The 56,865-nt window shown below is 72.6% G+C and carries 53 protein-coding genes, 1 pseudogene and 1 riboswitch; of the genes and pseudogenes, 25 read left to right on the forward strand and 29 right to left on the reverse strand.

All coding sequences use genetic code 11. The annotated features are described in order from the left end of the window. Positions 1-131, forward strand: a pseudogene (locus QUG98_RS13090) (IS481 family transposase); the annotation flags it as partial. On the opposite strand, the gene QUG98_RS13095 reads toward QUG98_RS13090, so the two are convergent. Continuing rightward, positions 128-1,051: a tetrahydrofolate dehydrogenase/cyclohydrolase catalytic domain-containing protein gene (locus QUG98_RS13095; protein ID WP_289470971.1), complete on the reverse strand. Its 924-nt coding sequence runs from the start codon at positions 1,049-1,051 to the stop codon at positions 128-130. The pseudogene QUG98_RS13090 and the gene QUG98_RS13095 overlap by 4 nt on opposite strands. Next, positions 1,048-2,337: a serine hydroxymethyltransferase gene (gene glyA, locus QUG98_RS13100; protein WP_434533445.1), complete on the reverse strand. Its 1,290-nt coding sequence runs from the start codon at positions 2,335-2,337 to the stop codon at positions 1,048-1,050. Before glyA ends, QUG98_RS13095 begins: the two co-directional genes overlap by 4 nt. A gap of 50 nt (positions 2,338-2,387) precedes the next feature. Further along, positions 2,388-2,473: riboswitch (ZMP/ZTP riboswitch) on the reverse strand. Positions 2,474-2,551: 78 nt separating this feature from the next. Here glyA and clpS point away from each other — a divergent pair. Both clpS and QUG98_RS13110 read left to right on the forward strand, forming a co-directional pair. Next, positions 2,552-2,851, forward strand: coding sequence for an ATP-dependent Clp protease adapter ClpS (gene clpS / locus QUG98_RS13105; RefSeq protein WP_289470973.1), 300 nt, complete (start codon positions 2,552-2,554; stop codon positions 2,849-2,851). Beyond that, positions 2,848-3,324 carry a DUF2017 family protein gene (locus tag QUG98_RS13110; RefSeq protein ID WP_289470974.1) on the forward strand — a complete coding sequence of 159 codons (477 nt, stop codon included), beginning with the start codon at positions 2,848-2,850 and terminating at the stop codon, positions 3,322-3,324. The genes clpS and QUG98_RS13110 overlap by 4 nt, the downstream gene beginning before the upstream one ends. Before the next feature lie 36 nt (positions 3,325-3,360). Here QUG98_RS13110 and QUG98_RS13115 read toward each other — a convergent pair whose 3' ends face one another. Next, positions 3,361-4,239, reverse strand: coding sequence for an NAD(P)H-binding protein (locus QUG98_RS13115; protein ID WP_289470975.1), 879 nt, complete (start codon positions 4,237-4,239; stop codon positions 3,361-3,363). A gap of 61 nt (positions 4,240-4,300) precedes the next feature. Here QUG98_RS13115 and QUG98_RS13120 point away from each other — a divergent pair, with 61 nt between their 5' ends. The 7 genes from QUG98_RS13120 to QUG98_RS13150 all read left to right on the forward strand — a co-directional run bounded on the left by QUG98_RS13120 (position 4,301) and on the right by QUG98_RS13150 (position 9,743). Beyond that, a complete protein-coding gene (locus tag QUG98_RS13120) occupies positions 4,301-4,759 on the forward strand; it encodes a MarR family winged helix-turn-helix transcriptional regulator (RefSeq protein WP_289470976.1) in 459 nt (152 codons plus the stop codon). Between the two features lie 48 nt (positions 4,760-4,807). Beyond that, a complete protein-coding gene (locus tag QUG98_RS13125; RefSeq protein WP_289470978.1) occupies positions 4,808-5,227 on the forward strand; it encodes a MarR family winged helix-turn-helix transcriptional regulator in 420 nt (139 codons plus the stop codon). Further along, positions 5,116-6,660 (forward strand): MFS transporter, encoded by a 1,545-nt coding sequence (locus QUG98_RS13130; RefSeq protein ID WP_289470979.1) that lies wholly within the window; start codon positions 5,116-5,118, stop codon positions 6,658-6,660. Before QUG98_RS13125 ends, QUG98_RS13130 begins: the two co-directional genes overlap by 112 nt. Positions 6,661-6,760: 100 nt before the next feature. Further along, positions 6,761-7,621, forward strand: coding sequence for a formyltetrahydrofolate deformylase (gene purU, locus QUG98_RS13135; RefSeq protein WP_289470980.1), 861 nt, complete (start codon positions 6,761-6,763; stop codon positions 7,619-7,621). Between the two features lie 7 nt (positions 7,622-7,628). Further along, on the forward strand, positions 7,629-8,042 hold the full coding sequence (locus tag QUG98_RS13140) for a YrdB family protein (protein ID WP_289470981.1): 414 nt from the start codon (positions 7,629-7,631) through the stop codon (positions 8,040-8,042). Between the two features lie 107 nt (positions 8,043-8,149). Next, positions 8,150-9,310 (forward strand): N-acetylglucosamine-6-phosphate deacetylase, encoded by a 1,161-nt coding sequence (gene nagA, locus QUG98_RS13145; RefSeq protein WP_434533449.1) that lies wholly within the window; start codon positions 8,150-8,152, stop codon positions 9,308-9,310. A gap of 31 nt (positions 9,311-9,341) precedes the next feature. Further along, positions 9,342-9,743: a VOC family protein gene (locus QUG98_RS13150; protein ID WP_289470983.1), complete on the forward strand. Its 402-nt coding sequence runs from the start codon at positions 9,342-9,344 to the stop codon at positions 9,741-9,743. Between the two features lie 27 nt (positions 9,744-9,770). Here QUG98_RS13150 and QUG98_RS13155 read toward each other — a convergent pair whose 3' ends face one another. From QUG98_RS13155 to QUG98_RS13165, 3 genes are all read right to left on the reverse strand, one after another. Beyond that, the gene (locus QUG98_RS13155) at positions 9,771-11,330 is read right to left on the reverse strand and encodes an alpha-L-fucosidase (protein WP_289470984.1); all 1,560 of its coding nucleotides are present in this window, start codon (positions 11,328-11,330) and stop codon (positions 9,771-9,773) included. An 84-nt stretch (positions 11,331-11,414) separates the two neighbouring features. Further along, positions 11,415-11,948 carry a hypothetical protein gene (locus QUG98_RS13160; protein WP_289470985.1) on the reverse strand — a complete coding sequence of 178 codons (534 nt, stop codon included), beginning with the start codon at positions 11,946-11,948 and terminating at the stop codon, positions 11,415-11,417. 54 nt (positions 11,949-12,002) lie between these two features. Continuing rightward, positions 12,003-12,830, reverse strand: coding sequence for a helix-turn-helix transcriptional regulator (locus tag QUG98_RS13165; RefSeq protein WP_289470987.1), 828 nt, complete (start codon positions 12,828-12,830; stop codon positions 12,003-12,005). A gap of 122 nt (positions 12,831-12,952) precedes the next feature. Between QUG98_RS13165 and QUG98_RS13170 the strand changes: the two genes are divergently transcribed. Both QUG98_RS13170 and QUG98_RS13175 read left to right on the forward strand, forming a co-directional pair. Continuing rightward, a complete protein-coding gene (locus tag QUG98_RS13170) occupies positions 12,953-13,891 on the forward strand; it encodes an SDR family oxidoreductase (protein ID WP_289470988.1) in 939 nt (312 codons plus the stop codon). 31 nt (positions 13,892-13,922) lie between these two features. After that, a complete protein-coding gene (locus QUG98_RS13175) occupies positions 13,923-15,092 on the forward strand; it encodes a MalY/PatB family protein (protein WP_289470990.1) in 1,170 nt (389 codons plus the stop codon). 35 nt (positions 15,093-15,127) lie between these two features. Here QUG98_RS13175 and nagB read toward each other — a convergent pair whose 3' ends face one another. Continuing rightward, positions 15,128-15,913, reverse strand: a complete 786-nt coding sequence (nagB, locus tag QUG98_RS13180; RefSeq protein WP_289470991.1) for a glucosamine-6-phosphate deaminase — start codon at positions 15,911-15,913, stop codon at positions 15,128-15,130. A gap of 69 nt (positions 15,914-15,982) precedes the next feature. Here nagB and QUG98_RS13185 point away from each other — a divergent pair, with 69 nt between their 5' ends. Then, a complete protein-coding gene (locus QUG98_RS13185; protein WP_289470993.1) occupies positions 15,983-16,462 on the forward strand; it encodes an NUDIX hydrolase in 480 nt (159 codons plus the stop codon). Positions 16,463-16,616: 154 nt separating this feature from the next. On the opposite strand, the gene QUG98_RS13190 is transcribed toward QUG98_RS13185, so the two are convergent. The 4 genes from QUG98_RS13190 to QUG98_RS13205 are packed head-to-tail and all read right to left on the reverse strand — an operon-like array spanning position 16,617 to position 20,762. Then, on the reverse strand, positions 16,617-17,687 hold the full coding sequence (locus QUG98_RS13190; protein WP_289470994.1) for an ABC transporter ATP-binding protein: 1,071 nt from the start codon (positions 17,685-17,687) through the stop codon (positions 16,617-16,619). After that, entirely contained in the window at positions 17,684-18,532 is an 849-nt protein-coding gene (locus QUG98_RS13195) for an ABC transporter permease (RefSeq protein WP_289470995.1), read from the reverse strand. Before QUG98_RS13195 ends, QUG98_RS13190 begins: the two co-directional genes overlap by 4 nt. A gap of 23 nt (positions 18,533-18,555) precedes the next feature. Continuing rightward, a complete protein-coding gene (locus QUG98_RS13200; protein WP_289470997.1) occupies positions 18,556-19,608 on the reverse strand; it encodes an ABC transporter permease in 1,053 nt (350 codons plus the stop codon). Positions 19,609-19,613: 5 nt separating this feature from the next. Then, positions 19,614-20,762, reverse strand: a complete 1,149-nt coding sequence (locus tag QUG98_RS13205) for an ABC transporter substrate-binding protein (protein WP_289470998.1) — start codon at positions 20,760-20,762, stop codon at positions 19,614-19,616. A gap of 267 nt (positions 20,763-21,029) precedes the next feature. On the opposite strand from QUG98_RS13205, the gene QUG98_RS13210 reads away from it, so the two are divergent. Further along, entirely contained in the window at positions 21,030-21,467 is a 438-nt protein-coding gene (locus tag QUG98_RS13210) for a YdeI/OmpD-associated family protein (RefSeq protein ID WP_289470999.1), read from the forward strand. A 139-nt stretch (positions 21,468-21,606) separates the two neighbouring features. On the opposite strand, the gene QUG98_RS13215 is transcribed toward QUG98_RS13210, so the two are convergent. The 9 genes from QUG98_RS13215 to QUG98_RS13255 all read right to left on the reverse strand — a co-directional run bounded on the left by QUG98_RS13215 (position 21,607) and on the right by QUG98_RS13255 (position 34,869). After that, a complete protein-coding gene (locus QUG98_RS13215; RefSeq protein ID WP_289471000.1) occupies positions 21,607-22,488 on the reverse strand; it encodes an NAD(P)H-hydrate dehydratase in 882 nt (293 codons plus the stop codon). Next, a complete protein-coding gene (locus QUG98_RS13220) occupies positions 22,478-23,218 on the reverse strand; it encodes a histidine phosphatase family protein (RefSeq protein WP_289471002.1) in 741 nt (246 codons plus the stop codon). The genes QUG98_RS13215 and QUG98_RS13220 overlap by 11 nt, the downstream gene beginning before the upstream one ends. 70 nt (positions 23,219-23,288) lie before the next feature. Further along, positions 23,289-24,254, reverse strand: coding sequence for a hypothetical protein (locus QUG98_RS13225; protein ID WP_289471003.1), 966 nt, complete (start codon positions 24,252-24,254; stop codon positions 23,289-23,291). A 335-nt stretch (positions 24,255-24,589) separates the two neighbouring features. Then, on the reverse strand, positions 24,590-27,736 hold the full coding sequence (locus QUG98_RS13230) for an alpha-mannosidase (protein ID WP_289471004.1): 3,147 nt from the start codon (positions 27,734-27,736) through the stop codon (positions 24,590-24,592). A 131-nt stretch (positions 27,737-27,867) separates the two neighbouring features. Further along, positions 27,868-28,767 (reverse strand): carbohydrate ABC transporter permease, encoded by a 900-nt coding sequence (locus QUG98_RS13235; RefSeq protein ID WP_434533446.1) that lies wholly within the window; start codon positions 28,765-28,767, stop codon positions 27,868-27,870. A 2-nt stretch (positions 28,768-28,769) separates the two neighbouring features. Further along, positions 28,770-29,720 carry a carbohydrate ABC transporter permease gene (locus tag QUG98_RS13240; protein ID WP_434533447.1) on the reverse strand — a complete coding sequence of 317 codons (951 nt, stop codon included), beginning with the start codon at positions 29,718-29,720 and terminating at the stop codon, positions 28,770-28,772. A 106-nt stretch (positions 29,721-29,826) separates the two neighbouring features. Continuing rightward, on the reverse strand, positions 29,827-31,188 hold the full coding sequence (locus QUG98_RS13245; RefSeq protein ID WP_289471005.1) for an extracellular solute-binding protein: 1,362 nt from the start codon (positions 31,186-31,188) through the stop codon (positions 29,827-29,829). 288 nt (positions 31,189-31,476) lie between these two features. Further along, positions 31,477-32,319, reverse strand: a complete 843-nt coding sequence (locus QUG98_RS13250; RefSeq protein ID WP_289471007.1) for a PhzF family phenazine biosynthesis protein — start codon at positions 32,317-32,319, stop codon at positions 31,477-31,479. 87 nt (positions 32,320-32,406) lie between these two features. Continuing rightward, on the reverse strand, positions 32,407-34,869 hold the full coding sequence (locus QUG98_RS13255; RefSeq protein ID WP_289471008.1) for a lamin tail domain-containing protein: 2,463 nt from the start codon (positions 34,867-34,869) through the stop codon (positions 32,407-32,409). Between the two features lie 246 nt (positions 34,870-35,115). Here QUG98_RS13255 and QUG98_RS13260 point away from each other — a divergent pair, with 246 nt between their 5' ends. After that, the gene (locus QUG98_RS13260; protein WP_289471009.1) at positions 35,116-35,544 is read left to right on the forward strand and encodes a hypothetical protein; all 429 of its coding nucleotides are present in this window, start codon (positions 35,116-35,118) and stop codon (positions 35,542-35,544) included. A 48-nt stretch (positions 35,545-35,592) separates the two neighbouring features. Here the strand turns inward: QUG98_RS13260 and QUG98_RS13265 are convergent, their stop codons facing one another. After that, the gene (locus QUG98_RS13265; RefSeq protein ID WP_289471010.1) at positions 35,593-36,843 is read right to left on the reverse strand and encodes an ROK family transcriptional regulator; all 1,251 of its coding nucleotides are present in this window, start codon (positions 36,841-36,843) and stop codon (positions 35,593-35,595) included. A gap of 122 nt (positions 36,844-36,965) precedes the next feature. Here QUG98_RS13265 and QUG98_RS13270 point away from each other — a divergent pair, with 122 nt between their 5' ends. Next, positions 36,966-37,421, forward strand: coding sequence for a GNAT family N-acetyltransferase (locus QUG98_RS13270; protein ID WP_289471012.1), 456 nt, complete (start codon positions 36,966-36,968; stop codon positions 37,419-37,421). An 8-nt stretch (positions 37,422-37,429) separates the two neighbouring features. Continuing rightward, positions 37,430-37,783 (forward strand): MGMT family protein, encoded by a 354-nt coding sequence (locus QUG98_RS13275; protein ID WP_289471014.1) that lies wholly within the window; start codon positions 37,430-37,432, stop codon positions 37,781-37,783. Positions 37,784-37,787: 4 nt separating this feature from the next. Here the strand turns inward: QUG98_RS13275 and QUG98_RS13280 are convergent, their stop codons facing one another. The 8 genes from QUG98_RS13280 to sucC all read right to left on the reverse strand — a co-directional run bounded on the left by QUG98_RS13280 (position 37,788) and on the right by sucC (position 49,253). Further along, positions 37,788-38,210 (reverse strand): DUF805 domain-containing protein, encoded by a 423-nt coding sequence (locus QUG98_RS13280; protein WP_289471015.1) that lies wholly within the window; start codon positions 38,208-38,210, stop codon positions 37,788-37,790. 32 nt (positions 38,211-38,242) lie between these two features. Further along, entirely contained in the window at positions 38,243-40,165 is a 1,923-nt protein-coding gene (locus QUG98_RS13285) for an ABC transporter ATP-binding protein (protein ID WP_289471018.1), read from the reverse strand. After that, entirely contained in the window at positions 40,162-41,985 is a 1,824-nt protein-coding gene (locus QUG98_RS13290) for an ABC transporter ATP-binding protein (RefSeq protein ID WP_289471019.1), read from the reverse strand. Before QUG98_RS13290 ends, QUG98_RS13285 begins: the two co-directional genes overlap by 4 nt. Positions 41,986-42,595: 610 nt before the next feature. Continuing rightward, on the reverse strand, positions 42,596-44,254 hold the full coding sequence (purH, locus tag QUG98_RS13295; RefSeq protein WP_289471020.1) for a bifunctional phosphoribosylaminoimidazolecarboxamide formyltransferase/IMP cyclohydrolase: 1,659 nt from the start codon (positions 44,252-44,254) through the stop codon (positions 42,596-42,598). Then, positions 44,251-44,844 carry a phosphoribosylglycinamide formyltransferase gene (purN, locus tag QUG98_RS13300; RefSeq protein ID WP_058728841.1) on the reverse strand — a complete coding sequence of 198 codons (594 nt, stop codon included), beginning with the start codon at positions 44,842-44,844 and terminating at the stop codon, positions 44,251-44,253. The genes purH and purN overlap by 4 nt, the downstream gene beginning before the upstream one ends. A gap of 31 nt (positions 44,845-44,875) precedes the next feature. Then, complete coding sequence (locus QUG98_RS13305; protein WP_289471021.1) at positions 44,876-47,035, reverse strand: cell division protein PerM; 2,160 nt, start codon at positions 47,033-47,035, stop codon at positions 44,876-44,878. Positions 47,036-47,175: 140 nt separating this feature from the next. Beyond that, positions 47,176-48,069 carry a succinate--CoA ligase subunit alpha gene (gene sucD, locus QUG98_RS13310; RefSeq protein WP_289471023.1) on the reverse strand — a complete coding sequence of 298 codons (894 nt, stop codon included), beginning with the start codon at positions 48,067-48,069 and terminating at the stop codon, positions 47,176-47,178. 14 nt (positions 48,070-48,083) lie between these two features. Continuing rightward, positions 48,084-49,253, reverse strand: coding sequence for an ADP-forming succinate--CoA ligase subunit beta (gene sucC / locus QUG98_RS13315; RefSeq protein WP_289471025.1), 1,170 nt, complete (start codon positions 49,251-49,253; stop codon positions 48,084-48,086). A 284-nt stretch (positions 49,254-49,537) separates the two neighbouring features. On the opposite strand from sucC, the gene QUG98_RS13320 reads away from it, so the two are divergent. The 8 genes from QUG98_RS13320 to QUG98_RS13355 all read left to right on the forward strand — a co-directional run bounded on the left by QUG98_RS13320 (position 49,538) and on the right by QUG98_RS13355 (position 56,824). Further along, complete coding sequence (locus QUG98_RS13320; RefSeq protein ID WP_289471026.1) at positions 49,538-51,169, forward strand: RecQ family ATP-dependent DNA helicase; 1,632 nt, start codon at positions 49,538-49,540, stop codon at positions 51,167-51,169. Positions 51,170-51,436: 267 nt separating this feature from the next. Then, positions 51,437-51,730, forward strand: coding sequence for a hypothetical protein (locus QUG98_RS13325; protein WP_058728846.1), 294 nt, complete (start codon positions 51,437-51,439; stop codon positions 51,728-51,730). Positions 51,731-51,780: 50 nt separating this feature from the next. Then, positions 51,781-52,143 carry a hypothetical protein gene (locus QUG98_RS13330; RefSeq protein ID WP_289471027.1) on the forward strand — a complete coding sequence of 121 codons (363 nt, stop codon included), beginning with the start codon at positions 51,781-51,783 and terminating at the stop codon, positions 52,141-52,143. After that, positions 52,140-53,063 (forward strand): oxygenase MpaB family protein, encoded by a 924-nt coding sequence (locus QUG98_RS13335; protein ID WP_289471029.1) that lies wholly within the window; start codon positions 52,140-52,142, stop codon positions 53,061-53,063. Before QUG98_RS13330 ends, QUG98_RS13335 begins: the two co-directional genes overlap by 4 nt. Positions 53,064-53,112: 49 nt before the next feature. After that, positions 53,113-53,943 (forward strand): phosphoribosyltransferase family protein, encoded by an 831-nt coding sequence (locus QUG98_RS13340; RefSeq protein ID WP_289471030.1) that lies wholly within the window; start codon positions 53,113-53,115, stop codon positions 53,941-53,943. Further along, positions 53,940-55,511 carry a nicotinate phosphoribosyltransferase gene (locus tag QUG98_RS13345; protein ID WP_289471032.1) on the forward strand — a complete coding sequence of 524 codons (1,572 nt, stop codon included), beginning with the start codon at positions 53,940-53,942 and terminating at the stop codon, positions 55,509-55,511. The genes QUG98_RS13340 and QUG98_RS13345 overlap by 4 nt, the downstream gene beginning before the upstream one ends. Further along, positions 55,508-56,170 carry an NUDIX hydrolase gene (locus QUG98_RS13350; protein WP_289471034.1) on the forward strand — a complete coding sequence of 221 codons (663 nt, stop codon included), beginning with the start codon at positions 55,508-55,510 and terminating at the stop codon, positions 56,168-56,170. The genes QUG98_RS13345 and QUG98_RS13350 overlap by 4 nt, the downstream gene beginning before the upstream one ends. 18 nt (positions 56,171-56,188) lie before the next feature. Further along, positions 56,189-56,824 carry a pyridoxal 5'-phosphate synthase gene (locus QUG98_RS13355; protein WP_289471035.1) on the forward strand — a complete coding sequence of 212 codons (636 nt, stop codon included), beginning with the start codon at positions 56,189-56,191 and terminating at the stop codon, positions 56,822-56,824. Positions 56,825-56,865 lie beyond the last annotated feature (41 nt).

Raw genomic sequence — 56,865 nt, forward strand, 5'->3', positions numbered from 1 at the left:
ACGGCTCAGAGACCGAACGCCGACAAGCGCTCCCGGGCTGGCTCCACTTCTACAATCACCACAGGACTCACTCCGCCATCGGAGCACCACCCATCAGCAGACTCAACAACCTGCCTGAACATCACAGCTAGCGCAGGTGGCGCTCGGCGGCCTCGACGACGTTCTTCATGAGCATCGCGCGGGTCATCGGCCCGACGCCGCCCGGGGTCGGCGACAGGAACCCGGCGACCGACGCCACCGAGGGGTCGACGTCACCGCGGAGCTTCGCCTTCCCGGTGGTCTCATCGACGATCCTGCTGATGCCCACGTCGATGACGGCCGCACCGGGCTTGACCCAGTCCGGCTGCACGAGCCCGGCGACACCGGCGGCCGCGACGATGATGTCCGCGCGACGGCACTCGGCGGCGACGTCCTCGGTCAGGGAGTGCGTCAACGTCGCGGTGGCCTCGAGCCGGGTCAGGAGCAGCCCGAGCGGACGACCGACCGTCAGGCCCTGCCCGATGATCGTGACGTGCTGCCCGCGGATCGGGACGTCGTAGGCCTCGAGCATCGCGACGATGCCGCGCGGGGTGCACGGCAGCGGCGCGTCGATCGTTCCGGCTCCGCCGGGGACCGCGAGCACGAGCTCGCCGAGGTTCGTCGGGTGCAGGCCGTCGGCGTCCTTCGCCGGGTTCATCAGCTCGAGCATCGGGACCGGGTCGATGCCCTGCGGCAGCGGGAGCTGCACGATGAACGCCGTGACCCGGGGGTCGTCGTTCATCTGCAGGATCGCCGAGCGGATGTCGGCCGCACTCGCGGTCTCCGCCAGGTCGATGCGGACCGAGTCGAGCCCGATCTGCGCCGAGTCCTTGTGCTTGCCGGCGACGTACGACACCGAACCCGGGTTCTGGCCGACCATGATCGTGCCGAGCCCGGGCCGGAACCCGTGGTCGTGCAACCGGTCGATGCGGACCTTCAGGTCGTCGAGCGTGCGCGCGGCGAGGGCGGTGCCGTCGATGCGGACGGCACTGCCCTCACCCGCCCAACGCTCACGAGGGAGCGCGGCGCTCACGCGTACAGCGGGAACGCGTCGGTCAGGGCCTTCACCCGGGCCGAGAGCGCTGCGATGTCCGGGTTCGGCATGAGGGTCAGCGCGATGATGTCCGCCACCTCGGTGAACTCGGCGTCGCCGAAGCCGCGGGTCGCCAGCGCCGGGGTGCCGATGCGGACACCCGAGGTGACCATCGGCGGGCGCGGGTCGAACGGCACGGAGTTGCGGTTCACGGTGATGCCGACCTCGTGCAGCAGGTCCTCTGCCTGCTTGCCGTCGACCTCGGACTCGCGCAGGTCGACGAGCACCAGGTGCACGTCGGTACCGCCGGTGAGGACGTCGATGCCCGCGGCCCGCGCGTCGGCCTGCGTGAGCCGGTCCGCCAGCAGACGAGCGCCGCGGAGCGTGCGCTCCTGGCGGTCCTTGAACTCCGGCTGGCCCGCGAGCAGGAACGCGGTGGCCTTGGCGGCGATCACGTGCATGAGCGGACCGCCCTGCTGGCCCGGGAACACCGCGGAGTTCAGCTTCTTGAAGAGCGACTCCTCGTTGGACAGGATGATGCCCGAGCGCGGACCGGCGAGCGTCTTGTGCACGGTCGAGGACACGACGTGCGCGTGGGGCAGCGGCGACGGGTGCAGGCCCGCGGCGACGAGACCGGCGAAGTGCGCCATGTCCACCCAGAGCGTCGCGCCGACCTCGTCCGCGATCGCACGGAACTTCGCGAAGTCGAGCTGGCGCGGGTAGGCCGACCAGCCGGCGATGAGGACCTTCGGCTGGTGCTCGATCGCCTTCGCGCGGATGTCGTCGTAGTCGACCTCGAAGGTCTCCGGGTCGACGCCGTACGACACCGCGTTGTAGATGCGGCCGGAGAAGTTGAGCTTCATGCCGTGCGTCAGGTGACCGCCGTGGGCGAGCTCGAGGCCGAGGATCGTGTCCCCGGCCGAGGCGATGGCGTGCAGCACCGCGGCGTTCGCGCTCGCGCCGGAGTGCGGCTGCACGTTCGCGTAGGCGGCACCGAACAGGGCCTTCGCCCGGTCGATGGCGAGCTGCTCGGCGACGTCGACGAACTCGCAGCCGCCGTAGTAGCGCTTGCCCGGGTAGCCCTCGGCGTACTTGTTCGTCAGGACGGAGCCCTGTGACTCGAGGACGGCGCGCGGGACGAAGTTCTCGGACGCGATCATCTCGAGGGTGTCGCGCTGGCGGCCGAGCTCGTTCTGCAGCACGGCGGCGATCTCGGGGTCGACCTCGGCGAGCGGGGCGTTGAACGTGGACTGCGCGGTGGCAGGCGTCAGATCGGTGATGGACACGGGACTCCTCGTTGTCTGATCGCCGCGCGGACGCGACGAGGTGGACGGGTGGGCGCGGCCCAGGCGTACGGCCGCGCTCCGTGTCAGGTGTCGCTCCCCGATGGTGACCCATCCAACGCCAGTCGCGACCCCTCGATCGTACCGAGCGGGCACGTTCGTGTCACCCTTGGGGACATGCACCCGAGCATCCCCGTCGACGCATGACCGCCGTCGCATGACCCTGATCAGCCCCGACGTCGAGGAGCGCACCGACCTCGCCGCCCGGTTCGATGTCCCGTGGGTCACCGTGGTCTGGGACGACCCGGTGAACCTGATGTCGTACGTCACCTACGTCTTCCAGAGCTACTTCGGCTTCTCGCACGCCCGCGCCGAGCGGCTCATGCGCCAGGTGCACGACGACGGCCGGGCGATCGTCGCGACCGGTGCCCGCGAGGCGATGGAGCGCCACGTCGAGGCGATGCACGGCTACGGCCTGCAGGCCACGGTCGACCGCGCCGCGGGACCGGACGCGTGATCCCCTTCACCCGGCAGCAGGACGGGGTGCACCTCGCGATGTCCGAGGGCGAGCGCGCGGTCCTCGCCTCGCTCACGGAGCAGCTGCAGCAGGTGCTCGCCGGTGACCTGACCGCCGACCCCGTCGCGGCGCGGATGTTCCCGGACGCCTACCCCTCGGACACCGAGGCGAGCGACGAGTTCCGCCGCTGGACGCAGGCGGACCTGCTGACGCAGAAGACCGCGAACGCCGACGTCGTGCACGACTGGCTGACCGGCACGCGGGACGGCGCACTGACCGCCCACGACGAGCAGGCGTGGCTGCGGTGCCTCACCGACCTCCGGCTGACGATCGCGGAGCGGCTCGGCATCACGGACGCCGCATCCGAGGAGGCCTCGTACGCCGGGGACGCCGGCCTCGGCCTCCGCGACGTCTACGACTGGATCGGGTACGTGCAGGAACACCTGGTCACGACCCTCACCACCGCGGGCTGACGTCACGGCCGGGAGGCACGGCGCACGTCCGCCGTGTCAGCCCCGGCCCGTCAGCTGCTCGCGGTTCCCGCGTGCCCACTCCGCCAGCGACCGCGGCGGCCGTCCGGTGATCCGGGCCACGTCGTCGCTCATGACGTCGACACCGTCGAGTCCACGACGGAGCACCCGTCCGAACTGCTGCCGGAGCCCTTCCGCCTGCCACGCCGGGACACCGCCGGCGCGGACGACGGCTCGGTAGACGCGGCTCGGCAGGTGCACGGGGCGCACGCGGCGTCCGAGTCCCGACGAGAGGCCGGCCGCGATCCCTCCGGCGTCGAGTGCGTCCGGACCGGTGAGCACGGGCTCGGTGCCGTCGTGCCCGTCCTCGGTCAGCACCGCGGCCGCGGTCCGCGCGATGTCGGCGGTGTCGATCCAGCCCGCTCGGCCACGACCGGTGGTGTGCGGGAACCACCCGCGGCGGATCGCCGGCGCCGAGGGCAGCAGGTTCGTCATGAACGCCGACGGGTGCAGGATCGTCCACGCGAGCCCGCTCTCCCGCAGGATCCGGTCGGTCCGCCAGGCCGCCGCGGCCCACGGCATGGGCGAGTGCTCGGCCGCGTCCCCGCCGGACAGGTGCACCACCCGCGGCACACCGGCTCGCTGCGCGGCGCGAACCCCGGTCTCGCCCTGCTCCGCCTGCCGCTTGCTGACCGGCGTGACGAGGAAGAGGCGGTCGACGCCGTCGAGGGCACGGGTCAGGGCATCGAGGTCGTCGAGGTCCGCGAGCCGCGCGTCGATCCCCCGCGCCCGGAGCCGCTCGGCCTGGTCGTGACGACGGACGACGGCGCGCACCGGTGCCCCGGAGTCGCGCAGCAGTTCGAGCGTCTTCCCACCGACGTCCCCGGTGACGCCCGTGATCGCGATCGTGTCGGTCATGGTGGCCCCTCCTTCGGTATCAGTTTTCTGTTACTGAACACTACGCCGGTAGGATCGGGCCGTGCCCAGCGACTTCTCGGTGAGCGGCGACGACGTCGATTCCGTCGCCGCGTGGACGGTGATCCGCGCCGCGCGGGAGCTCGCCCGACGGCTCGCCGAGGAGCTCGAACCCCTCGACCTGAGCCCGGTCGAGTTCGGCGCACTGGTGCAGCTCGCCGCCGGCGGCGAGCACAACCAGGCCGAGCTCGCCCGCGCCGTCGGCGTCCGACCGCAGAGCATGGCCGCACTGGTGGGCGGGCTCGAGACGCGGGGACTCGTCGAGCGGGGCGCCGCGCCGGGTCGGGGGCGGGCCTCCCGGCTGCACCTGACCCGTGACGGTCGGGAGCTGCTGGCGGACGCCTGGCCCCGCGTGCAGGCGAGCAACGCCTGGTTCGGCGACGACGTGGACGGACTCGTGGCGGCCCTGCGACCGTTCACGACCGACGGCACCATCGGTGCCGCCGCGGACGGCGTCGTCTGATCAGAAGGCAACCTTGCAAGTTGCCCTGCCGAGTCGTATCGTTCCGGTGTGGAACCGATCGAGACGCTCGCGGACGACCTGCTGACCCTGCACGGTCGCATCCGCCGCACGGTCCTCGCCGGGAAGGCCGACGAGGTGACCGCGTCCCAGACCGCCGCGCTCGGTCGACTCCTGCGCCACGGGGAGAGCACCGTCGCCGACCTCGCGCGCGCCGAGGGTGTCCGCCCGCAGTCGATGGGCGCGACCGTGCAGGCGCTCGTCGACCTCGGGCTCGTCGAACGCCGTCCGGACCCGGCGGACGGCCGTCGCACGCTCGTCCGCGCCACGGAGACCGGCTCGCGCGCCCGCGCCGACGCGTGGACCAACCGGTCCCGTGTGCTCACGGACCGCCTGGCGGCCCTGCCCGAGGACGACCGCGCCACGGTCGCCCGTGCCCTCGCCATCCTCCTGCCGCTCACCGACGACTGACCCGGAAGAAGCCCACCACGTCCACGTCGACCTCCCCCGTCCCGACCACCGCTGACACCGCCACCACCGGCGGGAGCGGCTTCGGCCCGAAGCTCCTCGTCCCCGTCCTGGTCGGGCCGCTGCTCAACCCGATCAACACGACGATGGTGTCCGTCGCCCTCGCGCCGATCTCCCGCGACCTCGGCATCGGGGCGTCGCAGGCGATCTGGCTCGTCGCTGCGCTCTACCTGGCGAGCGCGGTCGCACAGCCGACGATGGGCAAGCTCGCCGACCGGTTCGGCCCGAAGAAGGTCTTCCTCACCGGACTGGTGATCGTCGGCGTCGCGGGCGTCGTGCCCGAGGTGCTGACCGGCTTCGGCGGTGCGGTCACCGCGCGGGTGCTCATCGGGATCGGGACGTCGTCGGCGTACCCGGCGGCCCTGACCACACTGCGGCAGCACTCCGCCCGGATCGGCAAGCCGACCCCACCGCTCGTGCTCGGTGCCCTGTCGATCACCTCGCTCGTGTCCGCTGCTGCCGGACCACCCCTCGGCGGGGCGCTCATCGCGGCGTTCGGCTGGCACGCGATCTTCCTGGTGAACGTCCCGCTCGCCGTGTTCGGCATCGTCGTCGCCGCGATGTGGCTGCCGTCCGACCGGCTCCGACCCCGGGATGCCGAGCAGCTGCCGGTCCGCACGGCCCTGGACCCGCTCGGTATGCTGCTGATGACCGGCACGGTGTCGGCGCTGCTGGTGTTCCTGCTCGACCTCGGCGCCGGACTCTGGTGGCTGCTCGCGGTCGCGGTCGCGCTGCTCGTGGCGCTCGTGCTGTGGGAGCTGCGCGCGACGAAGCCGTTCGTCGACGTCCGGCTGCTCGTCCGGAACGCTGCGCTGTCCCGCACCTACGCCCGGCTGTTCCTGACCTACCTGCTCGCGTACACGATGACCTACGGGTTCTCGCAGTGGGTGCAGGACGTCGCGGGCTACCCGAGCGACGTCGCCGGGTACCTGCAGCTGCCCGCCGCCGTCGTGGCCGGGGTGGTGTCGTTCGTCGTCGCGCGGCGGACCGCTGTCCGTCGACCGCTCGTGGTCGCTGCGCTCGTCCCCCTGGTCGGGGCCGGGCTCCTGCTCCTCCTGCACGCCGGGTCGCCGCTGGTGCTCCTGCTCGTCGTGCCGGCGCTGTTCGGCGTCCCGCAGGCCCTGGCATCCGTGTCGAACCAGGCGGCGCTCTACAAGGTGGTGCCCTCGGAGTACATCGGCACCGCGGCCGGGCTCTCACGCACGAGCATCTACATCGGCGCGATCGCGGCGTCGTCGCTCATCGGTGGGGTGTTCGGGCAGGCACCGACCACGCCGGACCTGCACGTGCTCGCGTGGGTGATGCTCGGCGTCGGCGTGCTGCTCGCCGTCCTGACGCTCGCGGACCGGGCGCTGGCGCGGGCGGACGCGCGCTGACGCGAGCCGACGAGCACTCACCGACCAGCCTGCCCGCGTGGGGCGCACGTCGGACGCACCACGGGCCTCCAGGCCGGACCGCCCCGGTACCCTGATCTCCGTGACCGACCCGAACCCCACGCACTGGACCCTCACGCTCGTCTGCGACGACCAGCCCGGGATCGTGCACGCCGTGTCCGGAGCCGTCGTGGCAGCCAACGGCAACATCACCGAGTCGCAGCAGTTCTCGAGCGCCGACACGAACTCGTTCTTCATGCGCCTGCAGGTCATGGCGCCGGTCGACCGCGAGGCCTTCGAACAGGCCCTCGCCCCCGTCGTCGAGCGGTACGACATGCGCGTCCAGCTCGACGTGGTCGGACGTCCGATGCGCACCCTGGTGCTCGTGTCGAAGGCCGGGCACTGCCTCAACGACCTGCTCTACCGCCAGCGCGGCGGGCAGCTGCCGATCGAGGTCCCGCTCGTGCTGTCGAACCACGCCGACCTGTCCGGCCTGGCGTCCTTCTACTCCGTGCCGTTCGAGCACCGACCGGTCACCGACGCGGACTCCAAGCAGGCGATGGAGCGGCGCATCCTCGAGGCGGTGGAGGAGCACGACATCGAGCTCGTCGTCCTCGCGCGCTACATGCAGATCCTGTCGCCGGAGCTCTGCGCCGCGCTCGAGGGCCGCGCCGTCAACATCCACCACTCGTTCCTGCCGGGCTTCAAGGGCGCGAACCCGTACCGGCAGGCCCACGCCCGCGGCGTGAAGCTCATCGGTGCGACGGCACACTTCGTGACGAGCGACCTCGACGAGGGCCCGATCATCGAGCAGAACGTCGTCCGCGTGGACCACACGAAGGAACCCTCCGAGCTGGTCTCGATCGGCCAGGACGAGGAGTCCCGCACCCTGACACAGGCGGTGCGCTGGATCGCGGAGGACCGTGTCCTGCTCGACGGCGCCCGCACGATCATCTTCCGGTAGGCAGCACATGACGAATGCACCGCAGAGTCCCGTCGACTGGGGCGACGTCCCGCCCCCCACGGATCCGGCTCCCGCTCGCCGGGGGGTCTCCGTCTCCGGCTGGGTGGTGCTGCGCGTGCTCGTGTGCGCGTTCGGGCTGCTCTCGCTGGCGTACTGGGGCTACCTCGCGTGGCCGTTCCCGTTCCCGGGCGTGCTGTTCATGGTCGGGGCGCCGCTGTTCGCCGCGGTCGTCTGGTTCCTGTTCCGGTCCCCGCGGTCGCCGATCGACACGGACGTGGTGGGCAAGGTGGTCGTCGAGACCGCGCTCGTCATCGCCGCCGGTGGCGCGTGGCTGTCGCTCGGGCACCCGGTGGTCGGGCTGGTCTTCGTGCTGGTCGCGGCGTTCTCCGGGGTGGTCGCGTTCCGGCGGGAGACGGCGTGAGCCGGCCTGCGGGGGCGGGCGGGTCCGACGTGCCCGTCGGGTCGGCCGGGTCCGTCGGATCGGCTGGGTCCGTCGGGTCGGTCGGGTCGGCCGGGTCAGGCTCCGGTCTGGAGGCGCGGCGCACCCTGGTCCGTGCCGCCCGCGTCGTCGACGCGGCCGGCGCGGTCGAGGACGGCTGGGTCCTGCTCGCCGGCGCCGCGATCGAGGCGGTCGGCTCGGGTGCCGGGCTGCCGGACGCCGCATCGGGTGCCGAGGTCGTCGACCTCGGTGACGCCGTCCTGACCCCCGGCTTCGTCGACCTGCACGGACACGGCGGGGGCGGAGCCGCCTACGAGGACGACTCCTTCGACGCCGCGCTCGCCGTGCACCGGGCGCACGGGACGACCCGGTCGGTCCTGTCCCTCGTCGCGAACCCCGTGCCCTCGCTCGCCGTGTCACTCGACCGCATCCGCACCGTCGCCGCGGCCGACCCGCTCGTGCTCGGCGCGCACCTCGAGGGCCCGTTCCTCTCCCCCGACAACAGGGGCGCCCACAACGCCGCACACCTGGTCGACCCGTCGCCGTCCGCCGTCGACGCGCTGCTCGACGCGGGCGCCGGGGTCATGCGCCAGGTCACCGTCGCACCCGAGCTGCCGGGAGCGCTCGACGCCGTCCGCCGCTTCGTCGACGCCGGGGTCACGGTCGCGGTCGGCCACACCGTCTGCTCGTACGACCATGCCCGCGCGGCTTTCGACGCCGGTGCGACCCTGCTCACGCACGCGTGCAACGCGATGCCCGGGCTGCACCACCGGGCGCCAGGGCCGATCGCCGCGGCGCTCGAGGACGACCGGGTGACGCTCGAGCTCATCCTCGACGGTGTGCACGTGCACCCCGCTGTCGCCCGGGTGCTGCTGCGCGCCGCACCCGGTCGGGTCGCGCTCATCACCGACGCGATGGCCGCGGCCGGCTCGCCCGACGGCTCGTACGCGCTCGGGTCGCTCGCGGTCGACGTGGTGGACGGCGTCGCGCGGGTCGCCGGCACGGACACGATCGCGGGCTCGACGCTGACGCAGGACGCGGCGCTGCGGCTCGCCGTCTCGGCCGCCGGGGCCACGCTGCCCGAGGCGGTCGCTGCGCTGACGAGCGTGCCCGCTGCGGCGCTGGGGCCCGACGATCGGCTCGGTCGGATCGCGCCCGGGTACGCAGCGGACCTCGTGGCACTCTCGCCCGCACTCGAGGTGCGGCGGGTGTGGGGCGCGGGTCGCGAGCTGGCCGCCGCCGGGTCTTGACCGCAACGGAGTCGGGCGAGAGCATCGCCGCATGACCCTCTTCGTGTCCTGCCCGGTCGCGAGCGTCGAGCGCGCCACCGCCTTCTACTCGGCGCTCGGGTGGACCCTCGATCCGCGGATGTCGCGGGACGACGTCTCGTGCATCGTGTTCGGGCCCGACCAGTACCTGATGCTCAGCAGCCGCGAGGCCTACGCGAGCGTCGGCGGCACGGAGGATCTGGTCGGCGGCCCGGACACCCCGTCGAAGGTGACACTGTCGTTCGACCTGGACAGTCGGGAGGCCGTCGACGAACTCGTCGAACGGGCTCGTGCTGCGGGCGGGCGGATCGGGGACACCGACGAGTACCCGTTCATGTATCAGCGGCAGTTCGACGATCCGGACGGGTACCACTGGTCGCCGTTCTGGTTGCGCCCGGACTCCACCGGCGACTGACCCCGGCAGTCCGTTCCCGCCGGGCGGTCACTGGTGGAGGAAGTCCTGGCGGGGCTGGTCCGACTCCGGTGCGAAGCGGATCCGCAGCACGGGGCCGCTGTGCTCGGTCGTGGAGCCGTCGACCGCGACCTCGAGGGCGTCCGGTGTCCGATCCCACCGGGTGACGGTGCCGGATCCGAGCACCGCGACGTCGCTGATCGTGCGGGTGAGGAGCGCGGAGGTCGACGCGAGCGCGCGCAGCCGTGCGACGCCGCCGTCGGGCTGCGCGAGCAGGACCGCGTAGAGCGCGTCGCCGGTGACGTCGTGCCGCACCGTGTAGCGGACGTCCTCGGCCGTGTACGCGGGGGCGGCACCGTCGACGAACGACCCCGCCGCGACCACGGTCGGGCCCTCGGACGGCACCGCCCAGGGCCGCGTGCCGTAGATCGCTTCGCCGTGCAGGGCGAGCCAGTGCCCGATGCCCTCGAGCAGGCGCTGTTCCTCGTCCGGGATCGTGCCGTCCGGCTTCGGACCGACGTTGAGCAGCAGCACCCCGCGCTTCGCGACGACGTCGACGAGCTCGGCCACGAGTTCGCGGACGCTCTTGTACTCGTGTCCCTCGACCCAGCACCAGGACGTCCGGGACACCGCCGTGTCGTTCTGCCACACCGTCGGTTCGACCCCCGCGACGGCTCCGCGTTCGATGTCGTACACGGCGGTGCCGGGCGCGAAGGCCCCCCACTTGTAGTTGATGACGACCTCGCGCCCCCACTCGGCCGCGCGGTTGTAGTAGTAGGCCGCGAGGGTCCGGAGCACCGGGGCGAACGCCGGCTGCTCGATCCACCAGTCGAACCAGAGCACTTGCGGCCGGTACCGGTCGATCACCTCGACGGTGCGCAGGAGCCAGTCCTCGAGGAACCGCTCGTTCGGTGCGGTCTCCTCCCGCTGCGCCGGACCGTAGAAGTCCGACCACCGCGGGTCGAGCACGTCGGAGTCGAACCGAGCGCCGCCGTTCATGAAGAACCAGTGCTCGGCACGGTGCGACGAGGCACCGCGGACCATCCAGGCCTCGTCGACCGCGCGGGACAGGTCGCCGAAGACGTCACGCCGCGGCCCCATCCGCGCCGCACTCCACCGGGACCGAGCGGTGTCGTACATCGCGAAGCCGTCGTGGTGCTCCGCCACGGGCACGACGAACTGCGCGCCGGCGCGACGGAACAGCGCGGCCCACTCGGTCGGGTCGAAGTGCTCCATCGTGAAGGACGGGATGAAGTCCTTGTACCCGAAGTCCCGGTGCTCGCCGTAGGTCGCGCGGTGGTGGTCGTGGGCGTCGGTGCCCTGCCGGTACATCTCGCGGGAGTACCACTCGTTGCCGAATGCCGGGACGGAGTACACGCCCCAGTGCAGGAAGACGCCGAACTTCGCGTCCTCGTACCAGCGCGGCGGCTCGTAGGCGGCGAGGGACTCCCACGTCGCGTCGAACGGTCCGGCGGCGACGACCTCGTGCACGGCCCGCAGCGCTGCGCTGTTGTCGCTCACGTCGACCGGTTCCGGGAGCGACTCGGGGTCGAGCGGGGTGGGACGGTCCGGCATGGCGCGTTCTGGCATGAGGCACTCCTTCGTGCGTCGACTGCGGTCCACCACTCCTACCGGTCGGGCCCGTGTGTCCGGTGGATCGCGTGCGGCGTGCGGTCAGGGTAGCCGGACGACGACCCGTGCCGTCGAGGGGCCGCCGCACTGCTCGCTCCCGCCGTGCCGGACCCACGTGAAGCGGGCGTCCCGTTCGACGAGCACCCGATCGTCCGCGCCGACCACCGCGACACGGCCACGGTCACCGGTTCCGGCCGACATCGGCACGGACCAGACGTCGCCGTCCGGCGTGGCAGCGGGCAACACGAGGGAGCGAGCGGCGTCGCCCGTCGGGCTGAGCGCATCCGAGGACGGAGGGCCGACCGGTGCTGCGCCGGGTGTGGCGTCCCCGGGAGCGGTCGGGAGCACCGGCGGCGAGGGTTCCCCGGGCGCACAGTCCGCGCCCTGGCAGACGACGACGCCCGTGACCCCGGACGCCGGGTCTGCCGAGCCCGGGATCTCGACCGCGACGGTGTTGCCCCAGGCGATCGCCGGGCACGCCGTCGCGCCGAGGCCGGCGCACCCGGTCGTCACGAGCACCAGCACGGCCGACGCCGTCGCCGTTCCCGCTGCTCCGAACGTGGTCCCCCGTCGCATGCGACCATCGTCGTCGGTCGCCCGTGACCGGGTGGTCACGATCCGGCGTCGGTCTCAGGCCGCGACGACGGACAGCAGCCGGAGCCGATCGTGGCTCTCGGTCCCCGGGACCGCGGTGTAGACGAGCAGCACGTGCGCCTGCTCCGGGTCGAGGAGCACCTGGCAGTGCAGCTCGACCCGGCCGACCTCCGGGTGGTCGTAGCGCTTGACGGACCCCGGGACGAGGCCGACCTCGTGCCGGTCCCACAGCGCCCGGAACTCGTCGGACCGCTGCAGGAGCTCGTCGGCGAGCCGCGCCGCCCGGGACCCGACCCCGCGCCGCGCCGCGACCTCACGCAGCGACGAGACGTACAGCCGTGCGGTCGTCTCCCGGTCCTCGGGTGGGAACAGGTCCCGCGCACCCGCTTCGGTGAACCAGCGCCAGCCGATCGAACGCGACGGTCCGTGCCGCTGGCTCGCGTCGCCGAACAGTGCGGCGGCGAGCGGCGTCTGCAGGAGCGTCTCGCCGAGCTCCGTCACGACCTCGGCCGGGGTGTCGACCAGACGGTCGAAGATGCGCATCATGCCCGGGCCGACGTGGTCCGAGCCGACGCCGGACTCCGGTGGGCGGTGCCCGGCGAGGCGGAAGACGTGGTCGCGCTCTGCCCTGCTCAGGTGGAGTCCCTGCGCGATCGCGGCGACCATCTGCTCGGAGGGCTGCGGACCGGTGCCGCGCTCGAGCCGCGCGTAGTAGTCCGCGGACATGTGGCAGAGCGCCGCGACCTCCTCGCGGCGCAGTCCTGCGGTCCGCCGTCGCTGCCCCGGCGGGAGGCCGACGTCGGACGGTTGCAGGGCCGCCCGACGTGCGCGGAGGTAGGCGCCGAGCTCCGGTCGATCGATCACGGGTCCATCCTCGCCGGTGTACGTCCTCCGCAGCCACGGTCCGTCAGGTCCTGGTTGCGGACCGCCGGCCGTCGCAGGCTGGCACCAGCCCGACCACGGGCGACGACGACGAGGAGACCACCGTGCCGCGACGACCCATCGACATCACCCTGCCGCGCCTGGACGGCACCCGCGCCGTCGTCACCGGCGCCAGCGACGGCATCGGCCTGGGCATCGCGACGGCGCTCGCGGGCGCCGGCGCCGCGGTCGTGCTGCCGGTGCGCAACCCGGTGAAGGGCGAGGCGGCGCGTGCCCGGGTGCTGCGCGAACACCCGGACGCCGTCGTGGAGCTCGGCACGACGGACCTGTCGTCCATCGCGTCGGTGGATGCGTTCGCGGAGTCGATGGTCGCGGAGGGCACGCCGATCGACCTGCTCGTGGGCAACGCCGGCGTGATGACCCCACCGGAACGACAGACGACGGCCGACGGCTTCGAGCTGCAGCTCGGCACGAACCACCTCGGTCACGTCGCACTCGTCCGCGGCCTCCTCCCGCTGCTCCGTGCGGCGCGCGGGCACGTCACCTCGCAGATCAGCATCGTCGCGCGCAGTGGGTCCGTGCACTGGGAGGACCCGAACTGGGAGCGCAGCTACGACGGGATGCGCGCCTACCGGCAGTCGAAGATCGCGTTCGGCCTGTTCGGGCTGGAGCTCGGTCGGCGCAGCGCCGAGCAGGGTTGGGGCATCACGAGCAACCTCACGCACCCGGGTGTCGCCCCGACGAGCCTGCTCGCAGCCCGGCCGGAGCTCGGGCGGAGCGGGGACACGCCCCAGGTCCGGGTGATCCGGTGGTTGTCCGCCCGCGGGCTGCTCGTCGGCACGCCGCGGACCGCCGGGCTGCCGGCGCTCGTGGCGGCCACCGACCCGGGCGTGCGGGACGGCGGGTTCGTCGGACCGACGGGGGCCGGCGGTGTCGGCGGCGCTCCTGGGCGGACGCCGCTGTGGAAGCCGCTGCGCAGCGCCGAGGACGCCCGGCGCGTGTGGGAGCTGTCCGAGGAGCTGCTCGACACCACTGTCGGGTGACCTGCGGCCGCCGGGCTGTCAGGATGACGACATGAGCGTCATGGTCTCGGTCCTCGATGCACAGCGGACCCGCACGAGCGAGAAGTACACCGCCTACCCGCCCGAGGTCCTGCCGATGTTCGTCGCCGAGATGGACTCGGTGCCCGCCGAGCCCGTGCGCGAGGCCCTCGAGCGAGCGATCCGGAACGGGGACACCGGCTACGTCGGGCACACCCGGGTGCTCCCCGGGGTCTTCGCTGACTTCGCCGGCCGCCGCTGGGGCTGGGACGTCGACCCCGACCTGGTCCGGACGACCACGGACGTCTCGGTCGCGGCGGTCGAGGTGCTCCGTCGGATCATCGACCCCGGTGACCAGGTCGTGATCATGCCGCCGGTCTACCCGCCGTTCTGGGAGTACGTCCGCGAGGCCGGCGGCTCCGCGACCGAGGTCCCGCTGCTCGCTCCGAGGGGCGAGCCCGACCCGTTCGACACCACAGCCGGGTGGCGGATGGACCTCGCTGGGATCGAGCGCGCCTTCGCGGACGGCGCCAGGACGGTGCTGCTCTGCAACCCGCACAACCCCCTCGGCCTCGTGCACGCCCGCGAGGACCTCGTCGCGCTCGCCCAGCTCGCCGCACAGTGGGACGCGGTCGTCGTCTCGGACGAGATCCACGCACCGCTCGTGCACGCCGACGCGGTCTTCACCCCGTTCCTCACCTGCGGACCCGAGGCGGTCGAGCACGGAGTCGCACTGACGAGCGCGAGCAAGGCGTGGAACCTGGCGGGGACGAAGTGCGCGCTCATGGTCGGCGCGTCGGAACGGGCGCGCGGCTGGTTCGACGGCCTGCCCGTCGAGGTCGTCGAGCGCACCGGGATCCTCGGCTACACCGCGAGCGTCGCCTCCTTCCGCGACGGGGAGCCCTGGCTCGCGTCACTGCTCGCGGAGCTGACCGGGAACCGACGCATCCTGGCCGAGGAGCTCGGCACGGCCCTGCCCGGCGCGGGCTACCGGCAGCCGCGGGCGTCCTACCTGGCCTGGCTCGACCTGCGAGCGCTGCCGTGGGGCGACGACCCCGCCGTGCACCTGGTCGACGCGGCGAAGGTCGCGCTGACGAACGGGCGGGACTTCGGCCGACCGGGCATCGGTCACGCGCGGCTCAACTTCGGGTGCTCCGAGGCAACCCTGCGCGAGGGTCTGGCCCGCCTGGCGTCAGCCCGCTGACCTCGCCCCTCCCGATCCGGGAGGACCCGCCCGGGTCACTCGAAGCGCTGCCACTCCGGCTTGTTCGCGTAGGTGTACCGGTAGTAGTCGGCCAGGCGCAGCCCGGCGGCCGCCTCCTCGTCCACCACGACGGTCGCGTGCTCGTGCAGCTGCAGCGCCGACCCGGGCGCGAAGGACGACAGCGGCCCCTCGACCGCGGCGGCCACGGCGTCGGCCTTCGTCGAGCCCTGCGCGACGAGGACGAGCTCGCGCGCCTCGAGGATGGTGCCGAGCCCCTGCGTCATGCAGTGCGTCGGGACCTCGTCGAGCGAGTCGAAGAAGCGCGCGTTCGCCTCGCGCGTGGACGGCGCGAGCGTCTTGATGCGCGTGCGTGACGCGAACGACGACGTCGGCTCGTTGAACCCGATGTGCCCGTTCGCCCCGATGCCGAGGATCTGCACGTCGACCCCGCCGGCGGCCCGGATCGCGGCGTCGTACTCCTTCGCCGCGAACGCCAGGTCGGCCGCGCGGCCGTCGGGCACGCGGACGCGCGAGGGGTCGAACCCGAGGGGCTCGACCACGTCGCGGGCGATCACCGAGGCGTACGACTCCGGGTGCTCGAGCGGGATCCCGACGTACTCGTCGAGGGCGAATCCTCGAGCCGCGGCGAAGGACACCTCGCCCGCCTCGACCCGACGACGCAGGTCGGCGTAGATGCCCTGCGGACTCGATCCGGTGGCGAGACCCACGACGGCGGACGGCTTCTCGGCGACGACCGAGGCGATCTTGGCGGCGGCGACGCGTCCGACCTCGGCGGGCGTCGGCAGGATGATGATCTCCACGCTGTCACCCTACTGGTCATGACCAGTCGACGACAGAGGGAGGCCGCACGGCATCGGTAGCGTGGGGGCATGCCCACGCCTGACTTCGTCCTGTCCCTGCGCGAGAAGGTCGGGAACGACCCGCTCTGGATGACGGGCATCACCGCCGTCGTCACGCGCGGTGAGGGCCCGGACCGCGAGCTGCTCGTCGTCCGTCGCGCCGACAACGGCGCGCTGACCCCGGTGACGGGGATCGTCGACCCCGGCGAGGAGCCCGCGGTCGCCGCCGAGCGCGAGGTCCTCGAGGAGGCCGACGTCGTCGTGGTCGCCGAGCGCCTGACCTGGGTGCACGTCCTTCCGGAGATGACCTACCCGAACGGCGACCGCGCGCAGTACCTCGACCTGGTCTTCGCGTGCCGGTACCTGTCCGGCACGCCGGCTCCCGCCGACGGCGAGAACACCGAGGCCTTCTGGGCGCGGCTCGACGCCCTGCCGGCGATGTCCGCAGACATGCTCGCCCGGGTCGAGGCGGGCCTGTCCGACGAGCCGGCCGCGCGCTTCGAGCGCTGACCCGCACCGGTCTGGAGGGACGGGGCGGGCTCGCCCCGTGCCTCCAGTTCGTCACCGGGTCGCCTTCACCCCCGCGGAAGCGACAGTCCACCGCGAACGGTTCGCGGCAGGGTGTCGCCTTCGCGGAACGCTCCGCGACGGTGGGAACGCTCCACTACGCGAGCGGGGCGACCGCGACCGGGGCGCCGAGCAGCCGCAGGGCCACGGCGTCACCGGCCGCGCGACGGTCGCCGACCTCGTGCTGCACGGTCACGACGGTGTCGTCGTCGAGCCGGACCGTCGTGCGGCGGATCGAGCCGAGGAAGCTCGACGCGACGACGGTGCCGGTGACGCCCTCCGTGGCGAAGGCGACGTCCTCGGGGCGGACGTACGCGGTCACGGGGCCGTCCGCGGTGTCCGCAGCGAGCGCCGGGACCCGGAAGCCGTAGACGAAGACGTCGCCGCCGCGCAGGTCACCCCGCAGGCGGTTCGACTGCCCGACGAAGTCCGCCGTGAAGGCCGAGACCGGGTGGCGGTAGAGCTCCTCGGGCGTACCGACCTGCTCGATGCCGCCGGCGTGCATCACCGCGATGCGGTCCGAGACGGCGAGCGCCTCCTCCTGGTCGTGGGTGACGAACACGGTCGTGATGCCGAGGGCGCTCTGGATGCGGCGGATCTCGTCGCGCAGGGACACCCGCACCTTGGCGTCGAGCGCGGAGAGCGGCTCGTCGAGCAGGAGCACGCGCGGGCGGGTGACCAGGGCACGGGCGAGGGCGACGCGCTGCTGCTGTCCGCCGGAGAGCTGGTGCGGGTACCGGTCAGCGAAGTCGGCGAGGTGCACCATGTCGAGCGCCTCGATGACCCGTTCCCGGCGTTCGGCGGCGGCGACCCGGCGCATCTCGAGGCCGAACGACACGTTCTGCCGCACCGTCATGTGCGGGAAGAGCGAGTACTGCTGGAACACCATGCCGATGTCGCGACGCTCGACCGGCACCGCGGCGACGTCGACGCCGTCGATGAGGATCGCGCCGGCGTCGATCGCCTCGAGGCCGGCGAGCGCCCGGAGCGCGGTGGTCTTGCCGCAGCCGGACGGTCCGAGCAGCGAGACGAACTCGCCGGGCTCGATGCGGAGGGACAGCCCGGCGAGCGCACGGTGGGACCCGTAGTGCTTCTCCACGGCCTCGAGCTCGACGGTCGCGCCCTCGGTGGACAGCGACGCCGGGGCGGCGGGAGCGGTGACGGTCATGCGGACTCCTTCGGGGTGCGCCGGCGGCCCGCGCCGACCCGGCCGATGACGACGAGCAGCACGAAGCCGAACAGCAGTGCGGCGAGCGAGAAGACCGCGGCGACGTACGGGTCGGTCTGCTGCACGAGCACGAGCGCGGTCTGGAACGTGGTGCGGGACAGGAACGAGGCGAGGGTGTACTCGCCGAGGACGACCGTGATGGTCAGGAAGCACGCGGCCGTGATGCCGCGACGGAGGTTCGGCAGCAGGATCCGCCACGTGACGGTCCACCACGAGGCACCGAGCGATCGAGCGGCCTCGGAGAGCACCGTGACGTCGACCGCGGTGAGCGCGGTGGCGATCGGACGGAACGCGAACGGCAGCGACACGATGCCGATCGCGAACGCGAGGGTCCAGGCGCCCGAGCCGAACACCTGGGCGACGACCTGGTACACGGGGATGAAACCGACCACGAGCACCACGACGGGCACGGTGATCGGCACCAGGCAGACGAACTCGAGCACGCGGCGGAGGCGCGGGTAGCGGAGTGCGGTGACGATCTGGGCGGGGAGCAGCACGAACAGCACGATCGCCACCGTGATCGCGGCGATGAGCAGGGACGCCACGAGACCGTCGAAGACCGGCTGGTACGTGGCGGTGTTCGCGGGGTCGACGATCGCCGCGTAGTGGTCGAGGGTGAGCCCGCCGTCGGTGCCCTGCCGGAAGGTGAACTGCGCCAGGGCGACCAGCGGCACGGCGAAGACGAGTCCGACCAGGGCGAGCACGACGATGGCGGTGACCCGCGACGGGGCGACGCCGGAGCGGCCGACGCGGGTCGCGCCTCCAGGCCGGGGTGCGGTCGCCACGGGGCGGACCGACGACACGGCGGTCACCGCTGCCACCGCGCAGCGCGACGCTGGAGCAGCGAGTAGGCGCCCATCACGACCGCCATGACCACGACCATGCCGAGAGCGAGCACGCCCGCGACGTTCTGCAGGCCGATGATCGTCTCGCTGGTGAGCTGCGTGCGGATCGTCAGCGGGACGATCCCGCCCTGCGAGATGAGGGCCGCGGCGGTGGCGAACGACGAGAACGCGTTCGCGAAGAGCAGGAGCAGCGACCCCCAGAACGCCGGTGCGAGTACGGGCAGGGCGATGCGCCGCCAGTAGGTCGCGCGTGAGGCGCCGAGGGTCGCGGCGGCCTCGCCCCACTGGGAGCGGACCCCCTCGAGCGCGGGCATGAACGTGAGGACCATGAGCGGCACCTGGAAGTAGACGTAGGGGATGACGAGGCCGGGCACGGTGTACAGGAAGGCACCGTCGGCGTTGAGGTCGAGGCCGAAGGCGGACACCAGCCAGGTGGTGACGAGTCCCTGCGCGCCGATCGTGGCGATGAACGCGAAGGCGAGCATCACGCCGCCGAACTGGGCGAGCACGCTCGCGGCGGAGTCGATCATCGAGCGGACGAACCCGTCGGGCCGCAGTGCGGAGAGCGCCCAGCAGACCACGGCTCCGACCACCGCGCCGATCACGGCCGAGACCGCGGACAGGCCGAACGAGCCGCCGAAGGCACGGAGGACGGACGGGTCGCGGAACGCTGCGAGGTTCGCGAGGGTGAACGCTCCGTCGCCGGTCGTGAACCCGCTCCCCACCGCGATCACGGCGGGGACGGCGAGGAACAGCAGGACGTACGCGGCGAACGGGGTGAGGCCGAGCCACGCGAGGCCGGGGCGGCGACGAGACGGAGCTCGCCGCTGCGGTGCCGGGGCGGGTACGACGGGGGCATCGGCCGCCGAGCCGACGGCGCTGCTCCCCGCGGGAGCGACGCCGGTGGCGGCCGGGACGGGTGGGTGTCCCGGTCCCGGCTGTCCTGCCGGTCCCGGCTGTCCCGGCTGTCCCGGCACGAACGCGCTGGCGCCGCTCGGAGCCGATGCGGTGGTCATGCTGCTCAGGACCCCATCGTGGCGGACCACTTCGCGGCGAGGACCTTCGCCGCGTCGGTGACCTGCGCGTCGGTGAGCTCGACGTAGTCCTTCGGCATGCCGCCGGCGGCCTCGAGCGCGTCCTTGTCGACCGTGCCCGACTGCTCCATCGCCGCGAGGGTCGACGGGAACGCACCGGCCTGCAGGTACAGGTTCTGGGCGTCCGGGCTGGCGATGTACTCCTGCCACAGGCGTGCGGCTGCGGGGTGCGGTGCGTCCTTGTTGATCGCCTGCGAGTAGTACGAGCCGAGCGCCTGGCCCTCGGGGACGACGGTCTTCCAGTTCTTGTTCCCGCTCGACCCGGCGGCCGGGCCCCACGCGAGGTTGTTGTACGACCACTGGACGACGACCGGGGTCTCGCCCGAGGCGACCGTCGCCTGCGTGGGCAGCACGTTCTGGAAGTTGCCGGCCTGCTTCAGCTTGCCGAAGTAGTCGACACCCTTGGTGATGTCGTCCGCCGAGCCGCCGTTCTCGAGCGCGGCGAGGTACACCGCCGACGCGGCCTGGTTCGCCTGCGTCGGGTCACCCGCGATCGAGACCTTGCCCTCGTACTCGCTGCCGAGCAGGTCGTTCAGGTCCTTCGGCGCGTCCGTGATCTTCGACGAGTCGTACCCGATCGACATCAGGCCCGTGTAGTCACGGGTCCACTTGCCGTCCGCGTCCTTGAGCGTGTCGGGGATGTCCGACCAGTTCGCGACCTTGTAGTCGGTGAGCAGGTCGAGGTTCTGCTGCAGCACCGCGTTGCCGAGGTCGAGCACGTCCGGGGCGGTCGACTGGCCCTTCTGCGACTTGACGGCGGCGACCTCGTCGGCGCTCGAGCCGTTCGGGTTCGCCGAGTTGATCTTGATGTCGTACTTCTTCTCGAAGCCGTCGATGATCTTGCCGTAGTTCGCCCAGGTCGGCGGGAGGGCGATGACGTTGAGCTGGCCCTCCGCCTTCGCGGCCTTGACCAGGGCGTCCATGCCGCCGGCCGACTCGGCGCTGGTGGCGGTCTTCCAGTCGGTGTCGCCGGAGCCGGAGCTCGTGCTCGCCGAGCTCGTGGCCGAGCAACCGGCCAGGGTGACGACTGCTGCTGCGGCCAGGGCGATGCCGGCCAGGGTGCGGGTGTGCTGCACGGGGTGTGCCTTCCGGGTGCTGTGGGGGTTCGGGTGTCCGGGGGTCCGGGTTCGGCACGATGCTGGACGGGTCCGGTTTCGGAGTCGTGCTGCGGCGGTGAACGGTGGCGGAACAGCGGGTGCAGCTGTACGGTTTCGCTGCCGGGGACGGTCTCCGGCGAGAGCTGGTCGCGTCCGCCGCGCACGCTGCGGTCACGTCCGGCACGACGCACGGTCGCGTCCGCCGCACACGCTGCGGTCACGTCCACGGACAGCCGGGAGGCACGGGTGCAGTTCACGACGACGGTCCTGCAGGCGAGGAAGACGGCCACCGGTCTGCCCGTCCCCGAGGAGGTCGTCGACGGCCTCGGCTCCGGGAAGCGTCCCGCCGTGGTCGTCACGATCGACGGCGGGTACACCTACCGGTCCACGGTCGGGGTGATGGGCGGGCAGTTCCTGGTCCCGTTGTCCGAGGCGCACCGCACCGCTGCGGGCATCACCGCCGGGGACACCGTCGAGGTCACGCTCGAGGTCGACACCCTTCCGCGGACGGTCGAGCTGCCGGCCGACCTGGCATCGGCGTTCGAGGAGGCCGGGGTCCGGGCGGCCTACGAGACCCTGTCGGCGTCACGGCAGCGGGCGCTCGTGGACCCGGTGCTCGCGGCGAAGGCCCCGGAGACGCGGCAGCGCCGGATCGACAAGGCCGTCGAGGCGCTGCGCGGGTAGGCGGGTGTTGCTGTTCCGCGCGTAGGCGGTCGTTCCGCGCGTCGGCGGTCGTTCCGCGCGTCGGGCTCAGGAACTTCCCGCTTCCCATGCGCGATCGCGACTTCCAGGTCGGGTGCGATGGGCTCGAACGACCTTCGGCTCAGCGACCGAGTTCGACCAACACCTTCGGGATCTCGGCAAGCAGCTCGCTGGCCAGGTAGCCGAGCGGCCCGACCTGCACCGCAAGCCGGTCGCCCGCGGCTGCGTGCACGTACGACGCCCAGGCGACGGCCTGCGCGGGCTCCGCCCCGCGGGCGAGCAGTCCGACCACCACGCCGGACAGCACGTCGCCGCTGCCGCTCGTCCCGAGTCCACCGGAGCCGGTGCCCTTCACCCAGGCGCGGCCGTCGGGGGCCGCGATGACGTCGGACAGCGCGACCACGGCGCCGTACCGCTCGGCGATCTCCCGGGCGTCGGCGACGTCGTCGTCCCCGCAGTCCCGACCGAGCAGCCGTTCTGCCTCGCCGCTGTTCGGCGTGAGCACGAGTCGACCTCGCAGGGGCCGGAGCCGTTCCTCCACGTCGGCGGCCACGCCGAGCGCGAAGGCGTCGAGCACGACGAGGGTGTCCGGGCCGACGGCGTCCGCGATGCCCGCGACCAGGTCCCGCGCGCCGTCCGGCTCGTCCAGGCCGGGACCGACCAGCACGGCGTCGGCTGCTGCGGCCGACTCGCGCACGGCATCGATCGCGCCGACGGCGACGTGACCGGCCTCGCCCTCGTCGAGCGGCACGACGCCCGACTCGGGGACGGCGACCGCGACGTGGTTCGCCACGCTCGACCCGACCGCCAGCGACAGTCGTCCGGCTCCCACGCGCAGTGCGGCGAGCGCCGACAGCATCGCGGCACCGGGGGTGTGCGCCGCGCCGCCGACGACGAGGACCTGCCCGCGGCCGTACTTACCGGCGCCGGGGTCGGGCAGCGCCCACTCGCGCAGGACGTTGGGCGTGATGTGCTGCGGCGCTGCGGCTTCCTCATTCGACACGGGCGTCGTCCTTCCGACCGCTGTGCTCGGTGACCTCGTCGTCGTCGAGGTGTCCCACGGCGGAGAACTCCTCGAGGGTCCACGGGGAACCGGGCCCGTCGCGGTGCAGTCGTGTCAGCGACGCGTTCGCGACCGTGTGGTCCTCGGCGAACGCCATGAGCGCCGGCTCGTCGAGGTCGAGGCAGACCGCGACGGCGAGCATCACGACAGCGTCGTGCGCGGCGACGAGCAGCCGTTCGGCGCCCTCGAGCCGATCGACGTCCGTCAGCACGGTGCGGAGGCGGAGCATCACGTCCGCCCAGGACTCCCCGCCGGCGGGACGGTGGTAGTACTTGCCGAGCCACTGTCGTCGGCGTTCCTCGTCCGGGTACCGGTTCTGGACGCCCGCGCGGGTGAGCAGGTCGAGGACGCCGAGCTCGCGGTCGCGCAGCCGCTCGTCGACGCGCTTCGGCGGCTCGGTCACTCCGCCGGCGTCGAGCGCGATGCCGATCGTCTGCTGCGCCCGGCGGTACGGCGAGACCCACAGCGCCACCGGGACGTCGTCGACCCCGCGATCGGCGAGCTCCTGCCCGAGCGCTCGGGACTGCTCCCGGCCCAGCGGGCTCAGCGGGACGTCGGCGTCGCGGTGGTCGACCTCGATGACGTCGGCTCCCGCGGCCTCGGCCCGCGCAGCGGCGACGTTCGCGGTCGACTCCCCGTGGCGGACGAGCCAGATCTCGGTGACAGCCATGGGCGCGACGCTAGCCACGGTGTCCTGAACCGGTTCCCGGCCCCGACGTCCCCGCCGGGGGATGTCCTGATCAGGTCGTCAGACCACGCGCGCTGCGGACCGGTCGGGCTCGGCAGGGCAGTCCCGCGGCCCGCAGCCGGAACGAGAGCGCGTCGAGGTCCCACAGGTCACGCCACTCGAGACGGACGATCGCGCGGACGGCCGGGTGTGCACTCAACCGCTCGTGGCGGCGTTTCTCCTCGACGATGACCTGCGCGGCGGTCCTCCCGTTCCGGTACCGCTCTTGCGAGTACTTCACGCGTCCGTCGACCTCCACGATCACGCCTTGCTCCGGGAACCAGAAGTCGACCTCGTGACGGTGCCCGTCCACGTCGAACCGTTGCTGCAGGACGGGAGCCGGTAGACCGAGCTCCCAGAACACCACGCGGGCGAGGGACTCCGCCGGGGACCCTGATCGAGGATCGGCGAACTCGATCGAGCGAGCGGCGAGAGCTCGCCCTCGGTGGTGGGGGAGTCCGCCCAGGGCACGGTGGACGTCGCCCCTCCGCAGCCCCTGCCGGAGTGCCGCGTCAGCGAGCACGACGACGGTCCGCACGTCCCCCTGCAGTGCGACGTCGGCGACGGTCCTCGCGACGGACGTGAACCGCAAGCCCGCATGGTCGATCCCGTCACCGGGTTGCACGGGTCTGGTGTGGAGGACGAGACCCTTCGTCCCGCTGCGGTACTGGGTCTTGGGAACGGTCAGGTGCACGTCCTCCGGCCAGCCGTGGAGCCAGGGCAACCCGTGCACCGCGACAGCGGAGACGTGCGAGCCCACTGCTGCAACGCTCCGACGACCGAGCCTCGCGAAGACCCGGGTCACGTAGCGGCGTCGAGGCCCTGCAGCGTCCCACTCCGCACCCCGCACGAACGCGTTCGGTCCGACGCGCACGAGTCGGTCGGGACCGTCGTCGGCTGCCCGACGGCGGAGCGTCGCCCCGGAACGTCCGGCGTCGTTCGTGCAGGTGGCGCGGTAGATGGCGAGGGGCACTTCCATGTCTCCCACCGTGGTGAAGGGCGGGACTGCGCAGGCGAGCATGCTTGCGAACTGTGGATGCGCCTCCCGCCCGATGCGTTTGTGCAGGACGTTGCTTCGAGCCCATCGCGCGCGCGATTGAAAGCAGGATCGCGCGTGGGGAGCGGAAAAGAACGACCTCGTACGCACGATTCGGTCTGCCACGCGCGGATCGGCCTCCTACGCGCGGAAGGTCGGCCCAGCCCAGCCCAGCCCACCCCAGCCCCGCACGCGACGCGGCGCCGGGGGAACGCACCCGTGCTCCCCCGGCGCCGCAGCCTCCCCGCCGGCCCCGCTGCCTCGGGACCGACGCAGCCTCAGGCCCGCCGCACCCGCAGCGTGACGATCTCGAACGGACGCAGCGTGAGCACGACGGGCTCCCCCGCGAGCCATGAAGCCGAACCCGAACCCGAGCCGGAGTCCGACCCGACCGGCCGCTCGAGCAGGTCCACCGCCTCCACCGCCTCGACGTCGAACCCGAACGACACCCCGACGTCGGTCGCCCGACCGCCCGACGCCTCGTAGAGCCGCACGACGACGTCCCCGGAGCGGTCCTCGGCGAGCTTCACGGCCTCGACGAGCACCTGGGGCGAGGACACGGTGACGAGCGGGTCGACGGTGGCTGAGCCCGGGACCGACCGCACCGGCAGGTTCAGCCGGTACCCGGAGTCCGCCGCGTCGAGCACCGAGGCTCCCGCCCGCAGGACCGTCCGGAACACGTGGTGCCCCTGGTCGGCGTGCGGGTCCGGGAAGGTCGGCGCGCGCAGCAGCGACTCCCGCACCAGGGTCGTCGTCCCGCCGTCCGCCCGGGTCGAGCGGGTGATGTCGTGTCCGTAGGTCGAGTCGTTCGCGACCGCCACACCGAACCCGGGTTCACCGACGTGCACCCACCGGTGCGCGGACGTCTCGAACCGGGCCATGTCCCACGAGGTGTTCTGGTGCGTCGGCCGGTCGATGTGCCCGAACTGGATCTCGCTCGACGCGACGGACGCCCGGACGTCGAGCGGGAACGCCAGCTTGAGGAGCTTCTGCCGCTCGTGCCACTCGACCTCGGTCTCGACGTGCAGCTCGGGCTGGCCCACGACGGCCGTGTACCGGGTGGTCACCGACGACGAGCCGAACGGCCGCGTCACGACGAGTGCGTCGCCGTCCACGTCGACCGAGGCCGCGGACAGCACGGTGCCGCTCCGCTGGTACGCGCGGTCGATGTCCCACGCCTCCCACTGGTTCGGGGTGTCCCGGAACACCGTGTACTGCGCCGCAGCAGCACCGGGTGCGATCGCGTCGCGTCCGGTCGCGTGGTCGACGAACGACACGACGTGGCCCTCGGCGTCGACGGTCGCGGTCACGACACCGGTGTCGAACACGAAGCGGTCACCGCTCCGGACGGGAGGCACCGCCTCCGCCGCCGACACCGCGGAACCACCCAGGGCGGTCACCCCGCCCGCCGCCACGGGCGAGGCGTTGAAGCGCACGACGGTCCCGACCTCGGCGCTGCCGCCGGTCCCGACCGTGCCCGGGTCCCGAGGCGCGTCGAGAGCGGCCCCGCCGTCGCCGGCGAAGGCGGTCGCGGACGCCCCGACCCCGGCGAGCGCCGGCGCCCCACCGCTCGCGAGCGCGGTCGTCGCGGCACCGATCAGGCCCTCGAGCACCTTCCCGACGCGGGCGTACTCGGCCTCGGCGTTCTCGTAGACCCACGCGATCGACGACCCCGGCAGGATGTCGTGGAACTGCTGCAGGAGCACGGTGTGCCAGACGGACTCGAGTTCGTCGTACGGGTACTCGGCGCCGAGTCGCACGGCAGCGGTCGCCGCCCAGAGCTCGGCCTCGCGGAGCAGGTGCTCGGAGCGCCGGTTGCCCTGCTTCGTGCGGATCTGCGACGTGTACGTGCCGCGGTGGAACTCGAGGTACATCTCCCCCGACCAGACGGCGGGCTCCGGCAGGACGCGTTCGAGCTCCTCGAAGACGTCGGCCGGGGTGCCGAGGTCGACCCGGGGCGAGCCGTCGAGGTCGTGCTGGCGTCGTGCGGCCGCGACCATCTCGCGCGTGGGTCCACCACCGCCGTCACCGAAGCCGTACAGGAGCATCGAGGTGTTCGCGACGCCGCGCTCCTTGTTGCCCCGCTCTCCTCGGTGCAGGTCGGCGGCGGAGACGTCCGAGTTGTACGTGTCGGCCGGGGGCAGGTGCGTCAGGACGCGGGAGCCGTCGATGCCCTCCCAGTGGAAGGACGTGTGCGGGATGACGTTCGTCTCGTTCCACGAGGGCTTCTGCGTGACGAACCACTTCGACCCGGCGGCGCGGACGATCTGCGGCAGGGCCCCGGTGTACCCGAACGAGTCGGGCAGCCAGGCCTCGGGGGTGTCGACACCGAACTCCTCGAGGAAGAGCCGCTTGCCGGCGACGAACTGCCGGGCGAGTGCCTCACCCCCGGGCAGGTTCGTGTCCGACTCGACCCACATGCCGCCGACCGGGATCCACCGGCCCTCGGCGACGCGCTCCTTGATCCGTGCCCAGATCGACGGGTAGCCGTCGCGGATCCACGCGTACTGCTGCGCCGACGAGCACGCGAACGTGAAGGCGGGGTCCTGGTCCATCAGGTCGAGCACGTTCGAGAACGTGCGGGCGCACTTCCGGATCGTCTCGCGGACCGGCCAGAGCCACGCGGAGTCGATGTGGGCGTGCCCGACGGCGACGGCGCGGTGCGCGGCGGCGCTGGCGGGGACGGCGAGCGCCGGGGCGAGCACGGCCCGGGCATCGGCGGCGGTCCCGGCGACGTCGTCGGGGTCGAGGGCGTCGGCGGCCCGTTCGAGCACGCGGAGCAGGTCGGCGCCGCGGGTCCCGTCGGTCGGCAGCTCGGCCATGAGTCCGCGGAGCACCCAGACGTCCTGCTGGAGCTCCCACACGGTGTCGTCCCGCTCGACGAGCTCGAGCGCACGCAGGCGGTAGATCGGCTCGGTCCCGGCGGTCGCCTTCGACCCGAGCGGGGTCGCACCCTGGAAGTCGTCGCCGCCGATGTCCGGGTTGGACGCGGCCTCGACGTACAGCTCGAACGAGCCGCCGGGGCCGACCTCGACGGGGACGGTGTCGTTCCGCGGCTCGATGCCCTTGATCGTGGAGCCGTCGGTGCGCCAGGCGAGTCCCTCGGCCTGGAAGCCGGGCTGCCGCTTCGAGAAGCCCAGGTCGACGCGGAGCTCGACGGTGGTGCCCGGGGCGGTGCCGAAGTCCTCCGGCACGGTGCCGCGGACCCGGAACCAGGTGGTCCCCCAGGGCCGCCCGCCCCAGGCGTCGCCGACGGTGAACGGCGTGTACTCGGCGGCGACGGCCTCGGCGAACGGCACCGGTTCGTCCGGCACCTGCCAGGCGTCGACGGTGACCGGGGCCGAGCGACGGTGCACGGCGGGGTCGATGCGGTCCCGGACGAGACGGGCGATCCGGGCTTCGACGAGGGGTTCGTCGTGGTGCATGGAGTGGTTCCTTTCGGCGGGCGATCCGGGTCAGAGCCCGTTGACGACAGCGAGGGGTTCGTCGTGGTGCATGGAGTGGTTCCTTTCCAGCAGGGACAGCGGTGGGACGAGCCCACCGCGGTCGGACGGGGTCAGCCCTTGATGCCGCCGGCGAGGGCGTTGCCCCCACCGAGGCCGCGGGACACGAGCACGTAGAGGGCGATGACCGGCACGGAGTACACGATCGAGAACGCGGCGAGCTGCCCGTAGGCGACTGCCCCGTTCTGCCCGAAGAAGTTGAAGATGCTCACCGCGGCGGGCACCTTGTCGGGCGAGAGCAGCAGGACGAAGGGGACGAAGAAGTTCCCCCATGCCTGGATGAACACGAAGATGAAGACGACGGCGATCCCCGGGCGCATGAGCGGCACGACGATGCGCGTCAGCGTGGTGAACATCGAGGCGCCGTCCGTCCAGGCCGCCTCCTCGAGCGAGATCGGCACCGAGTCCATGAAGTTCTTCGCCATCCAGATCGCCATCGGCAGCGACGTGGCGGCGAGGAAGAAGATGCAGCCCCACACGTTGTCGATCAGGTTCAGCGACACGAACAGCGCGTAGACCGGCACCATCATCGCGGTGATGGGCAGGCCGGTGCCGAACAGGATGCTGTAGAGGAACGGCTTGTTCACACGCATCTTGTACCGGGACAGCGGGTACGCGGCGAGCAGGGCGAACACCACGGTGACGACCGCGGTGCCGCCGGAGAGCAGCAGGCTGTTCGCGAGCGGGATGAACGACAGCTCCGGGGTGAGCACCTTCGCGAAGTTGTCGAGTGTGAACTGCGTCGGGATCTTCACGGACAGGGACGCCTGCGTGTCCACCGAGGCGAGCACGAGCCAGAGCAGCGGCACCGCGAAGCACACGGCGATGACGAGCAGCACGACGTTCGACGCCCAGCGCATCGTGCGGCCTCGCGGCGAGGTCATGTGCAGCGCACCCGGGGCGGTCACGGAGCGGGTCGCGTTCGACACGGGACGGTCAGCGGTGAGGGCCATGGTCAGTCCACCTCCGGCTTGAGCGCCCGGATGTAGATGATCGAGAACACCGCGCCGACGACCAGCAGGATCGTCGCGATCGCGGTCCCGAAGCCGAGCTGCGAGAACTTGAACGCCTCCTGGTACGCCAGGATCGGCAGGGTCGACGAGTTCGTGCCGGGGCCGCCGCCCGTCATCACGAAGATGAGGGTGAAGACCGACAGCGTCTGCAGCGTCGTGAGCATGAGGTTCGTCGAGATCGACCGTCGGATGACCGGCAGCGTGATGTAGATCAGCCGCTGCCACCCGCTGGCGCCGTCGACCTCGGCGGACTCGGTGATCTCCTCGGGCACCTCGGACACGGCGGCCGAGTAGACGAGCATCGAGAACGCGGTCCCGCGCCAGATGTTCGCCAGGATCACCGCGAGCATCGGGTACGTGTAGAGCCAGTTCGCCCCGGTGATGCCGATGGACGCCAGGAACGTGTTGAGCGTGCCGGTGTCGTTGAAGAACGCGTAGGCGGCGAACGAGGCCACGATCTCCGGCAGGACCCAGGCCGCGACGACGAAGGTGCCGACGACGGCGCGGACGACCTTGTTGGCGCTGCGCATGAGGAACGCGAGCCCGAGACCGAGCACGTTCTGCCCGACGACGGCTGAGGCCAGCAGGAACACGATCGTGAGCACCACGGACTTCGGGAAGTCCGGGTCCTGGAAGAGCTCGACGTAGTTCGCGAAGCCGACGAACTGCTGGTTCGCCGCGCTCGCGCCGGTCAGCGCCGAGTTGGTGAACGACCCGTAGAACGAGGAGATGACCGGGCCGAGCAGGAATACGACGAGGAGGACCACCGCGGGCAGGAGCGGGACGACGCGCGTCGCGTTCCGCAGCGGTCGCCGCTTGCGCGGCACGGGAGGATCGGTGCGCTTCGGCGCACCGGGCGCCGACAGCGTCGGCGCGAGGGGGGTGCTGGACACGAGGGTTGCCTTCCGGGTGCGGAGGGTTCCGAAGGTGGGATGGGACGGACGGGAGGCGCGGTGCACGACGTGAGCCGCGCCTCCCGACCGTCAGGTGGTCGCGCCGCTACCCGGCGTCGACGGTGTTGTCCTTGCCGACGACCTGTTCGACGGACTGGTCGTAGACCTTCGCGGCCTCGGCGGGTGTCTGCTGCCCGGTCATGACCGACTCCATCGCGACCTGGATGGCGTTCGAGACCTGCGAGTAGTCACTCGTGGCGGGGCGGAAGTTGGTGTGCTGCACCAGACCGGAGAAGAACGCGAACGTCGGGTTGGCGCCGGTGTACGCCGGGTCCTCGGCGACGTCCTTGCGGACCGCGATCTGGCTGTTCTCGGTGTCGTACTTCAACGAGCCGTCCTTGCTCAGGAACGTCGTGATGAAGTCGAACGCGGCCTGCGGGTTCTTCGACTTCGAACCGACCGCGAGCGTCCACCCGCCGGACATCGAGTTGTAGCCCGGTGCCTGACCGTTCTGCGTCGGGAAGGCCGCCTGACCCATCACGTCGTTCCACTCCTTCCACGGAGCGGTACCGGACTCGAGCCACGTGCCGGACTGCCACGAGCCGTCGAGGTCGATGGCGAGCTTGCCCTCGGGCAGCCAGGTCTGCGCGATCGTCGTGCCGACGTTCGTGTCGAGCGCCTGCTGCGGGGTCGGGCCGAGGCCGCCCTGGTAGACCTCCTTGATGAACTTCAGGGAGTCCTCGAACTGCTTCGAGCCGACGACCCACTTCTTGTCCTTGTAGAGGGTGTTACCGTCGCCGTCCGCGCCGTACAGGAGCATCTCGAAGCCCTGCATGGTCGAGGCCTCGCCCTGCGCCTTGCCGGAGTAGATGTTGAACGGGATGACGTTCGGGTCCTTCTCCTTGAGCGTCTTGGCCGCGGCGAGCACGTCGTCCCAGGTCTTCGGCTTCCACGGGACCGGGAGACCGGCCTTCTCGAAGAGGTCCTTGTTGTACCAGAGCGCGCGCGTGTCGGTGCCCATCGAGACGCCGTAGATCTTGCCGTCGTCGCCCTGGCCGGCCTGCTTCGCGTTGTCGTAGAACTGGTCCCACTCGTCCCACTTGTCGACGTACTGGTCGAGCGGCAGCAGGTAGCCGGCCTCGGCGTCGGACTTGATGAGGAAGGTGTCCTCGTACATGACGTCCGGGGCCGTCGCGGGCGCCTTGTTCATGAGCGCGAGCTTCGTGTAGTAGTCGTTGCCCTGCGCCTGGATCGGGACGAGGGTGACGGTCTTGCCCGGGTTCGCCTTCTCGTACTCGGTCTTGACTTCCTTCATCTGGGCGTCGAGCTGCTGGAAGGCGCCGAACTTCTGGTACGCGATCTTGATGGTGTCGCTCGAGGCAGAGGACGAGCTGGAACAACCCGCCAGCCCGACCGCGGCGACTGCCACGGCTGCGAGGCCGGCGATGATTCGGGTGCGGCGTTTCATCGGTGCTCCTTTGCACGGGATGTCCGCGGGCTCCGTCACCCGCGCGCAGGATTAGTACAACGGATGGACTTATTCGTGTCAAGCACTTTTCGTCACGGCTCGGCAACGGACGCGCGGGCGCCAGGGGCCGGAGGACGAACCGCGCGTAAGAGGACGAACCGCGCGTAGGAGGACGTTCCGCGCGTAGGAGGACGTTCCGCGCGTAGGAGGACCGATGGAACGACCCTCTTCGCGCGGAAGCGCTTCCCACTGCACGTGCGATGGGACGGAACGGGCGGCGAGCCCGGGTCAGGCGATGGCGGTGGCGCCGCCGATCACCGTGATGCCGCCGGACTCGGGCACGTCGACGAGCAGCACGCTCGGACGTCCGACGTGTCGACCCTGCCGGATCACGACGCGGCTCCCGGGCGACACCGCTCCGACCGCGCGCAGGTACGCGCCCGTCGAGGCAGCGGCGGATCCCGTCGCCGGGTCCTCGGTGATGCGGCCGGCCGGGAACAGGTTGCGCGCCTCGAACTCGAACCGGCCCGTGCGGTGCAGGACCGTGACGGTGCCCTCCCACCCGGACTCCCGCTTCAGTGCGGCGAGCGCGGCGGGGTCGAACCGGAACTGGTGGAAGCGCTCGGGGTCGGCCAGCACGACCACGGGGTGCCAGTTGCCCGCGAAGGACTCGAGCACGGGGAAGCCCTCGGCGACGTCGGCGTCGACGAGCCCGAGCAGTGCGGCGAGCCGCTCCCACCGCTCGGGGTCGATCGGACGGATGGCTGGCTCGACGCTCGTCATCGCGACCTGCACGCGGCCGTCGGGTGCGGTCGTGGCGTCGACGGAGACGTCCCCGGCAGCGGTGGAGAAGACACGGGCACCGATCCCCTCGCGCTCGGCGAGCACGACGGCGGTGGCGACGGTGGCATGACCGCAGAAGGGGACCTCGGCGGCCGGCGAGAAGTAGCGCACCCGGGCGCCGTCCGGGGTCCGGGCGACCACGAACGCGGTCTCCGGGTACGCCACCTGCTGGGCGACCGCGAGCATCTCGTCGTCGGTCATCCCCTCGGCGTCGAGCACGATCCCCGCGGGGTTGCCGCCCCCGGGCTCGGCGGCGAAGGCGGTGTAGCGGAGGACCTCGGTGCGCATCCCCCGACGCTACCTCGGGACGCCGACGCCCCCGCCGTCCGGGCGGACGACGAGGGCGACGGGGCGTCGGCGAGCAGGAACCGCGGGTCAGGCCGGCGAGCCGACCGTCCGACGACGGCGTGCCACGAGGACACCGGTACCGGCCGCCAGGAGCAGGAGCGCCGCCGCGATCCCACCGCCCAGCTCGGCACCGGTGAAGGCGAGCGGACCCGTCACGGGGTCGACCCGGACGTCCGTCCAGCCGATCAAGGTGCCGTCGAGGGCGGCGACCACGATGCGGTGCTGCCCGGCCGGGACATCAGCGGGAACGACCACCGTCACCGTGCCGTCGGCCGCGACGACCGGCGTCCCGAGGAGCCGTGGCTCGGAGAACAGCCAGACCGCGACACGCTCCCCGGCGTGCTGCGTCCCGACGGCGATCGTCACCGACGTTCCCGCACGGATCCCGGACGGTGCGGACACCGAGCCGCGGTTCCCGTCGGTGAGCGCCGAGGCGTCCGGCGCGACCGGTGCGGTCGGGGTCGCCGGGGTGGTCGGAGCGGGAGCGGTCGGGGCCGGCGTGCCGCCGCCCGCGCCGCCGCCCGTGCCCGGGGTCGGAGTCGGGGTCGGGGTGCTCCCGCCGTCGCCGTCGCCCGGTCCAGGCGTCTCACCGTCGCCGTCGCCCGGCTCCGTCGTCGCGTCGCACGGGTACGTCCCGGTGCGCAGCGAGGACCCGTTCGTGTCGTTGTCGTCCGCGTAGTACGTCGCCCGAGCACCGTCCACGCAGCGCCCCGAGATCGCGAACCCCTCGTTGGCGAGCGTCCGGTCGGCGTTCGCCGGCGCCTCGTACAACGACGCGAGCGTGAAGGCGCCGTCCTGCACGTCGAAGAGCGCCGTGCGCCCGGAGCACGCCTCGTCGCAGACGACCCAGAGCGCGTCGAGCATCGGGTCGAACTGCACCTCGGCGACGAGCGAGAACGGCGTCGCGATCGTGGCGACGCGCTGGGAGGAGCCGTCGTCCATGAGCGCGTAGGCGTACACGCTCGCCGTGCCCTCGACCCCGACGAGGAAGAGCCCGTGACCGTGGCCCGGGTACGAGGCGGGTGCGTAGACCGCTCCGCTGTGCTGGTCGACGAACCCGTGTGACGTCAGCCACGCGTCCGGCACCCACGTCACGCCCTCGAGCCCGGCGTTCGCGCCGAGGCCCGGGAAGTCCGCGGCCAGGTTCCACTCGTCCGTGGCGCGCAGGACCGACTCGGAGCCGTCGGTGGTCGCGAAGCGCAGCACCGCGGGGCGACTCACCTTCGACACGTCGTTGTCGCGCTCGGTCGACACGTACACCGCGCCGGGGTCGTCGGCCGTGACCGTGACGCCCTCGGCATCGGGCGTCCCGGTGCCGTCGGCGTACCGCAGGTCGACGCCCGCGGCGTTCGTCGGGGCCCACCCGCCGCGACCGTCCGAGGCCAGGTGGTACAGCAGGCCGTCACCGTTCTGCACCGCCCAGAGCTGCCCGTCGCGCGAGGTCGACGAGGTCGTCCAGTCGAGGCCGCTCAGGTCCCCGGTGAAGGTGTCCTCGGCGTCCAGGACGGTCTCGTCCGGTCCGCCCGGCCAGGCCTCGGCCGCGACGACTCCGGCGAACCGGTTGGTGGCGCCCTTGGTCGACTCGGCGGTCTCGGCGAAGTCGCCGGTGCCGTCGGGGTTCCGGCCGTACGTGGTCGCGGCGTGCGCGGTCCAGGAGTACTGGTCGACGAGGGTCCCGCGGGGGTCGTACAGCCGAACGCTGTCGGCCTTCCCGAGCCCGAAGCCGAACCCGGAGCCGGACCCCGTGCCCGTGCCCGCGCCCGCCTGCGCCTCGTCCAGCACCGTGAACCCGCCCGGCGCGACGCTGGTCCCGGCCGGGATCGTCCACGCGTGGTCGTCCTCGCTGTCCCGCAGCACGTACCCGCCGAGCTCGACGGTGGTCGTCCCGACGTTCGTCAGTTCGACCCAGTCGCCGGGGGTGCCGTCCTGCGACTCGACCTCGTTGATGCGGACCGGCGAGGAGCAGTCGTTCGGCCTCCCCTTGGTCGATGCGGTGGTGTCGACGAGCGTGCCGGAGCCGTCCGGGCAGCTGCCGTACGTGACGGCCGCGTGCGTCGTCCAGGCGTACCGCAGCGCCAGTGCGCCGGAGGGGTCGTAGAGCCGCACGGCGTCGGCACCGCCGAGCCCGAAGTCGAAGCCCGGGCGGGTGGTGGTCTCCTGGTCGACGACGAGGTACCCGCCGGCGGCGATCGTCGATCCCTGCGGCAGCGTCCACGCGGTGTGCGAGGAGTCCGAGTCGAGGAAGCGCCACCCGCTGAGGTCGATCGCGGCCGACGAGGTGTTGACCAGCTCGACCCAGTCGGTGTCGTCGGCGTTCGACTCCACCTCGTTGATCGCGAGCCCGGCGGCGGGGCCGGTGGTGACGCGGGCGCCGACGGACGGGTCGTCGTCACCGACCGCGGCGACGGCTGGGGTGGCGGTCAGCACGCCGGCGGCGAGGGCGATGCCCGTCGCGAGGCCGGCACCGAGCCGCAGGGCAGGGGTGCGCATGCAGGGTCCTTCTCGGGGAGGTCAGTGGGACCTGCACGACTGTTCAGCATCCCGGCGTCCGGCCGGTGGCGGGAGGGTGAACGACGGGTGTCGTGAGCAGTCGACGGACGGGAGGCGCGGTGCGGGCCGGCGCCGCGCCTCCCGTCCGCCGTCGGTGCCGGCCCACGGCCGCACTCGCGGCTCCTCCCAGGGGGCGCCGACAGGATGGGACCGACCACGCGAGCGCGTTCGGTCGGAGAGGGAACCGTGACGGACGACACCAGCAACACCACACTGCAGTCGATGATCGAGCGTGCCGGGCGGATCACCGCCGACGAGGCCGAGGCCCTCGACGTCGCCTGGAAGGCCGACGAGCAGATCGTGGTCCCGGTGTCGAGCGCGTCGCTCGCGGTCCAGGGCGGCGCGGACGGCCGGATGGTGACGAACGCCGACCTGCTGGCCGCGTGGCAGCACGCGCTCGACGCCGCCGGCGCCGCCGGCCGCGTCGACGAGATCGAGGCCGCGCAGGAGGCCGGGCGCGCGGTCAAGCACAGCGAGGCGCACCTCCGCGACCGAGCCGGGGCCGAGGAGGCCGTCCGGTCGGCGGTGCTGGCGACCGGCGTGCGCGACCTGCTGGCGGACGACGAGTACGACACCCTGACGGCGGTCTGGCGGAAGGTCCTCGGCGCGGTCTGACCGACGGCGCTGCCGGACGGGCGGGGCGGGGTGGACCGACGTCGGTGCTCAGCGCCGGATGAGCAACGCGCTCGCGCGCGGTGACAGCGCCGCGTCGAGCACCAGGCAGGCGGCGCCGACCGCGGCCACGTCGGCACCCCGTCCGCTGTCCACGACCGCGACGGGGTGCTTGGGCACGAGCAGCGGTGAGCCCGTGATCGCCTCGCGCGCCGCCGGCAGCGCGACCGGGGCGATCCGCGACCAGAACGGTCCACCGAAGACCACGCGGTCGATGTCGAGCAGGTTGACGATGACCACCACGGCCCGCCCCATCGCGGTACCGGCGTCGGCCGCGAGCTCCGACGCGACCTCGTCACCGGACGCGATCGCGTCGCCGAGGGCGTCCCAGGCCTGCTGCACGGCGGTGACGTCGTCCGCCGCTGCACCGCCGGTCAGGCGGAGCCCGCGGTCCCGCGCCACCTCGACCAGCCGTGCCGGAGCGACGGCGGCGCCGACCTCGCCCCGCGAGCCGGAGCCGTCGGGGGTGCCGGCGAGGGCCCCCTGGTCGACCATGATGTGCCCGGCATCGCCCGCGTTCGAGCCGACGCCGCGCACGGGTTCGTGGTCGACGACGAGCCCGACGCCGAACCCCGTGCCGAAGTACACGAAGGCGAAGTTCCGCGCCGAGGACTCCCCCGCCAGGAACATCTCGCCGACGACCGCGGCGGTGACGTCCTTCTCGAGCAGCACCGGGTACCCCGTTGCCTCGGCGAGCGCGTCGCGCAGCGGGACGTCCCGCCACCGGGGCAGGAACGGCGGGTCGAGCACCACCCCGGCGTCGACGTCGATCGGCCCGGGGCTCGCGATGCCGACACCGAGCACGTGCTCCCCGGCGACCCCGGCCTCCGCGACGAGGCCGTCGACGGCGGTCGCGATGGTCCGGACGACCTCGGCGGGGTCGTCCGCGGACGGCGTCGACGTGGTGGTCTCGGCGACGACGCTGCCGGCGAGGTCGAGCAGCACGTAGGTCACGACCGCGGGGTCGACGTGCACCCCGACCGCGTACCGGCTCGTGGCCTCGAGGCGCAGGATCGTCCGGGGCTTCCCGCGGCCGGCGACGACGGTGCCGGACTCCGCGATCATGCCGGCCTCGATGAGGAACCGGGTGACGTTCGACACGGTCTGCGCGCTGAGACCCGTGCGCGCGGCGAGCTCCACACGGCTCAGCCCGTTGGGTGAGCGGCGGACGGCGTCGAGCACGACCGTGCGGTTGAAGCCGCCGATCGACGGCAGGTTCGCCCCACGCCGATGCTCCGCCATGCCGTGACCCTACCGTCGCCCGGACACCCGGACGCCGCGCTCGGCACGGCGCTGCAACGGTGCTGCAACGGTCCGGGTGCCCTCCTGGCACCCGGACGGGGTGCACCGCTACCCTGAGCGGCATGACGGACCTCCGCCTCGAAGCCCTCTCCGCGTCGACCGCCGCCGCGGCCAACTCGCTGACGCTCAAGCCCGGGCAGGAGCAGTTCGTGCAGCCGACCACGTACGGCGTCGCCGAGTCGGACGTGAAGCCGAGTTCGGCGTGGACCCGCGTGGTGCTCGACGGTGACCGGGTCGTCGGGATGATCATCGGCACCTTCGACGAGGACAACGCCGAGGAAGAACTGCGCAGCGCGATCTGGCGCGTCAACGTCGCCGCCGACGCGCAGGGCCGCGGCGTCGGTCGCTTCGCGGTGCACGGCCTGGCGGACGAGGCGCGGAGCCGCGGTCTCGAGCGGCTGACCGTGGTCTACGAGCCCGGCGGAGACAGCGGGCCCGAGGCGTTCTTCCGTGCCCTCGGGTTCGAGGTCGTGCGCGAGACGCAGTACGGCGACCACTTCGCCGCCCTCGCGCTGTAGCCCGCCGGGTGGAGGAGCCGGACAGCGGCGCGCTCCTGCCGGAGCCGGACTTCGGCGCGGCCGTCGCCGAGGTGGTGCGGCTCATCCCGGCCGGGCACGTCATGACGTACGGCGACGTCGCTGCTGTGCTCGGGTCACGAGCGTCGCGCGCGGTCGGCAGGGTGATGGCGCACGAGGGCGCCGACCTGCCGTGGTGGCGTGTGGTGCGCGCCGGCGGGCTGCCGCCCGTCCGGCACGAGGCCCGGGCGCTCGAGCACTACCGCGCCGAGGGCACGCCGCTCGTGGAGCGGTCGTCGGCCTGGAGGATCGACATGCGGCGCGCGCGCTGGTCACCCACCACGGACGCCGATGACCCGTTCTGAGCGCTCAGTCGAAGCGCGCGCCCTTCGGGCTCGACGGCAGCAGGAACAGGACCAGCAGCACGAGCGACCCGACGCCGAACACCACGTGCAGGAACTGCCAGAAGCCGGACAGGTTCGCGTCGTGCAGGCGTCGGGCACCGAGGGCGAGTGACCCGATCAGCGTCACGAGTCCCCAGAGCACGAACAGGTAGGAGCCGACCGGGTTCTCGAGCACCGGACTCCCCGGCGTGAACAGCTGCGGCACGAGCAGCAGCACGAGCCCGACCACGAACGACGTCAGCCACCACCACCAGTACTCAGCGCGCGACGCCCGCCCGGTGAACACGGTGTACTTCCGCCAGAACCGTCGGACGGCCTCGGCGAAGGGTGCCCCGTAGAACGGGTCGCGCAGGGCGACGCCGCCGGGCTGCACGCTGTCGTTGCTCATGGGAGCAAGCCAACCACGTGCAGCCCGGTCCGTCAGACGAGCGAGTCCCGCCAGGCCGCGTGCAGCTGGGCGAACCGCCCGGTGCCGGCGATCAGGTCGTCCGGCGTCCCGTCCTCGACGATCCGGCCGTACTCCATCACGAGCACCCGGTGGGCGATCGCGACGGTCGACAGCCGGTGCGCGATGATCACGGCCGTGCGGTCGGCGAGCAGGGTCTCGAGCCCCTCCTGCACGAGCCGCTCGGACGGGATGTCGAGCGACGCCGTGGCCTCGTCGAGGATGAGCACCTTCGGGTCGGCGATGAACGCGCGGGCGAAGGACAGCAGCTGGCGCTGGCCGGCCGACACCCGGCCGCCGCGCTTGTTCACGTCGGTGTCGTACCCGTCGGGCAGGGCCTCGATGAACGCGTGCGCACCGACGGCCTCCGCCGCCCGCACGATCTCGTCGCGCGTCGCCCCCGGCTTGCCGAGCGCGATGTTGTCCGCCACCGAGCCGGAGAACAGGTACGCCTCCTGCGTCACCATGACGATCGCGCTGCGCATGTCCTTCGGGTCGATCTCCCGCAGGTCCACGCCGTCGAGCCGCACGGAGCCCTTGGACGGGTCGTAGAACCGCGCCATGAGCTTGGCAAGCGTCGACTTGCCGGCACCGGTCGACCCGACGAGCGCGATCGTCTGGCCCGCCGGGATGTGCAGGTCGAACTCAGGGAGCACGACCTTGTCGGCGTTGTACGCGAACTCGACGTCGTCGAAGTCCATCGCACCGGAGGCCTCGGGAAGCCGCACGGGCTTCGCCGGGTCCGGCACCGACGGTCGTTCCTCGAGGACGCCGGAGATCTTCTCCATCGCCGCCGAGGCCGACTGGTACCCGTTGTAGAACATCGCGAGCTCCTGCGCCGGGTCGAAGAACCGCTTGGCGTAGAGCGCGACCGCGAGCAGCGCGCCGACCTCGAGCGAGCCGCCGACGATCCGGAAGCCGCCGACGATGACGACCGCCGCGAGCGTGGCGTTGCCGATGAGCACGAGCACCGGGTCGAAGGTCCCGAACAGGTTGAACACCTTCGTGTTCGCCACCCGGTAGTCCTCGACGTACCGGCCGTACTCGTCGCGGTTGCGGGACTCCTTCCGGAACGCCTGCACCGCCCGGATGCCGGTCATCGTCTCGACGAAGTGCACGATGACCCGGGCGGACGTGACGCGGGTCGCACGGAACAGTGTCTGCGAGTTCGTCTGGAACCAGCGGATCAGGAACCAGAGCGGCACGAGCGACACCGCGAGCACGAGCCCCGAGGTCGGGTCGAGCACCACGAGCGCGATGCCCGTGAACACCATGTAGAGCACGCCCTGGATGAGCTGGTTCAGCCCGGAGTCGAGGAGCTCGCGGATGGAGTCGAGGTCGCTCGTCTGGCGGGAGATGATCCGGCCCGACGTGTAGGTCTCGTGGAACTCGAGCGACAGCCGCTGCGTGTGCAGGAACACCCGCTTCCGCAGGTCGAACAGGATCGCCTGGCTGATCCGAGCCGCGAGCACGGTGTACCAGGCGGTGAGCACCGCACCGAGCACCGCGACGACGATGTACGTCGCCACGACGGCGAACGCCGGCACCCAGTCGTTCGCATCGAGCACCCGCGGCAGCGCGTTGTCGATGCCCCACGCGATGAGCGCCGGTCCCGCGACGGTCCCCGCGGTCGAGACCACCACGACGAGGCCGAGCAGCACCAGACGTGCCTTCAGCGGGGCCGCGAGCGACCCGAGCAGGGCGAGGGAGCGGCGCCGCAGGCGCTTGCTCTCCGCCTTGCTGAAGTCCTCGCGCTCCTCGCCGCGCACGCCGAGCGTGGTGACCGCGGCGGTGACGGGGCCGGCCGCCCTGGTGGCGGAGGTCTCGTCGAGGACGGGATCGGGGCCTCCCGGCCCGGCTGCCGTGTCAACGGGCGGTACTTGGTCCTGCTGGGTCATGCCATCGCCTCCTCTCGGGCGGGTGCGTCGTCCTCGTCGAGCGAGGAGATGACGTAGCGGTAGTGCTCGTTGGTGGCCATCAGCTCCGAGTGGGTGCCGACGGCGGTGATGCGTCCGCCCTCCATGAGCGCCACGCGGTCGGCGAGCGTCACGGTCGAGGGGCGGTGGGCGACGATGAGCGACGTCGTGTCCGCCAGGACGCGGCGGAGGCCCGCCTCGACCCGCGCCTCGGTGTCGACGTCGAGCGCCGACAGCGGGTCGTCGAGCACCAGCACCGACGGCCGGGCGGCGATGGCCCGAGCGAGCGCGAGACGCTGCCGCTGGCCGCCGGAGAGCGACAGGCCCTCTTCCCCCACGCGGGTGTCGACGCCCTCGGGGAGGTCGTCGACGAACGACGCCTGGGCGATGTCGAGCGCCTCGCGCATGATGCGCTCGGCCTCGTCACCGGACAGGTCCGGGCGACCGAGCAGCACGTTCTCCCGGACGCTCGTCGAGAACAGCGTGGCGTCCTCGAACGCGACCCCGACGTGCCGACGGAGTTCCGCGCGGGTGAGGTCGCGGACGTCGACACCGTCGATCGTGATCGATCCGCCGGTGACGTCGTACAACCGGGGCACCAGCGACAGCAGCGTCGTCTTGCCGCTGCCGGTCAGGCCGACGAGCGCCATGGTCTCGCCGGGGTGCAGCTGCAGCTCGACGCCGTCCACCAGGTCCGGCACGTGCTCCGGTGCGTCCTGGTACCGGAAGTGCACGGTGGTGAACGACAGTGCGCCGTGCGGCTCGTCGATGCGCTTCGGCGCTGTCGGGTCCTGGATCGTGTTCTCGGAGTCCATGACCTCGAAGAACCGGTCGACCGCGGTGCGGGTGTCGAACGTCATCGACAGGAAGAACCCGATCGACTCGATCGGGAACCGCAGCACGGTCGCCGTCGCGAAGAACGCGAACAGCTGGCCGACCGTCAGCTCACCCTGCGACGCCAGCCAGATGCCGGCGAGCAGGCAGAGCGCGAACGCGACGTCCGGCACGAGCAGCAGCCACAGCCAGATGCTGGCGATGGCCTTCGCCTTCTCGATCTCGGTGCCGCGCAGCGCCTCGGCCTGCTCGCTGAACTCGTCGAGCTTGAAGCGGCCGCGGCCGAACGCCTTGAGCACGCGGATGCCGTGCACCGACTGCTCGACGCTCGTCGCGAGGTCACCGACCTGGTCCTGGCTGCGACGCGCGACGACCGAGTACTTCCGCTCGAACAGCAGGCCGTTGATCCACAGCGGGATCGACGCCACCAGGAAGATCAGGCCGAGCAGCCACCCGAAGGTGAACAGCACGACGAAGCCGACGGCGATCGTGACGATGTTCACGACGAGCAGCACCACGCCGAAGGCCAGCCAGCGGCGGATCAGCGACAGGTCGGAGACCGAGCGGGACAGCAGCTGCCCGGACTCCCAGCGGTCGTGGAACGCCACGGGCAGGTCCTGCAGCTTTGCGTAGAGCGCGTTGCGCATGCTCGTCTCGATGCGCGTGGACGGTCGCATCACCAGCCGACGGCGGGACGCGATGAAGAGGGCCTCGAGGGCGCCGAGTGCGAGCACGCCGAGTCCGGCGGGCCAGATGAGCGCGGCGTCGCGCGAGGACAGCGGCCCGTCGACGAGCCACTGGAGCACGTACGGGATCACCAGGGCGACGAGCGAGGCGCCCATCGCCGCGGCCATGCCGCCGATGAGCCGCCAGCGGTACGGCTTGACGTAGGGCCAGATGCGGCCGATGGCGCGCAGGGTCGAGGGGCGGTCGGTGGAGGGGGTCGCCTGGTCGGGCGTTGTGGACATGCGGTTGCGTCCTCGGGCGTCGAGTCGCGTCCACCCGTCGGGTCGCGGTCCCGCCGACGGGTCGCGTCGGTGGGGGCGGTCCGGCCGGGAGGCGCGGTGTGGCAGTGCGGTGGTCGTCGGCCGGGCGCGTGGTCGCGCGCCGTCGCCGTCACTCGCGTGACGTCGACCGGGCCGGAGGGCACCGGGGACACGGGTCCCCGGGTTCTCAGCAGGTGGTCCGCGCTCGCCGACAGGTCGTCGGGCGCGAGGCCGTGGGAGGGGCCTGGCTAGACGGCGGCCGTGCCCGGGGTGCGGATCGGCATGGCCGTCCGGGTCCGGGGTCGCGGGTCGGGAGTGGTCCCCACGAGGGACACGAGACCCGTCCGGGCAGCCGTCGCCACTGTTCCGGTCGTCGCGTCCATCGTCACTCCAGTCGTCGTCTTCGTCACCGTTGTGTCCGCGGGCACGGCCGATCCGGTTGCGATCGTCCGGTGCGGTGCGGAGCCTTACAGACTATTCACAGTCGCTCGTGTTGCGCAATGGTTCCGGCGTTGTTGGACGCCGTCGATCTGCTGGCGCAGCGGGCCCCGCCGGCTCCGCGTGGCCCGCCTGACCTGCGTGGCTCGCCGGCTCAGTGGAAGAAGTGGCGCTCGCCCGTGAAGTACATGGTCACGCCGGCCGCCTGCGCCGCGGCGATGACCTCGTCGTCGCGGACGCTGCCGCCGGGCTGGGCGACGGCACGGACGCCGGCGTCGAGCAGGACCTGCAGGCCGTCGGCGAAGGGGAAGAACGCGTCCGACGCCGCGACGCTCCCGCGGGCACGGTCACCGGCGCGATCCACCGCGAGGTGGCACGAGTCCACGCGGTTGACCTGGCCCATGCCGACCCCGACGCTCGCGCCCTGGTCGGCGAGCAGGATGGCGTTCGACTTCACCGCGCGGCTGGCCTTCCACGCGAAGGCGAGGTCGGCCAGGGTCGCGTCGTCGGCCGGTTCGCCGGACACGAGGGTCCAGGTCGACTGGTCGAAGGCGGTGAAGCGGTCGGCGTCCTGCACGAGGAACCCGCCCGAGACCTGCTTGAGCTCACGGGTCGCGAGCGCGAAGTCCGACGGCAGCGTGAGGAGTCGGATGTTCTTCTTCTGCGACAGGATGTCGAGCGCCTCGGGGTCGAACGCCGGGGCGACGACGACCTCGGTGAAGATGTCGCGGACGGTCTCGGCCATCTGCCTCGTGACCGGACGGTTCGCGGCGATCACCCCGCCGAAGGCCGACAGCGGATCGCACGCGTGCGCGGCCGCGTGTGCCGAGGCGATCGGGTCGGCGGCGTCGGCCGGCGCGGTCGCGATGCCGCACGGGTTGGCGTGCTTGATGATGGCGACGGCGGGGGTGTCGAAGTCGTACGCGGCCCGGACGGCGGCGTCGGCGTCGACGTAGTTGTTGTACGACATCTCCTTGCCGTGCAGCTGCGTCGCCTGCGCGATGCCCGCCCCACCGGCGGTCGTGTAGAGCGCGGCGGCCTGGTGCGCGTTCTCGCCGTAGCGGAGCGTCGCGGTCAGGTCGGCCTCGATCCGGAGCGTCTCGTCGAACGAGCCCGGCGTCTCGAGGTCGCCGTCGACCGTGGGTGCAGCAGCGTGGTCCGCGACGGCGGCGGCGTCCGACGCGACCACGTCCGTCGCGAAGTACGACGCGACCGCTGCGTCGTAGGAGGCCGTGTGGGCGAAGGCCTGCGCCGCGAGGCGCTTGCGGAGCTCGAGCGTGGTGCCGCCGGCGCGGACGGCCTCGACGACCTCGGCGTAGGACGACGGCGAGACGACGATCGCGACGTTCGGGTGGTTCTTCGCCGAGGCGCGGACCATCGCCGGCCCGCCGATGTCGACGTTCTCGACCACGGTGGCGCTGTCGGCACCCGAGGCGACCGTCTCGACGAACGGGTAGAGGTTCACGACGACGAGCTCGAACGGGGCGATGCCGAGGTCGGCGAGCTGCTGCTCGTGCGACTCCAGCCGCAGATCGGCGAGCAACCCCGCGTGCACGGCGGGGTGCAGGGTCTTCACGCGGCCGTCGAGCGACTCCGGGAAGCCCGTCACGCTCGACACGTCGGTGACGGCGTACCCGGCGTCGCGGATCGTCTGGGCCGTGCTGCCCGTCGACACGAGCTCCACGCCCGCGTCGGCCAGGGCTCCGGCGAGCTCGAGCAGGCCGGACTTGTCGCTCACCGAGATGAGCGCGCGCCGCACGGGGACGACGTCGCGGTGGCGGTAGAGGCTGGGGTCGGCGGCGTGCACGCTCATGCGCTCGGGGTGCCCTTCAGGTCGGTGGTGCCGTTGGCGATGTCGAGGATGGTCTGGATGAGCAGGCGGCGCTCGACCGGCTTGATGCGGTCGTGCAGCGTCGACTCGGTGTCGCCCGGCAGCACGGGGACGCGCTCCTGGGCCAGGATCGGGCCGGTGTCCACGCCGTCGTCGACCTGGATCACGCTGGCGCCCGTCTGCTCGACGCCGGCGGCGAGGGCGTCACGGACGCCGTGCGCGCCGGGGAACTCGGGCAGGTACGCGGGGTGGGTGTTGATGACCGCGGGGGCGAACTCGGACACGACGGCGTGCGGGAGCAGGCGCATGAGGCCGGAGAGCACGAGGAGGTCGGGCGACCACGGGCGGATCTGCGCGGCGAGCTCGGCACCCCACTCGTCGCGCGAGGCGAAGCGGGAGAACGGCACCGTGAAGGTCGGGATCCCGAACTCCTCGCCCAGGCCGAGGCCCTCGGCGTCGCGGTCGGCCCCGATCGCGACCACGCGGGCGGGGTACTCGGCGTCGGTCGTCGCCTCGAGCAGGGCTCGGAGGTTCGAGCCGGTACCGGAGATCAGGACGACCAGTTCGAGCACGGGGACCAGCCTAGCGGCGGTGGGGCGAGCGCTACGCGTCGTGCTTCGGCCGGCGCCACCAGGGCAGCTCGTCCTCGGCGATCTGGTCGGTCTGGTCCCACCGGGCCCCGGCGCCGGTCGGCGTCGACGCGGTGCGGGCTCGGCGGGTGTCCTCGGCGTCGCGGGACCCGTCGGCGTCGTCGCGACCGGCCACGAACTCCTCGGTGCTCCACGGGAACGCCGGCTGCTGTTCGGTGCCGGGGGCGTGCGGCAGCGTCTCGTCTCGCTCCGAGCGATCGTTCGACGAGTGGGGTGCGTGGCTGCTGCCGACCCGGTCGCGCAGCTCGCCGGCACGGGCGCGGACGTCGCCGGCGGCGCCGCGCAGTCGGTCGCGCAGGCCGCTGACACCGCCCCGGGACGGCTGCGTACGCGGGGCCGGTCCCGGTGCGACCCGCTCCGCGGCGACGGCGTCCGTCCGCGCCCAGTCGGGCAGTGGGACGTCGTCCGGTTCGGCCACGGGGACACGGTCACGCTCGGGCTCGCGCTGCTGCTCGCGCTCGGGCTCTGGCTCGGACACCGACGGTGCAGCGGCCCTGCGCGCGGGCTCGTCGGCCGCAGGTGCACGATCGGTCCCGAGCGCGAGCGCGGGCGCGGGCGCGGGCGTGGGCGTGGGCGTGGGCCTTGCCGGGTCCGCCGCCGCGTCCGCCGTCGCGGGCTCGTCGTCCGTGATCGTCTCGGTCGGCTGGTCGTCCCCGTGGTGCGGCCCGGCCGCCGAGGACGCGGTCGCGTGGGTCACGGAGTCGTGCGCCTCGGTGACCGTGAACCGGTGGGGTGCACTCGACCGCCCCGCTCCGGCATCGTCCAGTGCGGCGACGAGCGAGCCAGCACGGACGTCGTCCGCCGCCGCCTCGGCAGCGGCGCGGGCGGTGGAGTCGTCCGGAGCAGCACCGTCACCGGCCTCGACCCAGCGCTCGCGACCCCAGGAGCGCTCGGGCAGGCGCACGAGATCGCTGCCGACGGCGAGTGCCACCGCGGCGGGCAACCCGACCTCGAGCGCCGCGAGGAGTCCGACGAGCAGCCCGTCCGGTCCGGCCTCGGCGAGCCGCCCCGGACCGAGCGAACCCGAGGTGAGCCCGGTGGCGACCCCGGTCAGGAGGCCAGCCACGACCCCCGTCGCGACACCGGCGAGCGCGCGGCGGAGCGGGGTGTCGTCGGCGCCGAGGGCACGGACGAGCGCGGGGCGCATGAGTCCGCCGACCACGAACCCGGCGACGACGGGGACGAGCACCCCGAGCAGCCCGAAGGTGTGCCCCGACGCCGGCAGCGCGCCGAACACCGGGACACCGGGGATCGGCCCGAGCGACGTGCCGATCGGTGAGACGCTCGACCCGGTGCCGATCGCGAAGCCCGGTCCGACCAGCCAGGCGACCGCCCAGCCCACGAAGTCGGGCAGGAAGGCGAGCTGCCCCACGGTGAGCGCGATGCCCCCGACGATGCCCGCGTGGGAGCGCTCGTACAGCGCGATGACCTCGGCGAACGAGGTGACGAGCAGGAACGCGACGACGACCCCCGCGGCGGCGACCACGACGGCGGTGACCGCGGTGCCGGCACGCAGCGCGAAGCCGGCGACGGTGCGCCAGAGCACGGGGATCCGGTCGACCTGGTCGAGCACGCGCCGTGTCAGCGGGTCGGCCGGCAACCCCCGGCGGACCCGGCACACCTCGCTCGTGACCAGGGCGGGCACCGCGAACCAGAGCGCGGGCAGCACGACGGTCTGCCACACCACGGGGTCCGACGCCGCCGAGGTGGACGACAGCGCGACCGCGAGCCCGAGCAGGGCGACGGCGGCGGTGCCGACGAGCAGCCCGGTCGTCCGGTGCTCCGTCTCGGCGAACCGGCGTCCGGCGCGCCCGCCCAGCCAGGCGGTCACGACCGCGAAGCCGAGGGCCGCGAGGGTCACGTGGATGGGGTCGGCCGCTCCCTGGACCCCGGAGGCGCCGGCGACGTCGCTGCCGAGCCGGAAGGTCACGTCGACGCCGTGGCCGACGAGCCAGACGCTGCCCGCGGCCTTCCAGAAGACGTCCCAGTCGATCTGCAGCCCGTACTCGAAGCCCCAGAGCAGGGTCAGCGGCACGAGGGCGATCCCGACGCCCACGCCGACCGTCACGATCGCCTCTACGGCGGCCAGCAGTGCGGTTCCCAGGCGGTTCATCGTGGCCAGGGTACGTGCCGTCCCGTGGTCGCCGAGCGAGCCGCGCGGCACCTGTGGAGACTGACCGACCGTCCACAGCAGGACGGGAGGCGCGGTGCCCAGCGGCGCCGCGCCTCCCGTCCGTCGGGTCGTCCGGACCACTACGCGGTCGTGGCGGCGACCACCTCGCGCAGCAGCGCTGCCGTCTCGGACGGCGTCTTGCCGACCTTGACGCCCGCGGCCTCGAGCGCCTGCTTCTTGGCCTCGGCGGTGCCGGCGGAACCGGACACGATCGCGCCCGCGTGGCCCATCGTCTTGCCCTCCGGTGCGGTGAAGCCCGCGACGTAGCCGACGACCGGCTTCGTGACGTGCGCCTTGATGTAGTCGGCCGCGCGCTCCTCGGCGTCGCCGCCGATCTCACCGATCATGACGATGGCCGTCGTCTCCGGGTCGGCCTCGAACGCGGCGAGCGCGTCGATGTGCGTGGTGCCGATGACCGGGTCGCCGCCGATGCCGATGGCCGTGGAGAAGCCCAGGTCACGCAGCTCGTACATCATCTGGTAGGTCAGGGTGCCGGACTTCGACACGAGACCGATCGGGCCCTTGCCGGTGATCGTCGCCGGGGTGATGCCGACGAGTGACTCGCCCGGGGTGATGATGCCGGGGCAGTTCGGGCCGATGATCCGGGTCTTGCCGCCGAGGGCCTTCGCGTGCGCCCAGAACTCCGCGGAGTCCTGCACGGGGATGCCCTCGGTGATGACGACGACGAGGGGGACCTCGGCGTCGATGGCCTCCATCACGGCGTCCTTCGCGAACGCCGGCGGGACGAACACGATCGAGACGTCGGCGCCCGTGGTGTCGACGGCCTCGCGGACCGAGCCGAACACGGGGAGCTCGACGTCGCCGTGCGTGACGGTGGTGCCGGCCTTGCGGGCGTTCACCCCGCCGACGACCTGCGTGCCGGCCTTGAGCATGAGCGCGGTGTGCTTCGTGCCCTCGCCGCCGGTGATGCCCTGGACGATGACCTTCGAGTCCTTGTTGAGGAAGATCGACATTGCTCTGGTGCTCCTTACGCCGCGGCCGCGGCGAGCTCGGCGGCCTGCTCGGCCGCATCGTCCATGGTCTCGGCGATCGTCACGAGCGGGTGCGCCGCCTCGCTCAGGATCCGGCGACCCTCGTCGACGTTGTTGCCGTCCAGGCGCACGACCAGCGGCTTGGTCGCCGAGTCGCCGAGGATGCCGAGCGCGGCGACGATGCCGTTCGCGACGGCGTCGCACGCGGTGATGCCGCCGAAGACGTTCACGAAGACGCTCTTCACCTGCGGGTCGCCGAGGATGACGTCGAGGCCGTTCGCCATGACCTCGGCCGAGGCGCCGCCGCCGATGTCGAGGAAGTTCGCGGGCTTCACGCCGCCGTGGCGCTCACCGGCGTAGGCGACGACGTCGAGCGTCGACATGACGAGCCCGGCGCCGTTGCCGATCACGCCGACCTCGCCGTCGAGCTTCACGTAGTTCAGGCCGTGCTGCTTCGCCTTGGCCTCGAGCGGGTCCTCGCTCGCGGTGTCCTCGAGCTGCTTGTGCTGCTCGTGGCGGAAGTCGGCGTTGTCGTCGAGCGAGACCTTGCCGTCGAGGGCCAGGATCTGCCCGTCGCCGGTGCGGACCAGCGGGTTGACCTCGACGAGCGTGGCGTCCTCGCCCGCGAACACGTCGTAGAGCTTCACGAACACGTCCGCGACCTGGTCCTGGAGCTCGGACGGGAAGTTCGCCTGTCGCGCGATGTCGAGCGCCGCCTCCTTGTTGATGCCGGTCAGCGGGTTCACCTCGACGCGCGCGAGCGCCTCGGGCTTCTCGACCGCGAGCTGCTCGATCTCCATGCCGCCCTCGACGCTGACGAGCGACAGGTACGAGCGGTTCGCCCGGTCGAGCAGCACCGAGAAGTAGAACTCCTCGGCGATGTCCGCGCCCTGGGCGACCATCACGCGCTGGACCGTGTGGCCCTTGATGTCGAGGCCGAGGATCGCCTTCGCGTGCTCGTACGCCTCGTCCGGGGTCTTCGCGACCTTGACGCCGCCGGCCTTGCCGCGCCCGCCGACCTTCACCTGCGCCTTGACGACGACCACGCCGCCGATCTGCTCGGCGGCCGCCCTCGCCTCTTCCGGGGTGTCGGCGGTGATGCCCTGCAGCACAGGGACGCCGTAGGACTCGAAGAGGTCCCTGGCCTGGTACTCGAAAAGATCCACGCTGTTCTTCTTCCCGCACGGTTCGTGCGATCGGCATCGGTCATCGGGTCGCGCACTCAACGTCGAGGGTCGCTCGATGTCGAGACAACGGCCGCGCCCACCATACCGCCGCCGGGTGGACGACCCGTGTCGACTGCACGGCGGCCTGGAGGCACGCCCCGCCCCCGCCCCGCCGCAGCCGTCGCCCGTCGAGCCGGCTGGCCGGTCGGCTGACCGGTCGGCGGACTGGCCGGGGGACGCGACCCGGTGCGGGTCACCAGGTGCCACGGGGCAGCGTGGCCCCGATGGACACCGCACTCCGCACCCGTGCCGCCGAGGTCTTCGGCTGGGACCTCCGAGACGCCCAGGCCACCGTCATCGACGCCGTCCTGTCCGGCCGAGACGCCCTCGCGCTGATGCCGACCGGCTCGGGCAAGTCGGCGATCTACCAGGTCGCGGGGCTCGCGCTCGACGGGCTGGTCGTGGTGGTCTCGCCGCTCGTCGCCCTGCAGGAGGACCAGGTCGTCGGGCTCCAGCGCCACGAGGACGCCCCGCGTGCCGTCGCGATCAACGCCACCAAGCGCGTCGCCGAGGTGGACGAGGCCTGGGACGCCGTCGCCGCGGGTGAGGTCCGCTACGTCTTCCTCGCGCCGGAGCAGCTCGCCAAGGACGACGTCGTCGAGCGTCTCGCCGACGCCGGCGTCTCACTGCTCGCCGTCGACGAGGCCCACTGCGTCTCGTCGTGGGGGCACGACTTCCGACCGGCCTACCTCGCCCTCGGTGAGGCCGCCGAGCGCCTGGGACGCCCGCCGATCGTCGCGCTGACCGCGACCGGGTCGGCCCCGGTCCGCGAGGACGTCGTCGGACGCCTCGGCATGCGGGACCCGCTCGTGCTGTCCGCGGGGTTCGACCGTCCGGGCATCCGGATCGAGGTCGAGCGCTACGGCGACGCCGACCAGAAGCGCGACGCGGTGATCGAGCAGGCCGCGGCGGCGACCGGTACCGGCATCGTCTACGTCGCGACCCGCAAGGAGACGGAGGAGTACGCCGATGCGCTCCGCGCCCGCGGGAAGGACGCCCGGCCGTACCACGCGGGCATGCGCGTCAAGGACCGGGAGTCGGTGCTGCACGCCTTCCACGACGGCGACGTCGACGTGGTCGTCGCGACGAGTGCGTTCGGGATGGGCATCGACAAGCCCGACGTCCGGTTCGTGCTGCACGCGGACATCGCCGAGTCGGTGGACGCGCACTACCAGGAGATCGGGCGAGCCGGGCGTGACGGCGCCCCGGCCACCGCGACCCTGCACTACCGCTCCGAGGACCTCGGGCTCCGCCGCTTCTTCGCCACCGGCACGCCGAAGCCCGCCTCGCTCCGGGCCGTCTTCGACGCGGTCCCCACCGAGGGGACGATCGCCCGGTCGGCCCTGCCGGCCGCCTCCGGACTGTCCTCGCGGACGGCCGGTCGCGCCGTGAACACCCTGATCGAGGCCGGCGTCCTCGAGGACGGCTCCGAGGGCGTCGCCCGCGTCGCAGGCGGCCCGACGACGGCTGCCGCCGCGGCGAAGGCCGCCACGGAGCGGGCGGAGCAGCGGGAGGAGGTCGAGCAGTCGCGGATCGCGATGATGCGGCGCTTCGCCGAGACGCTGGGCTGCCGCCGGCAGTTCCTGCTCGCGTACTTCGGGGACGAGCTCGCCGAGCCCTGCGGCAACTGCGACACCTGCACGTCGGGCACCGCGTACGACGAGGCCGCGCACGGTGCCGACGGTGCGAACGACGACGCCTGGCCGCCGGAGTCCGCCGTGCAGCACGCCCAGTGGGGGCACGGCATCGTGATGAGCACCGAGGACGACCGCGTGACGGTGTTCTTCGAGTCCGCCGGGTACAAGACCCTGGCGCTCGCGGACGTCGAGGAGCGGCACCTGCTCGAGCGCGTCTGACCCGCCACGCGGCTCGACGCGCCGCTGCTCGGGCGGGGAAGGCGCGGTCGCTCGACCACCCGTCGGCGACCGCGCTCCACTCCCCCGAGCACGGCGAGTGTGCCCCGCGACCGTGGACCGCAGGTGACCTGCAGGTGAACGGCACGCGAAACCGGGCCAGGGGTGCGCAGATCGGACGACCGATCAGGCGGGCGGCGTACACAGGGAGTCCCGACGGCTCCGGCGACCACCGGTGGCGGAGCCCGACACCCACGGAAGGACTGCACCATGAGCGACCCCGGCATCAGCCCCGTCGACGACTTCGACGCCCAGGAGCGCCGGACCGACGACCTGGACCGCGAGCACGTGGGCCCGTACGAGGTCGACGAGTCCGAGGAGTCCCTCGAGACCGTCACGAACGACGCCGTCGCCGGTGAGACCGTCGAGCCCCAGCCGGGCGACGGATCGGACGACGGCCCCACCGGTGGCGCCCCGCGCGAGGGGTCGCCCGACCTGTGGGAGCACGACGACGACACCGAGCGCCCGGACCTCGGCGGCGACCTCGGCACGAAGCCGCTCTGAGCGCCCCGCCCGCACGACCCCCACGGAGCACGGCCCAGTACGATCGGGCCGTGCTCCGTGGCGTCCGCGACCGTGTCCGTGCGACGCCCGCGCTGGCGCGGCTCCTCTCGCTGGCGTCCCTGCTGCTCGTCGCCGCGGCCGCCCACTCGGGCGCCCGGACCGGCGGGATCACCTGGCTCCCGCTCGTCGTCGCCGGCGTCGTGCTGGCCCTGGTCACCGGTGCGACGACGCACCGCTGGCCCCTGCCGGCGATCTGGCTGGTCGTGACGCTGCTGGCGGCCGCGAGCCGCACGCTCGTGAGCACCGGATGGCTGGTCGGCGCGCTGGTCGGCGGCGCGGTCGCCCTGGGCGCTGCCCTCCTCCTCGACACCGCGCCGCTTCGGCGGCCACGACGATCCGGGCCGCGCCCGTGACCGGCACGACAGGTCGGCACGGGACGGCCGGGGACGGCGCGGCGGGTCGGCCGGGAGGCACCGCCCACCCCCGCCCCGCCGGCCACGGTGACCGGACAGCGGACGGGAGCGGTGCGACCGGCGGGCCACGAGCCTCCCGTCCGGCACCTGGTCGCGTCGCGGACCGCGACCTGCGTCGGTGGCTGGCCGACAGCACGCCCGTCGCGGCCGGCGGCCGCGCCATCCTGCTGCAGATCGCGGACCCGGTCGTCGCGGCCGGGGTCCGACGGCACTCGGACTTCGCCCGCCGACCGCAGCAGCGGCTGGCCCACACCCTGATGTTCGTGTACGCCGTCGTGATCGGGACCGGTACCGACGCTGCCGTCGCGACCGCCTTCGTCAACCGGGCGCACCGACCCGTCGCCGGCGCCGACGAGGTCGACCGGCAGCGGTGGGTGGCCGCGACCCTCTTCGACTCCGCGCGGCAGGCGCACGCGCTGTTCGGCGATCCGCTCACCGACGATGACGCCGAACGGGTCCTGGCGGCGTACGCGCCGATCGCGACCTCCCTGCGCGTGCCGGCCGACGGCTGGTTCGACTCCGTTGCCGCGTTCGACGCCCACTGGGAGGCGACCCTGCCCTCCCTGCGCGTCACCGACGACGCGCGGGGCATCGTGCGCGACCTCCTGCACCCGCGGTTCGCACCCCTGTGGGTCCGTGCCGCGATGCCGCTCGTCCGGATCGTCACCGTCGGCATGCTGCCGGACGCCCTGCGGACCGCGTACGGCTTCCCCTGGGGGCCGCGCGAGCAGCGGCGCTTCCGGCGCACCGTCGCGTTCGTCCGCCGGGTCCGCGGACTCGTGCCGGGGTGGGCGCTCCGGCTCCCGGGACCGCTGCTGCTGCGGGCCATGCACCGGACCGCCGCTCGGTACGCCCCCTGATCCCGACAAGTTCTTGTCGTAGTGACAATTACCGTGGTACGGTCGGGTCATGGCAGTCGAACTCAGCACCTGGGACGCCCAGGGCACACCGACGACACCGACGTTCTCGACCATGCGGTTCCCCGCGGGTGAGGCGCACCTCAAGGTCCGGGACGACGCCGACGCGGGGGCGACCACCGAGATCGCGACCCTGCGCGGCACCAGCGGCGACGACCTGATCATGCTCGGCATGTGGGCGGACGCGGTCCGGCAGCGCGGCGCACGCGCGGTCGCCCTCGTCCCCTACCTGCCCGGCGCGCGGCAGGACCGCGGACTCCCGTTCGGGGCGAAGGTCTACGCGGACGTCCTGAACGGTTTCGCCATCGACCAGGTGATCGCCTTCGACCCGCACTCGCCCGTCATCGTGGGGCTGGTCGAGCGCCTCACCGTGGTGCCGAGCGAGCAGGTCGTGCACGACGCCGTCCTGGCCGGCTCCGACTACAGCGGCATCATCGCCCCCGACAAGGGTGCGGTCGCCCGGGCATCGCTCGTGGCCGAGGCCGCCGGACTCCCCCTGTTCCGCGCCGAGAAGCACCGCGACCCCGACACCGGCAAGCTCGACGGGTTCTCCTGCGAGCCGCTCCCCGAGACCGGTCGGCTGCTCGTCGTCGACGACATCTGCGACGGCGGCGGCACGTTCGCGGGCCTCGCCGGCGCGACCGGCCTGCCGAAGGAGCGCCTGGGCCTCTGGGTCTCGCACGGCGTCTTCTCCGGTCGGGCCCCGCAGCTCGCCGAGCACTTCGGCGAGATCGTCACCACCGACAGCTACCCCGCGCAGCAGGACGTCCCGGGCCTGCGCACCGTCCCGCTCAGCCCGTACCTCACGAAGGAGATCCGATGACGCACACCGCAGCCACCAGCACGACGACGGGCCTCGAGCCCCGCACCACCACCGCGAGCCCGATCGCCCCGCTGCTCGCGGTCGACGGCTACAAGCACTCGCACCGGCAGGTCTACCCGCAGGGCACCACCCGGATCCTCATCAACTGGACGAACCGCTCGAACGCGCACATGCCCGAGTCGACGCACGCGGTGGTCTTCGGGCTGCAGGCCTTCGTACAGCGGTACCTGGTCGAGGCGTGGGCGCCGTTCTTCGCCGCCGACGAGGACGAGGTCGCCCGACTGTTCGAGCAGGCGCTGCAGGGCTACTTCGGCCCGAACCACATCGGTGTCGACCACGTCCGCGCCCTGCACCGTCTCGGGTACCTGCCGCTCGAGATCCGGGCGCTCCCCGAGGGAACCCTCGCCCCGATCGGCGTCGCCACCCTGACGGTCGAGAACACCCTCGACGACTTCTTCTGGCTGCCGAACTACGTCGAGACCGCCCTGTCGGCGTCGATCTGGCACCCGTCCACCGTCGCGACGAAGGCGCTCGAGTACCGCGACCTGATGGAGGAGTGGGCCGAGCGCACCGGTGCCGACCCGGCGAGCATCGACTTCGCCGCCCACGACTTCTCGTTCCGGGGGCAGACGAGCATCGAGTCCGCCGCCGCGGGCGGTGCCGGACACCTGCTGTCGTTCCTCGGGACCGACTCGATGCCGTCGCTCGACTTCATCGACCGCTACTACCCGGGCGACAACGGCTGGGTGGCGGCGAGCGTCCCCGCCACCGAGCACAGCGTGATGTGCGTCCGCGGCGTTGACGGCGAGCTCGAGACCTTCGCGCAGATCCTCGACGTCTACCCGACGGGAATCGTCTCGGCGGTCAGCGACGGCTTCGACCTGTTCAGGGTGATCACCGAGACGCTCCCGCAGCTCAAGGACCGCATCACGGCACGCGACGGCAAGCTCGTCATCCGCCCGGACTCCGGCGACCCGGTCGACATCGTCACCGGCACCGTGCACGGCGTCGACGAAGCCGCACTGACCGATCCGTCGCGCAGCCACGAGGAGAAGGGCGTCGTCGAGCTCCTCGACGAGCTGTTCGGCCACACGGTCAACGAGCGCGGCTACAAGGTCCTCGACCAGCACATCGGCGTCATCTACGGCGACAGCATCACCCTCGACCGCGCCCGCCGCATCTACGAGCGCCTCGCCGCCAAGGGCTACGCGAGCGACAACATCGTGCTCGGGATCGGTTCGTACACGTACCAGTACATGACCCGCGACAACCTCGGCAGCGCCGTGAAGGCGACGTGGGCCCTGGTGGACGGCGAACCGGTCGACATCCAGAAGGACCCGAAGACCGGCAGCGGCAAGAAGAGCGCGAAGGGCCGCATCGCCCTGCACCGCGACGAGACCGGGGAGATCCGGCAGACCGACCAGGCCACGCCCGACGACGAGGCGACCAGCCTGCTCCAGCCCGTCTGGATCGACGGCCGCTTCCAGGTGCACCAGTCGTTCGCCGAGGTCCGCGAGGTGCTCCGCACCGAGCGCGCGGCCCGAGCCGCCCGTCGGGCGTCGGCGTGACCGACGCCCCCACGGCGGCCCGCGACCAGCCGCTCATCGCGATCGACGTCGTCCCGGTGTCGTTCTCGGTGGCGGAAGGCCTGGGAGTCGCCACCGCGCGTCGGGCGTACGACCCGTACGTCGGCCGGGAGGCACTGCCCGGCGTCCTCCTGGACGCTGCGGAACGCCTCGCCGACGGTGCACGGCGCGCCCTGCGCACCAAGGCCGGCATCGGCGACGGCGCGGTGCGGCACCTCGCGCAGGTCGGCGCGTTCGACGGGCCGTCCCGCGACCCGCGCGACACCGCCATCAGCATCGCGTTCGTGGCGGTGGTGGGGGCAGCCGACCCGGGGGCGGACGGGGGGCCCGCGGTGTGGCGGCCGCTCGCCGAGGGCGACCTGGGCCTCCCGTTCGACCACGACGCGATCGTGCGCGCCGCCGTCGACCAGGTGCGCACCCGGCTGTGGCGGGACGTCCCGATGACGCGCGCGCTGCTCGGGGACGTGTTCCCGACGAGTGCCGCCGCGGCACTGCACACGGCGCTCCACGGGACGGCCCCGGACGCCGGCAACCTCAACCGGGCACTCCGGACGAACCCCGCGCTCGTGCGGACCGACGCAGCGCCGACGTCGACCGCGCGGGGCGGGCGTCCCCCGGCGACCTGGACGTGGACCGACTGAGCGCGGTTGGGTGGGGGCATGTCCAGTTCGCTCTCCAGTGACGACTCCCTGCACCTGCCCGAGTTCGACGCACCGCCCGCGTCGCCGTTCGACGTCGCCCGGGCCTGGCTCGACGGCGCCGCCGACCGCGAGGTCTCCGAGCCGATGTCGATGACCCTCGCGACCGCCGGCGCCGACGGCCGGGTCTCCGCCCGCACCGTCGACGTGAAGCGGCTCGACGACCGTGGGCTGGTGTTCGGCACCTCGACGCTGAGCCCGAAGGGTCGGCAGCTCGCCGAGAACCCGCACGCCGCGCTGCAGGTGTACTGGCGTGAGAGCATGCAGCAGCTGCGCTTCGAGGGCCGGGCCGTGCAGCTGTCCGACGAGGAGTCCGACGCCCTGTTCGCCGACCGGTCGCCGAAGTCCCGCGCCGCGACCGCGATCGCCGACCAGTCGGACGTGCTCGAACCGCGGACGCTGCAGGACCTGATCGACGACGCGAACGTGCTGCTCGACGAGAGCGACGACGACGTGCCGCGCCCCGAGGGCTGGGTGGCGTGGCGGCTCGAGCCCGACGTGGTGGAGTTCTGGCAGGGCAGCCGTGACCGCATGCACCGGCGGCTGCAGTACGTCCGCGCCGGCGACGGCTGGGACGTGGCGCGGCTGCAGCCGTAGGCGCGGCGCCGTTCTCCGCGTCGTGCTGGCGCAGGTCGAAC

This window comes from Curtobacterium subtropicum (genome assembly GCF_030362975.1).
GTDB classification, from domain to species: domain Bacteria; phylum Actinomycetota; class Actinomycetes; order Actinomycetales; family Microbacteriaceae; genus Curtobacterium; species Curtobacterium subtropicum.

Excerpts from the sequence above, each read along its gene's own strand:
- QUG98_RS13245 (WP_289471005.1), bottom strand. The coding sequence starts at position 31,188 with ATGAAACGCCGCACCCGAATCATCGCCGGCCTCGCAGCCGTGGCAGTC.
- QUG98_RS13280 (WP_289471015.1), bottom strand. The coding sequence starts at position 38,210 with ATGAGCAACGACAGCGTGCAGCCCGGCGGCGTCGCCCTGCGCGACCCG.
- QUG98_RS13290 (WP_289471019.1), bottom strand. The coding sequence starts at position 41,985 with ATGTCCACAACGCCCGACCAGGCGACCCCCTCCACCGACCGCCCCTCG.
- QUG98_RS13220 (WP_289471002.1), bottom strand. The coding sequence starts at position 23,218 with ATGGCTGTCACCGAGATCTGGCTCGTCCGCCACGGGGAGTCGACCGCG.
- QUG98_RS13320 (WP_289471026.1), top strand. The coding sequence starts at position 49,538 with ATGGACACCGCACTCCGCACCCGTGCCGCCGAGGTCTTCGGCTGGGAC.
- QUG98_RS13340 (WP_289471030.1), top strand. The coding sequence starts at position 53,113 with ATGGCAGTCGAACTCAGCACCTGGGACGCCCAGGGCACACCGACGACA.
- purH (WP_289471020.1), bottom strand. The coding sequence starts at position 44,254 with ATGAGCGTGCACGCCGCCGACCCCAGCCTCTACCGCCACCGCGACGTC.
- QUG98_RS13115 (WP_289470975.1), bottom strand. The coding sequence starts at position 4,239 with ATGACCGACACGATCGCGATCACGGGCGTCACCGGGGACGTCGGTGGG.
- QUG98_RS13150 (WP_289470983.1), top strand. The coding sequence starts at position 9,342 with ATGACCCTCTTCGTGTCCTGCCCGGTCGCGAGCGTCGAGCGCGCCACC.
- QUG98_RS13235 (WP_434533446.1), bottom strand. The coding sequence starts at position 28,767 with ATGGCCCTCACCGCTGACCGTCCCGTGTCGAACGCGACCCGCTCCGTG.
- sucD (WP_289471023.1), bottom strand. The coding sequence starts at position 48,069 with ATGTCGATCTTCCTCAACAAGGACTCGAAGGTCATCGTCCAGGGCATC.
- QUG98_RS13285 (WP_289471018.1), bottom strand. The coding sequence starts at position 40,165 with ATGACCCAGCAGGACCAAGTACCGCCCGTTGACACGGCAGCCGGGCCG.
- QUG98_RS13325 (WP_058728846.1), top strand. The coding sequence starts at position 51,437 with ATGAGCGACCCCGGCATCAGCCCCGTCGACGACTTCGACGCCCAGGAG.
- QUG98_RS13270 (WP_289471012.1), top strand. The coding sequence starts at position 36,966 with ATGACGGACCTCCGCCTCGAAGCCCTCTCCGCGTCGACCGCCGCCGCG.
- QUG98_RS13265 (WP_289471010.1), bottom strand. The coding sequence starts at position 36,843 with ATGGCGGAGCATCGGCGTGGGGCGAACCTGCCGTCGATCGGCGGCTTC.
- QUG98_RS13140 (WP_289470981.1), top strand. The coding sequence starts at position 7,629 with ATGACGAATGCACCGCAGAGTCCCGTCGACTGGGGCGACGTCCCGCCC.
- QUG98_RS13345 (WP_289471032.1), top strand. The coding sequence starts at position 53,940 with ATGACGCACACCGCAGCCACCAGCACGACGACGGGCCTCGAGCCCCGC.
- QUG98_RS13230 (WP_289471004.1), bottom strand. The coding sequence starts at position 27,736 with ATGCACCACGACGAACCCCTCGTCGAAGCCCGGATCGCCCGTCTCGTC.
- QUG98_RS13190 (WP_289470994.1), bottom strand. The coding sequence starts at position 17,687 with ATGACCGTCACCGCTCCCGCCGCCCCGGCGTCGCTGTCCACCGAGGGC.
- QUG98_RS13250 (WP_289471007.1), bottom strand. The coding sequence starts at position 32,319 with ATGCGCACCGAGGTCCTCCGCTACACCGCCTTCGCCGCCGAGCCCGGG.
- QUG98_RS13185 (WP_289470993.1), top strand. The coding sequence starts at position 15,983 with ATGCCCACGCCTGACTTCGTCCTGTCCCTGCGCGAGAAGGTCGGGAAC.
- QUG98_RS13155 (WP_289470984.1), bottom strand. The coding sequence starts at position 11,330 with ATGCCAGAACGCGCCATGCCGGACCGTCCCACCCCGCTCGACCCCGAG.
- QUG98_RS13175 (WP_289470990.1), top strand. The coding sequence starts at position 13,923 with ATGAGCGTCATGGTCTCGGTCCTCGATGCACAGCGGACCCGCACGAGC.
- QUG98_RS13305 (WP_289471021.1), bottom strand. The coding sequence starts at position 47,035 with ATGAACCGCCTGGGAACCGCACTGCTGGCCGCCGTAGAGGCGATCGTG.
- QUG98_RS13255 (WP_289471008.1), bottom strand. The coding sequence starts at position 34,869 with ATGCGCACCCCTGCCCTGCGGCTCGGTGCCGGCCTCGCGACGGGCATC.
- QUG98_RS13355 (WP_289471035.1), top strand. The coding sequence starts at position 56,189 with ATGTCCAGTTCGCTCTCCAGTGACGACTCCCTGCACCTGCCCGAGTTC.
- QUG98_RS13160 (WP_289470985.1), bottom strand. The coding sequence starts at position 11,948 with ATGCGACGGGGGACCACGTTCGGAGCAGCGGGAACGGCGACGGCGTCG.
- QUG98_RS13200 (WP_289470997.1), bottom strand. The coding sequence starts at position 19,608 with ATGACCACCGCATCGGCTCCGAGCGGCGCCAGCGCGTTCGTGCCGGGA.
- QUG98_RS13225 (WP_289471003.1), bottom strand. The coding sequence starts at position 24,254 with ATGGAAGTGCCCCTCGCCATCTACCGCGCCACCTGCACGAACGACGCC.
- clpS (WP_289470973.1), top strand. The coding sequence starts at position 2,552 with ATGACCCTGATCAGCCCCGACGTCGAGGAGCGCACCGACCTCGCCGCC.